Genomic DNA, 57,671 nt, shown 5'->3' with positions numbered 1-57,671 from the left:
AACTCCGCCACGCAGGCGGCCACCGCCTCGGCGCATGCGCCAGGGTCGCTGACGTCGGCCTGGCGGACGGACACCGTGCCCGCCACTCGGGCCGTCTCGAGGGCCTCCGTTTCGATGGTCTCCGTCTCGAGGGCCTTTGCCGCGAGGGCTTTCGTCTCGACGAGCCGGTCGGCGTCGATGTCCAGGGCGAGCACCGAGGCGCCCTGCCCGACGAGTCGCAGGGTGATGGCTCGGCCCATTCCGGAGCCGGCGCCGGTGATGAGAGCGGCCTTGCCTTCGAATAACCCGGTCATAATCGACGTCCTTCACTTGGTCGGTGGCTCCGGAGCGGCACAGGCGCCCAGCGGACCGCGAACGCCTCCGCGGTGGCGGGCAGGCCCGTCAGAGATCCCGTTGCTCCACGAAGATGCCGGGCTGGCCGGCGTGGATCTCGAGCCATTCGGCGCCTTCCTCCCCGGCCCGCCACGAGTAGAGCATGTCGGGCGTGAAGAATCCCATTCCGGGCCCCACCCGCCGCCGGCCGAAAATCAGCTCCCCGCTGAGGACGTAATTCATCTGGTGAGTGCCGTGACGATGGGGCTTGACCCGCTCACCCGGCTTGGCCGACTCATGGAAGACGGACAGTGCCGGCGACTGGAGAATGGCCTTGGTGACGAGATCCCGACCGAACAAGTCGAAATACTTCTCGGCCTCCTCGGAATCCCCCATGATCTCGACGTTCGTGCGGCCGGTCATCTCGTTGACGTCGAAGAAGAACTGTCGGGGCTTCTCCTGCCTGCCCTGCCGGTCGGTGCCGTCAGCCATCAGCCCGCTCCTTCCAGTGCCGTTCCGTATATGGAACGGCCGTTGTGAGCGGAAACGTAGTGACACGGGACCGAGGGTGTCAACGGAGGTTTTACGGGTGGCGGTCAGCGCTGGCCGCCACCCCCGCCGGCACCGCCACCAGCGCCACCGGAGCCGCCACCGAAACCGCCGACGAAGCCGCCCCCGGGGCCACCGCCGCCGAGGAGCCCACCGCCGCCGTTGCCGTTGCCGAACAGCCCGCCGCTGGTGGAGGACCGGGCCGAACCGCCTGAGGGCAGGTCGGCGTTGATGTCCGCGAGGACGACCTGGTCACCGGGCTGGAGTCCCGAGATCACCTCGGTGCGCTCGGGGCCCACCGCGCCGGTCTCCACCCGGACCGCCGTCGCCTTCCCGTCCTTCAGCGCGGTGACCGTGGCCAGCTGTCCGACCCGGTGCACGGCGGACGTCGGCACGGTCAGGACGTCCTTGACCTCCTTCACCGTGATCGACACGGTGGCGCCGGTGCCGTCGAAGAGCCGGGTGCTCGTCGGCTTCAGAACGATCCTGACGGGATAGGTCGTGGTCGAGCCGGTGGTGCTGTTCAGAGCGCCGATCGACGAGACGGTGCCGGTAAGCGGCTCCTTGACCCCGTCCACGGTGACGGTCGCCGGATTCGACACCTTGACGGTGTCCACGGCGGACAGGGGGACCGTGGTGGTGATCTGCTTGTCGCCGTCCCCGAGCACCGTGATGGTGCCACTGGTCGAGAACGCGCCCACAGTGGCACCGGGGGCTAGCGAGATGGCGGCCACCGTCCCGCTGATGGGGCTGGTGAGCGTGGCCCCGTTCAGGTTCTGCTGGGCCACGGCGACCTGCGCGACGGCCGCGTCGATGGCGGCCTGGTCCGCGGCGAGCTGTTCGGCGGTGGCGGGCTGGGCCGCGCGTGTTGTCATCGCCCCACCGCCCGAACCACCCGCCGTGCCGGCACCCGAGCCGCCGCCGGAACCGGAACCGGAACCGGCCAAGCCGCCGCCGCCCGCGCCGGAACCGGAACCCGCCGAGCCGGCACGATCGGACTCGGACGGAGCCGGGGTGGGCCGGGCATCGGATCCACTCGACGAGCCGGAGCCGGAGCCGGATGAGCCGTCGCCTGACGACTCACCGCGCGACGAGCCGCCGTCCGATGAACTGGGACTCGGCCGGGGGGTGGCGGTCACGGTCGGCTTCGGGGACGGCGCGGTCGAGGGGTGGCTTCCCATGCCTGAGCCGCCCTGGCTCGGCGCGACCGTCCCACCGGTGACCGGGCTGGTCGTCCCACCGGGCTGCGGGCCGGTCGACGGAGTGACCTCAGGCCCGGCCGGTGCGCCGCCGGCGCTGTGCAGGGCGGCGACCGCCGTGTCGAGGTTGACCTTCGCCGAGGCCAGCCGGGACGCCAGGGTCGCCAGGTTCGACTCCCCCGACGCGCTGGACGCGTCGCCGAACCGGGTGATGAGACCGCTGATCGCGCTCTGGCACCGCGTGACGTCGATGGTGCCGACCAGGCCGGCCTGCTGGATCGTGACGGTGTACACGGCGCCGGTGTCGAGACCGCTGAACGTGTAGGGCCCAGTCCGGGTCGCGATCACCGTGCCGTTCCTGGTCAGGGTCACCGTGTCCTTGTCACCGACCGTGCCGCCGATCGTCCCGGCCCTGGCCGAGGAGTCGGCGGCGGTTGGCGTGGCCGTGTAGGAGATCGGTTCGGGCGGCGAGCCGCCGGTCACCGCGCAGCCACCGCCCTGGGCGGTTAGCGAGCCGAGATCGGCGCCGAGGTCGGTCAGGACGCCGTCGAGCGCCGACTGGGCGGCGACGACCTCCTGCTGAGCCGTGGTGACAGCGGTGTCGAGCGCGCTCGGCTTCGTGGATCCGTCGGCGGAGGCGCTGGCCAGTTGGACGCCGAAAGTCCCGGCGCCGGTGCCCGAGGACCCTGACGAGGCGTTCGCGAGCAGGCTGATCGTGGAGCCCGATGGCCCCGCCGCGCTCGACGACGCGGACGTCACAGCCGCGGTGGCGCCCTGCCCGCCTCCCGTGGACGTCTGGCCGGACGCGTCGTCGGTCAGTGTGAGCCGCGCGTTCGCCAGGTTCTGGTTCGCGGTGTTGAGCGCGCTCTGTAGCGCGGTCGGGTCCAGGTTCGCCAGGACCTGCCCGGCGCTGACCTGATCACCGATCTGCACCGGCACCCCGGTCACCGTTCCGCCGACCGGGAAGGAGAGCATCGCTGTGTTGACCGTGCTCAGCGTCCCGACCGAGGTCAGCGTCTGGGTGACCGACGAGGTGGTCGCGACGGCGAGCCGGTAGGACGGCCCGTCGTCAGCGGTGACCGCGAGACCCGTGCCGACGCCCGCCCCGACGAGCACCAGCGCCGCGACCCCGCCGACGACAGCCTTGCGGGGCCGGCGGGGCCGGCGGGGCCGGCGCGGCCGGCGCAGCGCCGGCCCCGAACCGCCGCCAGCCCCCGAGGTCCCACCAGCCCGGAAGGTCCCACCGGCCCGGGAGGCCCCGTCCGCTGGCGCGGTCTCGTCCGCCCGCTGTGTCGCGTCAGCCATTCGTGGTGCCCGTTCCGCCGGATCCGCTGCCACCCGCGCCAGAGCCCCGGCCACCGAAGCCCCCACCGAAGCCGGTGGCGCAGGCGCCGTTCGTGGCCTCGCTCAGCGCGATCCGGGTGGCCGTGACGGTGCCGGTGTCGTCGGTGTCGCCGTTCGCGACCGCGCACTTCCCGACAACCAGCCCGGTCGACGTCGCCGCGACCGACTGCGTGTACCTGGTGTCGCCGTCGACCAGCACCGTGTAGGTGACGGCCTTGTCGGTGCCGAAATCGGTGCCCGAGATGGTGATCGTGGAGCCGGACACCGAGGTCACCTTGCCGGTTGCCCGACCACCGAAGCCGCCGCCACCGAAGCCGCCCTGCCCGCCGGGTGCACCCTGCCCGTTCTGACCGCCCGGCCCGTCCGGGCCGCCGCTGGGGCGGGTCTGCGGCTGGCCACTCGGCTGGGGCCGGCCGGTGGGCCGCGCCGCGGCGTTCGGCCCGGCGCAGGAACCGTCGGTCGGCTGGCTGATCATTACCGTCGTCGCGGTGAAGGACGTGGGCATGGCGGTGGGCCGCGCCGAGGGTTGCGCGCCGGACCCGCCGGCCGGCGCACCCGACACCTGCCCGCCCGCCGGCCGGGCGCCGTCCGCCGGCATGTTCGCCGCGGTGACGCACACGCCTTCCTTGACGTCGCTGAGCGCCGCGGACGTTGTCTCGGTGAACGTGGTGCTCTCGCCGTACTTCACCGCGATCTGCCCGGACTGCTGGCTCTGCACCTGAATGGTGCCAGAGTCGACCTCCGCGATGAGCCCGGACGCGGGAGCCTCCGTTCCTGGCTGGCCGCCGCCCTGCCCGGGTGTGGCGCCGGCCTGGGTGGCGTCCGCCGTGGACGTCCCGGAGGAACCGCCGCAGCCGGCCAGCACGGCGACCAGTACAGCAGCGGAGGCGGCCACGACGGCCGCGGAGCGCCGCGCGGGACGGCCGCCGACCGGCGGCACGGAAAACGGAACCTGGCCAGTCATGGTGTCTGTCCTCGTCATGGGGGCTAGTCGCTGCGGAGCGCGTCGATGGGGGCCAGCCGGGCGGCCCGGCTGGCGGGGTACACGCCGAAGGCGACGCCGATCGCGACCGCGACGGCCAACGAGCCGAGCACAGCCCACCAGACGATCGCCACCGGGTTGTCGATGAACTGGGGCAGCACCAGTGCGCCGCTGATGCCCAGCAGCGCGCCGATCGCTCCTCCGGCGAGGCTGAGCAACGACGCCTCGATGAGGAACTGCCGCCGGATCGCCGCGGGCGGCGCGCCCAGCGCCTTGCGCAGCCCGATCTCGCGGGTGCGCTCGGTCACGGAGACAAGCATGATGTTCATGACGCCGATCCCACCCACCAGCAGGGACAGCGCCGCGATCCCGGCCAGCAGGGCGGTGAGCGTCCGACTCACGGACGTCGCCGTGCTCAGCAGGGACTCCTGGGTGGTGATCGTGAAGTCCGCGCTGGACGAGTCCGTGATGCCGTGCTGGTTCAGGAGCAGACTCGTCGCCTCCTGGTAGGCCGCCGACAGGGTGGACGCCGAATGCCCCCTGATGTAGATCGAGGAGACCGAGGTGCGCGTCGTCCCGCCGAACAGGCGGCTCGCCCCGGTGGACATCGGCACGATCGCCTGGTCGTCGAGGTTGTTCGAACTGTCCGAGCCGGCCGAGACGAGCACTCCGACGACCGTGAACGGGATGTTGTTGATCGTCACGCTCTGACCGACCGGGCTGCGCCGGCCGAACAGCTCGGTGGCCGTGTCCGCGGCGAGGACGGTGACCGCCGCGGACTGCGCGTCGTCCGTCGTGGTGATGAAACGGCCCGCGCTGATGGAGCGGTTACGGACGGACAGCCAGGACGGGGTCGTGCCGACCACGGTCGTCGTCCAGTTCACCGAACCGTTCAGCACCGACATCGAGCTCTGTTTGACCGGGGCGACCCCCTCGATGTCGGGCGCGGAGGTCTTCGAGGCCAACGCGGCAGCATCGGCGACCGTGAGCGTCGACGCGGAGCCGAACCCGCCGCGCACACCGGTGGAGCTGGTCGAACTGCCCGGCGAGACGATCAGCAGGTTGCTTCCCAGCGAGCTGATCTGCGATCCGACCTTGTCCTGGGCGCCCACGCCGAGGCCCACTGTGAGTACCACGGCGGCGATCCCGATCAGGATGCCGAGCACCGTCAGACCGGAACGCAGCCGGTGGGTACGGATCGCGTCCACTCCGGTACGGAATGTCTCGAGCCATCCCATCAGCGGGTCGCCGCCTCGGCCGCCGCGGGGGCCAGGAGAGCCGGTGAGCCGGCCGCGGTGTCGGACTCGATCAGCCCGTCCCGGATCCGCACGACCCGGCGGGCCCGGTCGGCCACCTCCTGCTCGTGAGTGATCAGGACGATCGTCCGGCCCTGCTCGTGCAGCTCGTCGAAGAGGTTGAGCACATCCCTGGTCGCCGTCGAGTCCAGGTTGCCGGTGGGCTCGTCGGCGAGGATGAGGGACGGGTCGCCGACCAGCGCGCGGGCGACCGCGACCCGCTGCTGCTGGCCGCCGGAGAGCTCACCCGGGCGGTGCTCGATCCGGTCCGCGAGACCGACCCGGTCAAGCGCGGCGACGGCCCGGTGCCTGCGGAGCTCCCGCCGCTCCCCGCGGTAGACGAGCGGCAGTTCGACATTGCGCCACGCGGACAGCGACGGCAGCAGGTTGAACTGCTGGAACACGAACCCGATCCGACGGTTGCGGATCTCGGCCAGCTCGACCTCGGTCATCGCGCCCACGTCCTCGCCGGAGAGCCGGTAGGTCCCCGCGGTGAGCACGTCGAGGCAGCCGATGATGTGCATCAACGTCGACTTCCCCGAGCCGGACGGCCCGACGATGGCGACGTACTCGCCCTCGGCGATGCGGGCCGAGACGCCGCGCAGCGCGGCGACGTCCAGCGTTCCGGCGCGGTAGGACTTGGCCACCTGGTCCAGCTCGATGACCGGAGCACCCGAGTCCGAACCGGCACCGGCGCTCGGTCGGGGCCGCGTGACCGGAGTGGTCGGGGGTTCCGGTGGCGACACTGTCGCGGGCGACCGGGATGACGTGGCGGCGGGTTCCCGTTCGGGCGGTCTCCTGGCCATGTCAGTTACCACCGCTGCCCGGGAACCCGCCACCGCTCGGAAACCCACCGGCCGGGAACCCGCCGCCGCCGTAGCCCTGGCCGCCGGTTCTGCTCCCCGTGCCCCCGCCGGATCCACCCGGACCGGCCGCGCCGCCCGCCACCTCGACGAGCACCTGGTCGCCTTCCGACAGACCGGAGACGATCTCGGTGGAGCCGCCGCCGGAGACCCCGGTCGTCACCGCCCGGGTTGTCGTCGTCGTGCCCGACACGACACGGACGACGGACTTCCCGTTCTCCTGGCTGATGGCCGCCGTCGGGAGCACCAGGACGTCGCTCAGCTGCTTGTAGATCAGCGCCACGGTCGCGGTGTCACCGGCGTGCAGCCCGCGGGGACTGCCGGTCACCTTGATCACTACCGGGAAACTCGCCGTCTGCCCGGAACTGGATGCGATCAGGCCGACCGAGGACACCGTCCCGTAGATCGTGCCGCCCGCACCTCCGGAGCCCCCGATGCCGGTCGCGGTGCCCGAGCCCGGCACGATCGTCGCCTGGTTGCCCTTCGCGATCAGGCCGACGCCGTTGGAGTCGACGCTGGCGTTGACGATCCACGAATCGGTGCTGATAACCGTGATCTGCCCACTCGACGACGAGGTGGACGCGGTGGACGTCGCTCCCGAGCCGGCGGACGTCCCGCCGGAGGAACCCATCCCACCGGCCGAGGCGCCGGACCCGCCGCCGGAGGATCCGGAGCCGCTCCCGCTGGACGATCCCGACACCTGCTGACCCACCACGAGCGAGACGCTCACCACGACTCCGTTGACCGGTGACGTCATGGTCGCCCCGGCCAGCGCCGTCTGCGCCGCGGTGACCCCGTCGGTGGCGGTCGTGACCGAGGCCTGATCGGCGGCGAGCTGCTCGCTGGACGCCCCCGCCGTCTGGTCGGAGGCCAGCTTCTCCTGGCCGTTGGCCAACGTCAGCTTGGCCTGGGCGAGGCTCGCCGCCAGCGACGCCGAGTCGATGGTCGCGAGTTGCTGCCCGGTGGTCACCGTGTCGCCCTCGCTCACCAGGACGCCGGTGACCTTGCCCGAAGCCGGGAAGGTCAGGTCAGCCTGAGTGGCCGGTGCGATCGTGCCGGTGGTGGAGATGGACTGCTTGATCGTCCCGATCTCCGCGGTCACGGTCCGGGAGATGACAGTCGCCGYCGCGTCCGAGGATCCACCGCGGCCGACCACATGGATGGTGATCCCCGCGACGACGGCCACCACCACGATCACGACGGCCAGCGCGACCAGTGGCCGACGACGCGCAGCCAGCCGGCCCACGGATGTCATCGCCGGGCGCCTTCGGCCGGTGTCTGATTCTGCACGCCCGCGAGCATTTCGGGGGTACCTGTGCGCAACCCGTGCGGAATCTATGCGCAGGCTATGAACAACCAGGTCGATTGTCTACTGCATGGATTTCCATTGATCGATCCATTCGTACACGAATGATTTTCGATCATCTGGTGGGTCCGTGCGAAACACGGTTGTCTCGCGGAGGCGACGGGTATGCCTCGCGTGCAGTCAGGCCGGAACTTCCTCGACGGCTCGTATGCAATGCACCGGGGGGAGCAGACATGGCGCGCCGGAAGCTTTCGAAATGCCCGCCGCTGATCGCCGCCGCCGCGGTGGGCTCGGTTCTGTTCGCGGTTCCCGCACAGGCCGCTCCGCCTGCCCATGTCACCGGCGCCGCGTACGGGTGTTACTGGCGTCATGTGGATGGCCACTGGGTCTGGGAGAACGGACAGCGGCACTGGGTTCCCCCGCGGTCCGTCAGGGTCTGCGGGTAAGCGAAAACGGTCGCCACACCCACGCCCACACACAGGACGCCGCCTGCCGGCCACGCCTGCGGCAGGCGGCAGGCAGCGATCTCGTCCGCTTCCGCCGTTGAGCGGGATCCACAACATCGCGCCCAGTGCCACCCCCGTCCCCGACGATGTTCACACCGAGCGTGACCTGCGGGTACAGGTTGCGCCAGGTCTTGTCTTCGTTCGATGTCTTCTTATGATGACATCAAGCGATGACCAGACTGGGGGCACCACGTGCGCGCGGAGCGAGACATCATCCAGTCGAGGGCGTCCGCTGACGAAGCGGCGGACGAGGCGGCGGACGAAGTCGCGGAGCCGAAGCCGCCAGGCCCCACCGCGGTGGCTCGGCCGTCCGGCGGAGGGGGGCCGCACCCCCGCCCGGGCATGTTGCTGGGCGTGCTCGTCTACTGCGGGCTCGTGATCGCCGTCATCGGGACGCTGGGCACACCGCTGATCCCGACGATCGCGGCCGCCCAGCACGTCTCGCTGGACAGCGCCCAGTGGCTGCTCACCCTCACGCTGCTGACCGGCGCCGCGTCCACTCCGCTGATCGGACGTCTCGGCGACGGGCCGCACCGGCGGACCGTGATGCTCGCCGGCCTGGGCGCCGTCGCGGTCGGTTCCGTCCTCTCCGCCACCGCCACCGCCAACGGCTTCGCGCAGCTGCTGGTCGGGCGGGGCCTGATGGGCGTCGGGATGGGCCTGATGCCGCTGGCGCTGACGCTGGCGCGTGACCTGCTGCCCCCGCACAAACTGGTTCCGGGGGTCGCCGCCCTGTCCATCACGGTCGCGACCGGCGCCGGCCTGGGCTACCCACTGAGCGGGCTGCTCGCGGACACGTTCGACTACCACGCCGGCTTCTGGGTCGCCGCCGCGCTGGCGGCCGCCGCGATGGCGGCCGTGCTCGTGGTCGTCCCGGGCCGGGCGAGCGCGCGGACCGCCCGTGGGCGGGTCGACCTGCGGGGCGCGGTGCTGTTCGCCGCGGCGCTGAGCCCGGTGCTGCTCGCGCTGAGCGAGGGCGAGTCGTGGGGCTGGCTGTCACCGGCGGTCATCGCGCTGCTCGTGGGTGGCATCGGCTGCGGGGTGGCCTGGGCCCTGCTCGAGCTGCGGACGGACAACCCGCTGATAGATCTGAAGTACCTGGCGGCGCGGCCGGTGCTCATCGCCGACGTGTGCGCGGCGCTGGCCGGCTTCGGCATGTTCAACGCGATGACGTTGATCAACCGGCTGGCGCAGGCCCCGACCTCGACCGGCTACGGCTTCGGCGCGTCACCGGCCGTGCTCGGCCTGGTGATCCTGCCCCTGTCGGCCGGGACCGTGCTGGCCAGCCGGTGGTCGCGCTGGCTGGGGCCGCGCACCGGCGGTGGGCGGGGCCTGCTGTTGTGCGGCCTGATGGCGGTCGCCCTCGCCCTGTTCGGCCTGGCCGTCAGCCACGACCACCTCGTCGAGCTGGGCGCGGCCACGTTCCTGTTCGGGGTCGGCATCGGACTGGCCTTCGCCGCGATGCCCGCCCTGATCATGGGAGCCGTCCCGCCGCACGAGACGGGCAGCGCGACCAGCTTCAACCAGGTGCTGCGCACGGCTGGCGGCTCGGTGGGAAGCGCGCTCGGCGCGGCGCTGCTCGCCGCCCACACACCGGCCGGTTCGGTCGAGCCGACCAACAGCGGGTACACGATGGCGTTCGTCGTGGCCGGCGGGGTCTGCGCGCTGGCCGCGCTCGCGGCACTGGCCCTGCCCGGCACCCCGTCCGCGGCGACCCGCCCGATGGGGGCGGCGCGCCGGACGGAACTGGAGACGATGGAGGAGGAATCGGCGGGCTCCACCGCCGCGGGACTCATCATGGCGGAGGATGTCCGGTCATGAACACCACTCGGCGGCGCGACGCCGCGCGCAGCCGCCAGGCGCTGCTGGCCGCGGCGGCCGACCTGTTCGCCGAGCGCGGCTACGCGGGGACGGCGATCCGGTCGGTCGGCGACCGCGCCGGCGTCGACCCGGCGCTCATCGCTCGCTACTTCGGCGGCAAGGAGGGCCTCTACCAGGCCGTTCTCGCCGCCGACCCGCTCATCGAACAGTCCGCTCCGAGTGCGGACGGCCCACCGGCCGCCCCGCACGCACCGGTGCCGGCCACATCCGGGGACGACGGGGCCGTGGACGACGGGGCGGCCGTGGCCGGGGCGGTCGCCGGTCCTCCGGACGAGCCGGCAGCGAGCCCGCTGGCGACAGTGCACGGGATGGTGGACCGGGCGTTCGACAAGTGGACGTCGACCGGCGTGAGCGCCGCCGCCCAGAACGTCTTCCGCCGGGAGGTCGACGACGCCGCGCGCCAGGCGACCCGCGAGCGGCTCGACACCGTGCTCGAGCCGCTGCGCGGCGCGGCCGACGGCCCCGACCCGCAGCTGGCCGCCGAGCTGGCTGTCGCCGTGCTGTTCGGGGTCGGCGTCGCCCGGGACGCCGGGACGCTGACCCGGCTGTCCGCGGTGTCGGTCGACGAGCTGCGCGCCCCCCTGACCGCGGCCCTCGTGGCCGCGCTGGGCCTCACGGACTGCCAGTAGAGGCAACCCGACGGTGCGGAGCTCAGAGCATCGCGCCCGGGTTGAGGATGCCGAGCGGGTCGAGGGCGTCCTTGATGCGCTGGTTCAGCCGCAGGACGTCCGGGCCGAGGTAGCCGGGCAGCCACGGCTTCTTCAGGCGGCCCACCCCGTGCTCGCCGGTGATGGTGCCGCCGAGCGCGATGGCCAGGTCCATGACCTCGCCGTAGGCCGTCTCGGCCCGAGCCGTCTGCTCGGGGTCGGTGCGGTCGGTGATGATCAACGGGTGCGTGTTGCCGTCGCCGGCGTGCGCGATCACCGCGATCTCGACCTGCCGCTGGTCGGCGATGTCGGCGATGCCGCACAGCGCCTCGATCTCGGCGACCTCGGCCGCGGCGGTGGCGCCCGGCTCGTCCGACTGGATCAGGAGCATCGCCTCGGCCTCGCGGTCCAGCCCCATCGAGGTGACGTCCTCGACGGCGTTGATCGACGCCCGGTCCATGAGCTCCAGCATGGACGGGCGCATCCGCCGCGTGATGTCGAGGACGGTCGCGGTGGCGTGGTCGAGGGAGCCGAACGTGGCGACCACGGTCGCCGGTGGCCGCTGCGCGGGGATCAGCCGGAGCACCGCCTCGGTGATGATCCCGAGCGTGCCCTCGCTGCCGACGAACAGCTTGGTCAGCGAGAGGCCGGCGACGTCCTTGAGCGGCGGGCCGCCGAGCTGGACGACCGTCCCGTCGGCGAGCACGACGGTCAGCGCCAGTACGTAGTCCGTGGTGACCCCGTACTTCACGCAGCACAGGCCACCGGCGTTGGTGGCGAGGTCGCCGCCGATCGAGCAGATCTCGAACGAGGACGGGTCCGGTGGATACCACAGCCCGTGTGCCGCGGCGGCGGCCTTCACCTCGGCGTTCAGCGCACCCGGCTGCACCCGCACCGTGCGGGTGGTCGGGTCGACGTCGATCTCCCGCATCCGCTCGGTGGAGACCACGATGCAGCCGTCGACCGCCGACGAGCCGCCGGACAGGCCGGTCCCGGCGCCGCGCGGCACTGCCGGGATGCGGTGCTCGCTCGCGAAGCGCAGCACCGCCCGGACGTCGGAGGTGCTGGTCACGCGCACGACGGCCAGGGGCATCCCGGCGTTCGGATCGTTGGCGCGGTCCCACCGGTAGCCGGCCATCCGGTCGGGGTCGACGATCACCGAGTCGGGCGGCAGGTCGGCGATGAGCGGGGCCAACGCGGGCGGGCTGGCGGCGAGCGACGAGGTCATCAGCATCTTCCAGTTTATGGAAAAGTTATTCCGTGATACGAATAGCGCTGTGGGCCCACTGTCAAGAAGTGGGGGTCAGTCCCGCAGGTCTCCGGCCAGCCGGGACGCCGCCGCCCGCAGCAGCCCGACCGCGCGCTCGACCAGCTCGTCGGTCATCCGCGCCGTCGGCCCGGACACCGAGACCGCGACCCCCGGCGCGCTCGCCGGGTCGAGAGCGATGGCCACGCAGCGCACGCCGATCTCCTGCTCCTGCTCGTCGAGCGCGAAACCCCGCTCGCGGATGCGGCGCAGCTCCGCGCGCAGCGCCGTCTCGGTGCCCACCGTGTGCGCCGTGTACCGCGGCAGCCCGCGGCTGCGGATGATCCCGAGCGCCTCGTCGTCGTCGTCCAGCTGTGCGAGCAGCGCCTTGCCCACGCCGGTCGAGTGCAGGTCGACCCGCCGCCCGACCTCGGTGAACATGCGCATCGCGTACCGCGACGGCGCCTGGGCGACGTACTCGGCCTGGTCGCCGGAGAGCACGGCCAGGTTGGCCGTCTCGCCCAGCTCGGCGACGAGGTCGTGCAGCACGCCGGACGCGTTGGCGCCGACCATCGCGTTCGCGCGGGCGCCCAGCGGAACGAGCCGGAAGCCGAGCGCGTAGCTGCGGTCGGGCAGCTGCCGCAGGTACCCGCGCTCGACCATGGTGCGCAGCAGCCGGTGCACGGTCGGCGTCGGCAGCTGCGCGCGCGCCGCGAGCTCGGCCATGGGAAGCCGGCCGCCGGCCGCCGCGAGGATCTCGAGCAGGTCCAACGCGCGGTGCACCGACTGCACCCCGGGCACGGCCGGCCCCTGTGACGAGGCGACCTCCGGCGGGCCGGCCTCCGGCGACGCGACCTGTGTTGCCGCGGCCTGTGTTGCCGCACCCTGCGGTGACGCGGCCTGTGTTGACACCGTCCAACATCCCTCGGTAGCGTCCGATGAGCGAAAAGGCTATTCCACCATACGAAATTCGGGATGGGCTAGTGCCTGACTACATCGACGTCGTCGGACTGCGCGTCGCCAGCGAGCTGCACCAGTTCGTCGCCGAGGAGGCGCTGCCCGGGTCGGGTGTCGACCAGGCCGCGTTCTGGGCCGGCGCCGCGGAGATCATCAACGAGCTGACCCCGCGCAACCGGGAGCTGCTCGCGCGGCGCGACGAGCTCCAGCAGGCTGTGGACGACTACCACCGGCGCACGCCGGGCCGGCCGGCGCAGAGCGACTACGCCGAGTTCCTGACCTCCATCGGCTACCTGCTCGACGAGCCCGCGCCGTTCACCATCACCACCGACGGCGTGGACGACGAGATCGCGACCCAGGCCGGCCCGCAGCTGGTGGTGCCGCTGCTCAACGCGCGGTACGCGGTCAACGCCGCCAACGCCCGGTGGGGCTCGCTCTACGACGCCCTGTACGGCAGCGACGTCATCGACGAGACGGACGGCAAGGAGCGCGCCGGTGGCTACAACCCGACCCGCGGCGCCGCGGTCATCGCCCGGGTCCGGGAGATCCTCGACCGGAGCTTCCCGCTGGCCAGCGGCTCGCACGCGGACGCGACCCGGTACGCGGTCGACGCCGACGGGCTCGTCGTCACCATCGACGGGGCCGCCGTCCGGCTGGCCGACCCTGCGCTGTTCGTCGGCTTCCGCGGCGAGGGCGACGAGCCGACGGCCGTCCTGCTGACCCATCACGGGCTGCACATCGAGATCCAGGTCGACCGGAACCACCCGGTCGGGGCGGGCGACCGCGCGGGCGTCAGCGACGTCGTCGTCGAGGCCGCCGTCACCACGATCATGGACCTGGAGGACTCGGTCGCGGCCGTCGACGCCGCGGACAAGGTGCTCGGCTACCGCAACTGGCTGCAGCTCATGCAGCGCCGGCTCACCGCCGAGGTGGACAAGGGCGGCCGCGCCTTCACCCGGGTCCTCGCCGCCGACCGCGAGTACACGACCGCCGACGGCGGCACCGTCACCCTGCCCGGCCGGTCGATGCTGCTCATCCGCCAGGTCGGGCTGCTGATGACCACCGACGCGGTGCTCGACCGCGACGGCCGGCCGGTGCCCGAGGGCATCCTCGACGCGCTGGTCACCGGCCTGGGCAGCGTGCACGACCTGCGCGGCGACACCGCCGGCGGCAACTCCCGCACCGGCTCGGCGTACGTGGTCAAGCCCAAGATGCACGGCCCGGACGAGGTCGCCTTCACCGTCGAGCTGATGTCCCGCGTCGAGCGCCTCCTCCAGCTCCCACCGGCGACGATCAAGCTCGGCATCATGGACGAGGAACGCCGCACCTCGGTCAACCTCAGGCGCTGCGTGTACGAGGCCCGGGACCGCGTCGTCTTCATCAACACCGGGTTCCTGGACCGGACCGGCGACGAGATCCACACCTCGATGCTCGCCGGGCCGATGGTCCGCAAGGCCGCCATGCGCGAGGCGGCGTGGATCCGCGTCTACGAGGACAACAATGTCGACGCCGGCCTCGCCCTCGGTTTCCCCGGGCGGGCGCAGATCGGCAAGGGCATGTGGGCCGCGCCGGACAATCTGGCCGACATGATGACGCAGAAGATCGGGCACCCGCTGGCCGGCGCGTCCTGCGCCTGGGTGCCCTCGCCCACCGCCGCGGCGTTGCACGCACTGCACTACCACGAGGTCTCCGTGGCGGACCGGCAGCGCGAGCTGGCCGGCCGCCGCCCGGCCGACCGGCTGGAGCTGCTCACCGTCCCGCTCGCGGAACCGGCGGCCGCCTGGTCGCCGGAGGAGGTCGCCGCCGAGGTCGACAACAACGTCCAGGGCGTGCTCGGCTACGTCGTGCGCTGGGTCGAGCTCGGTATCGGCTGCTCCAAGGTGCCCGACCTGACCGGCACACCCCTGATGGAGGACCGCGCCACCTGCCGCATCTCCTCCCAGCACGTGGCCAACTGGCTGCGGCACGGCATCGTCTCCCGCGAGCAGGTCGAGGAGTCGCTGCGCCGGATGGCCGCGCTTGTCGACGCGCAGAACGCCGGCGAGCCGGGGTACCGGCCGATGGCCCCGGCCTTCGAGGAGCTGGCCTTCGCCGCCGCGCGGGCGCTGCTACTCGAGGGCGTCGACCAGCCGAACGGCTACACCGAACCGCTCTTGCACGAGCACCGGCGCGCCCAGAAGAACAAGGAGATGGTCCGCTCATGACGGCACTGCCGCTGGATGTGGCCCGGCAGATCGTCGCCGCGGCACGGGAGGCGGGGCGTAAGCACGACCTCAAGCCGCTCACCGTGGTCGTGCTGGACGCGGGCGGCCACGTCGTCGCCGTCGAGCGCGAGGACGGCGCGTCAACGAAGCGGTTCGAGATCGCCTTCGGCAAGGCGCACGGCGCGGTGGCCCTCGGCCTCGGCAGCCGGGCGCTCATGGCCCGCGCCGAACAGCAGCCGTACTTCATCGCGGCCGCGACGTCCGCCATCGGCGGCGCCCTGGTGCCGGTGCCGGGCGGGGTGCTCGTGCGTTCCGCCGACGGCGAGCTGGTGGGCGCGGTCGGCGTCTCCGGCGACACGTCGGACAATGACGAGCTGGCCGCCGTCGCCGGCATCGAGGCGGTCGGGCTCAGCCCGCAGACCGGCTGAGGAGCCGCCGGCCGGTCAGGACGAGACCCGCACCGCGTAGACCTGCTCGTGGTCCGCGGGCGTCCACATCCAGCCAGCGCCCATCCCCGAGCCCAGCATCTGGGCCGCGTTCACCCGGTACGGCTCCTCGGGGTTGGTCATCCCCCAGCGCTGTGCGATTGTGTGGGCGGCGTCGCGCGCGACGGAAACGGCCTGCTGTTCGTCCGCATAAACTCCGATAATCAGCAGCGCGGGGTCCTCTATCATGCCGCATTCGATGCAGCCCACCTTGCAGACGAGCCAGTCGACCTTCCCGCTCACCGGAACTCCCTTCCGCGACGCCCGCCGGAACTGGTCACGACAAGACTGCCGGAACAGCCCTCAGCGGCCTCGGGAAAGCGCTCAGCCAGCACCATGAGCCGACTCTAGCAAGGAATCCTCCCGCCCCCGGGGCCGACCGCCACCGTTGCCTTCCGGTGGCACCACCTCATGGGCCCACCCGATCGAAGGCCCACGTCGACCAGATATCGATCCTGGAAACTCGTGTCAGCGCATCAAAACAAGAAACATCAATCCGACTCGCAGCTTAATTACCTTCAGAATTTCCCGGCCAGATCACGAAACCGCGTAGAGCGACCACCCCGACACGGAGCCCGCCGGACGTGACACGAGGCGAGGAAAGGAAAGAGATCATGAAGGATGTCGTCATCGGCGAGTACGACGTCGCCATCGAACTCCTCTGACTCTCCCGCCCCCTCGATCTCCCTGTCGGCGCGTCACTCACCCTGACATGGACGCAGACAAACTCGACTGGAACCGGTCGCTGCGCGAGCAGTGGGAGTTCCACTGGAACCATCAGCTCCGGCCCCGACTCAACGGCCTCACCGACGACGAGTACTTCTGGTCGCCGGTACCGGACGCCTGGAGCGTGCGACCGCGCGGCACCTCGACGGCGCCCGTGCAGGGTGGCGCCGGGCGCTTCACGATTGACTTCGCCTGGCCCAACCCGGTCCCCGCGGCCTTCGCCACGATCGCCTGGCGGCTCGGTCACGTCATCGTCGGCGTGCTCGCCGCGCGCAACGCGGCGCACTTCGGCGCGCCGGCGGCGTCGTACGACACCTGGGAGTACGCGGGCAGCGCGGCCACCGCGCTCGACCAGCTCGACGCCCAGCTCGACGTCTGGCTCGCCGGGGTGCGCGGCCTCGGCGAGGCCGGGCTGCGGGTCCCGGTCGGCGCGAAGGAGCCCTTCCCCGAGGCGCCCATGGCCGATCTGGTGTTGCACATCCACCGCGAGCTGATCCACCATCTGGCCGAGGTCTGCCTGCTGCGCGACCTTTATCTGCGCACGGAACCCGCCCGTCCGCCGGCCCYGTAACCGGATCATGGAACGGCCCCGGCGAGCACCGGCGTCGGCTACGACGTGGCGGAGTCGGCCACCGCCGGGGCGGGTCCGGGGAGCGAGAGCCGGATGACGCGCTTCCACACGTTGGCCGTCTGTCGCAGCAGTCCTCCGGTGGTGTACGGGAGGCCGAAGCGTTCGCAGAGGGCGCGTACCTGCGGGGCGAGCTGTGCGTACCGGTTGCTGGGTAGATCGGGGAACAGGTGGTGCTCGATCTGGAAACTCAGGTTCCCACTCATCAGGTGCAGGAGTGCCGGGCCGTCGATGTTGGCTGAGCCCAGCACCTGCCGCGCGTACCACCCGCCGCGGGTCTCCCCCTCGACCTGTTCCTCGGTGAAGGCCTCCGCTCCCTCCGGGAAGTGACCGCAGAAGATGATCGTGTGTGCCCAGACGTTGCGGGTGACGTTCGCGGTGAGGTTGGCGAACAGGACGGGCAGGAACGCCGGGCCGGCCAGCAGCGGGAATGCCACGTAATCCTTGACCGCCTGCCGCCCGGCCTTGCGCAGCGACACCTGGAGCTGCGCCCACGTCTGGCCCCAGCTTTTCTCCCCCCGCCAGGCCCGCTCGATCTCGGTGTCGTACAGGGCGATCCCCCATTCGAAGACCGCCGCGAGCGCGAGATTATAGAGCGGCTGGGCGAGGTACGCGGGGTGCCAGCGCTGCTCCGACTTGACGCGCAGCAGGCTGTATCCGATGTCCCGGTCCTTGCCGAGGATGTTCGTGTAGGTGTGGTGCACGTAGTTGTGCGAGTGTTTCCACTGCGCGGCGGGTGACGCCGAGTCCCATTCCCAGGTGGTCGAGTGGATCTCGGGATCGCACATCCAGTCCCACTGGCCGTGCAGGACGTTGTGCCCGATCTCCATGTTCTCCAGGATCTTGGCGGTCGCGAGCATCGTCGTGCCCGCCAGCCATGCCGGTGGCAGCAGAGACGCGAACAGCACCACCCGCCCACCCATCTCCAGGCCCCGCTGAACGGCGATCACCCTGCGGATGTACCGGGCATCGCCTTCCCCTCGGCCGGCGAGAACCTCCTCCCGGAGCTGGTCGAGCGCCCGGCCGAACTCGTCGGCCTCGGCCGCGGTGAGTGCCGTCCGCCTAGCCATTGCCCACCCCTTCAAAGGTCGATCTCGACGTCGCCGGCCGCGCCCGACACGCAGGTCTGGACGAGTTCGCCCTGCGCACCGTGCTCCCGCCCGGTGCGCAGGTCCCGCACCCGGCCCGAGGTGAGCTGGGCCAGACAGCTGTGGCAGATACCCATGCGACAGCCGCTCGGCATGAGAACGCCGGCGTCCTCACCCACCGCCAGCAGCGATGTGTTGCCGCCAGCCTGAGCCTGCCGGCCACTCCTGGCGAACCGGACCCGCCCTCCGGTCCCGCCACCGGGCGCTTCGGCGGGACGGAACCGCTCCACCCTCAGGTGGTCCGCGACCCCCGCCCGACGCCACCAGGCCTCGGCGTCCGCGAGCATCCCTGGGGGTCCGCAGACCCAGGCCGGCCGTTCCGCCCAGTCCGGGCAGATCGCGGGCAGCGCCGCCATGGTGAGACGCCGGGCGGGCCCGCCGGGCACCCTGGTGTGGTGCTCGTGAAGCCGAAGGGTGGGGAACCGGGCCGCGAGCTCTCGTAGCTCGGTGCCGAAGATGACATCGTCCCGCGTCGGCGCCGAATGCACGACGACCGCGTCCGGCATCTCGCCACCCTGCGCAAGGCCGCGCAGCATCGACATCACCGGCGTGATGCCGCTGCCAGCGGTCACGAACAGCAGCCGCGGCGGAAGCACCTGCGGCAGCACGAAACACCCCCGTGGTTTCTCCAGGCGCACAATCGCGCCGGGCGGGACCCCTTCCACGAGACGACCGGACAGCTTCCCGTCCGGGAGGGCCTTGACCGTGATCGAGATGACACCGCCGGGATCCCTCGGGGCCGAGGACACCGAGTAGGGGCGCCAGTGCCACACGCCGTCGACATTCACGCCGATCCGGACGTACTGACCCGCGCGATGCTCGTTCCAGCCCGCGCCGGGACGGATCACCAGCGTGGCGACGCCGGCGGCCTCCCGCCGGACAGCCTCGACCCGCCCCCGCAACCCGCGCCGCGACCAGAGCGGATCAATCAGTCCGAGGTAATCATCGGGCAGCAGTGGCGTGGTCAACGACGCCGCGGCATCCAACAGGATTCTTCCGACGGTCACACTACTTTCTCCCGATTGCCGATTTTCGGGTGTGACGCTGACCTCGCCGGGAGCACGGAACAAGAAGAGAGCTTGCTCGGTGCGATTTTCAGACCGATGCCTCACGCCGGTGCCGGCGCGCTCGCTCGCTCGAAACGCTACACCCGCGCGTCACCTTCCGCGACCAGGCGGCCCGCGTGCCGAACTCTCGCTCGTCGTCGGTCACGGTGGCGGCGGGATGTTCTCGGCCTTTCGGTGACAGCGTGCCACCCGGCGCAGTTGGACCATGCGACCCACACCGGGGATCGCGACCAACAACGCCCCGCCGGGGAGGCGGGAGACCAGCCGGGGACGAGTGGTGGGACGGCCCTACACGGTAGAACGATCACATGCGGTGGGACAGTGCGCCGAACACCTCTTCGACCGCCTGCATCCGGAGGTCCTCGAGATCGTCAGCCTGCTGCCGGGCCCGGTCGAGCAGGTGATCGAGGAGTTGCGGGCTGAGCCCGTTGTCACCCGCCGCGACAGCCCCCAACGAGCGCCACAGCCGCGACTTGCCGTTCACACCGAGCCACAGCGTCTCCAGCTCGACCACGGAACTCATCGGCGACCGCCGCAGCAGCCGGTTGTTCAGCTTGAGCCGGCCCACCTTCTCCGCGAGCCGCCCGAGCAACGCCTTGGTGCGCCGCCGCGGCACTCCCAGATCCTTCATGATCTGCAGCAGCGCCGTCCGATCCCGCGCTATCTCAGCGGCCACGTGCGCGAGCGCGGGGCCGGCGGGAGTGCCCTGGTGCACCCGCGCGATCCGGGACGCGAGATCGACCCCCGCGCCGGCACCGGCCAAATGGTCGTTCAGGTAGGTACCGAGTAGACGCGGGTCCGGTTCGTTGGTCACGTCTCCCATGCCATCGGGCTTGCCCGCTGGCCAACGACTCAAGCCACCGTGCCGACCGACGGGCCGGGCAGCCCGACGGGCGCCGGGTGTGTGCGGGGGCGATCACAGCCGCGTGCGGGACGATGTCGGCGGCGGAAGGCCGTGTCGTCAACCACCCGCCAGCAGAGGAGCAGCCCGATGAGCCGCCATATCCAGGTCACCTTCGACGCCCACGACCCGCGCGCGCTGTCGTCCTTCTGGCGCGACGCGCTGGGCTACGTCCACCCCGGCCCGCCCGGCGTCGACCTGCCCGAGGGCGCCGACCCGCTGGCCGCCTGGGACGACTTCCTCACGCGGGCCGGCGTCCCGCCGGAGCAGCGCAACACGAGATCGGCCATCGAGGACCCGGACGGGCACGGCCCACGGCTGTTCTTCCAACAGGTGCCGGAGGACAAGACCGCCAAGAACCGCGTCCACCTCGACGTCCGGGCGGCTCCCGGGCTACAGGGCGACGAGCGGATGGCGGCGCTGGAGGCCGAGTGCGACCGGCTCGTCGCGCTCGGCGCCAAGCGGGTAAGCCGCCACGAACCCGTTCCCCCAATGGGCGCCGGCCACATCGTGATGACCGACCCCGAGGGCAACGAGTTCTGCCTGGACTGAAAGCGATCCCGCGCAGCCCCGCGTTCGGGGGGAACCCTACGGGCTAACTAGTCCAGGGGGATCCGACACACCATGACCGTAGAGACGACGAGGGCCAGAAAACGACAACGGGGGCCCGAGCGCGACAACGGGAACGGGGGGCGACGGTGAGCCCGAGTGTGATGACGGCGGCTATCGAGGCCGGGCTGGCACGGCTGGTGAACATCCGGGGTTCGATCATCCCGTCGGAGGTGTGGGCGCTGGTGGTACCCGGCGCGGGGGTGATGGCACCGTTCGTCGACCTCGACGCACTCGAACAGTACGTCCACGACCAGGGAATTCCCGCGGACGGGTATGTCGCGCTGCCGTTCGTCGGCCTGGGCCAGATCGCCACCTTGTAAGCCCCGCTCCTTTCTGGTGTTCCACGGAACACCAGGATCAATCATGGTTCGTGGTGACCGCAGCCCGCGGGGGTCTGGTGTTCCGCGGAACACCACCGTCCGGAACAGTGCGCATCTGGCACGGATTCCGGCCCGGCGAGGCAACAGTAACTCTGGACAAGACCGGAAGCGCCTCAGCCACCATGACGGGCGCGTACCCCATGGGCGACCCGCCGTACATCCCCTACTCGCGTTGCCGGACGCTGACCCGGCGGACGGGTCGGCAGCGGACCAGACCGCCGCCGACGGGGCCTGAGCAGACCGGGATCTGACCGGCCCGGGCCGCGGGCGGACATCCCGTCGTGGTCAGGACGGCGTGAGGCGGACTCGCCGGACGGCTTCACTCTCGAGTTCGACCTGCCGGACGGCGCGACCCTCACCTCGCTGTGGAACGCCGCCTACCAGGTGGACGGCCGGCACGTGACCGTCACCCCGCCGGCCTGGCAGACCACACTCGCGCCACGGGAGTCGGTCGACGTCGGCTTCGTCATCGCCGCTCCGGGCGGCGCCACCGACCCCCTCGGATGTCGGATCAACGGCGAGGACTGCACGCCCGGCTCGGGCGGCTCGGGCGGGTTCGCGCCGTACGTCGACACCTCGCTGTACCCGCCGTTCGACCTGGTCGCGGCGGCGCGGACCGCCGGCCTGCGTGACGTCACGCTGGCCTTCGTCGTGGCCGGTGGAGGCGGCTGTACGCCGAAGTGGGGCGGGGTCAGCGACCTCACCATGGACGGCGTGCCCGGCCAGATCGGCCGGTTCCGTGAGCTGGGCGGCGACGTCCGGGTGTCGTTCGGCGGGGCGTCCGGCACCGAGCTCGCCAGTGCCTGCGGCAGCGCGGGCGACCTCGCGGCCGCGTGCCGCAAGGTGGTCGACGTCTACGGGGTGACCCGCCTCGACTTCGACGTCGAGAGCGGCGCATTGCCGGACGCCGCCGCGAACACCCGGCGCGCCCAGGCGATCGCCCGGCTTCAGCAGGAGGCCGCGGCCGGGGGCCGGCCGCTGGAGGTCTCGTTCACGCTGCCGGTGCTGCCGTCCGGCCTGACCCAGGCCGGCGTGGACCTGCTGGCCAACGCCCGGGAGAACGGCGTGACGGTGAACACCGTCAACATCATGGCGATGGACTACGGCGACGGCGCCGCGCCGAACCCGGCGGGCCGGATGGGCCAGTACGCCATCGACGCCGCCACCGCGACCCAGGCCCAGGTCAAGGGCGTGTTCGAGCTGTCCGACGCGCAGGCGTGGGGGCGGGTGGCCGTCACCCCGATGATCGGTGTGAACGACGTCGCCAGCGAGGTGTTCACCCTGGCCGACGCGCGGCAGCTGGTGCGGTTCGCGTCCCAGGTCGACCTCGCCTGGCTGTCGATGTGGTCGCTGACCCGCGACCAGCCCTGCCCCGGCGGGCCGGTGCCGTACGCGCAGCCGACCTGCGGCGGCATCGAGGCGCAGCCRTTCGATTTCACCCGCGCCTTCAACGCCGCCCAGTGAGAAGCCGCCCAGTGAAGGGGACCGCCATGCCGAACCGCCGCACGTTCCTGTTGACGGCCTCCGCCGCCGTCGCGGGTACCGCCGGAGGCGCCGCGTGGGCCTCCGCCGGCGGCCGGGAGCACGCCGCGCTCGCTGCCGGCGCGGGCCTGCCGCTGACCGTGGTCAACCACACCTACCGGTACGCCAACAACCAGATCTGGCTCTACGTCGTCGGCACCGACCTGATCACCGGCCGCCAGGTGTACGCCCGCCGGGACGGCGGCCTCGCCCAGGTCTCGCTCGCGGACAACGGGCCGGACGGTTTCGCCGACCTCTCCATCCCCCTGGTAGCGGACGGCGACACGCAGTTCGTCGTCCCGAACGGGATGTCCGGACGGATCTACGTGTCGACCGGTTCGAAGCTGCGCTTCAAGGTCGTGGTCGACGGCGCGGGCAACGCGGCGCTCCAGCACCCGGCCGGCTGGGTGCGCGCCGACCCCAGCTTCGGCGTGGTGCACGACTTCGTCGAGTTCACCCACAACGACGCCGGCATGTTCTGCAACACCACGGCGGTCGACATGTTCAGCGTGCCGATGGCCATCGGGCTGCGCGGCAGCGCCGACCAGACGACCGGACGGCTGGCGCCGGGCGGCCGGGCCGCCGTCTTCGACGCGATGCGGGCACACCCGGTGTTCGCCCCGCTGGTCGTCGACGACGCCGGCGGGGAGGGCACCCGGGTCGGCACGGTGAACGGCGGCCTGCTGCGCTTCGACGGCGGGGTCGCGCCGTTCGTCCGGCCGAGCACCCGCGACGTCCTGTTCTGCGACGGCGCGCTCGCAGCGCCGAACGACGGCGTCACCGGGCCGGTGGCCGCCGTACTGGGAGCCGGCTTCAACCGTTCGACGCTGCTCACCCAGCCAGCCCAGCCGGCGACCGAACCCGCGGGCTTCTACCGCGACCCGACGACCAACCACTACGCCCGGGTCCTGCACGAGCACAGCGCGGACGGCCGAGCGTACGGATTCGCCTTCGACGACGTCGCCGGCTTCGCCTCCTACATCCAGGACACCGCGCCGACGTCCGCCACCCTGTGGCTCACGCCCTTCTGACCGCCGACGGCCGTCGCCGGCAGCCCGGGTGGACGGTCCTCGTAGCCTGAGTCCGGAAATCCGTGGGACCAGTCGATACGGATGGCTGGCCGCGGCGCGGGAGGAGGGGGTGGGAATGGTCGTGCGGGTGCCCGTGATCGCGCTGACCGGATACCTGGGTGCCGGCAAGACGACGGTGCTCAACCACCTGCTCCAGGCCCCTGGGGCACGCCTTGGGGTCGTGGTCAACGACTTCGGGGCGATCAACGTGGACGCCGCGCTGGTCTCCGGTCAGGTGGACCAGCCGGCCTCGATCGCGGGCGGCTGCCTGTGCTGCCTGCCGGACACGGACGGCCTGGACCAGGCGCTGGAGAAGCTGAGCCATCCCCGGCTGCGGCTGGACGCGGTGATCGTGGAGGCCAGCGGCGTCGCCGACCCGCCGGCGCTGGCCAGGCTCATCCGGTTCAGCGGTGTGGACCGCGTGCGCCCCGGCGGTCTCGTCGACGTGATCGACGCCCCCGCCTACTTCGACACCGTCGACACGGGCGGGCTGCCGCCGGCCCGGTTCGCGTCCGCCTCGCTCGTCGTCATCAACAAGACCGACCGGATCCCGCCGGCGCGGCGTGCCGAGACGTTGGCKCGGATCACCGGCCGGGTGCGCGAGAGCAACCCGCACGCCCACGTCGTCGACACGACGCACGGCCGCGTCGACCCGGTGCTCGTGTTCGACGCCGCGAACCCGTACGACCCGGTCGACGAGCTCCCGCTCGCGGCCCTGGCCCGGCACGACCACGAGGACGGTCACGACCCGCACCCGCGGGTCGACGCGGTGACCGTTCCCGCCGCCGGTCCGATCGATCCCGGCCCGCTGGTCGACCTGCTCGAGGATCCCCCCGCGAACGTCTACCGGCTCAAGGGCACCGTGACCGTGGAGACGGCGCGGGGACCGCGCGGCTATGTGGTCAACGTCGTCGGACGGGAGATCAATGTCGCGACCAGACCCGGCGCTGTCAGGCCCGGCGCTGTCAGGCCCGCGGCGGACGATGCCAGCGGTCTGGTCGCGATCGGCATGCGTCTCGACCAGGCCGCCGTCCGCGCCCGTCTCGAGGCGGCCCTCCAGCCGTGCCCTGGTCGCCCCGCCGCGGACGGGGTCCGCCGCCTCGCCCGCTACCGGCGCCTGAGCACCTGAGCACCTGGGCGGGCCGCTCCCTGGGATGTCCCAGGGCGTCCTATGAGAAGGCCTTCACCTGTGGAAGTACCTCCCCAGCCAGCATGCTCACCTGCTCGAGGTAGCCCTCGCCCTGATCGGCCGGCGCCAGGACGAGCTCGGTGCAGCCGGCCGCCCAGTAGCGGTGCAGCTGCTCGACAACCTCGCCCGGCCGGCCGGCGGCGAACAGCCGCGCCGGGAACCCGGCCTCGGAGTCGGTGATCTTCGCCCACGCGGCCGCGGCGCTCACGGCGGCACCACCCGACGGATCCACGTGTACCGGGACGAGCATTCCAGTCGTGAAAGGGACCTCGACCCGCCCCAGCTTCTCCCGATACTCGAGCAGAAAGGCCCGGCGCCGCGCGAAGCTGTCGGGGGCGAGGAGATAACCGATCCAGCCGTCTCCGTACGTCGCCGCCCGACGCAGCGACACCTCTTTCCAGCCCGCGAGGAGGAACGGGACGTCCGGCGCGCCCGGCGCGATTGTCACGTCCGGACGCCGCGCGCCCGATCTCAGCAGCGACTGCACCTGGCCGAGAACCGACTCCATGCGACGTCCGCGCTCCGGCAGCGCGACACCCGCCACCTCGAACTCGCCGGGGTATTCGCCCCCTACGCCGACTCCGACGCGCAGGCGGCCCGGAGCGAACGCCGCCAGTGTTCCGAGCTGTTTCGCCAGGGCCACGGGATTCCGCAGGCCCACGAGCATCACGCACGGCCCGAACGAGACCCGCTCGGTCCGCGCCGCCACGACGGAAAGGGTGACGACCGACTCCAGCATCGGATGCGGGTGCAGCAGGTGGTCGCCGATGTAGACGCCGTCGAAACCGGCCGCCTCCGCCCGCCGGGCCGCCTCGACCACTCGCGCGGTGTCGACCGCGCCCGTGCCCGGGTTCGCCACCGTGGGAAGCATCAGCCCCACCGCCGGGCCGGTGGTCGTCACCGGCTCACCGGCCGTTGCCGAGCAGCGGTGGGAGCGGGCGAGCCGAGGGCCGGGCTACGCGGCGGGATCGGGCCACAGGACCTCCTCGCGGACCGCGACGAACCAGGACTCCCGGACCAGGTCGTCCTCGTTCCCGGCAAGGTTCTCCGCGAACCACGCGATCCGCGCGCGCAGGTCGTCGAGATTGTCGAAATAGACCTCGTTCACGGCGTCGTACGGCCAGTCGCCCACGTCCCGCGACAACGGATGGTTCTGCATATATGCCTGCCCGCGGGCCACCGGGGGAATCGGCACCGCCCCGACCAGGCCCGCGCGACTCCGCCAACGGTCGAAGAACTCCGCCTGGGTGAGGCCCGCCGCGCGCGTCGCGAGAGCCATGTGCTTCAGGCTCTCACCACCGTCCCGCCACCGCCGCGAAAGCCATTCCTCACCGCGCATCACGTGCTCGCGGGCCACCACAATGCCGCTGGCATCCCGTTCAACCGCGCGGCCGAGCAGTTCGTCGACCACTGCGCCCTCCGGTGACGCCAGCCATGACTCGAACCGCTTCAGGTGCTCCTCGTCGTCGAACCACTCCTGGCCGACGGCGTCATGACGCGGTTCGGGCGTGACCTCGTCCAGCACGATTCCCGCGGTTACCCGGGAGGGCCGGACGTCCGGCGGCGCGGCCGCGGCGGCACCCATGGCGGCGCGCCAGGCGGGCACGAAATCGTCCGGTGCGCACCCCCGGGTGACCAGTAATATCCGCTTGATCATTACTCTCCTATAGCCAGCCAACCGAGCCGCGGGATCGACCACTTCACCCGGCACCCAGCCCTCCTGCCCGCCGCCCGCCGACGCCCGAACCGGTGACCAGCCTCGTTCGGATGCAGGCGAGGAGCTCGTCGACGTCGACGGGCTTGGTGATGTAGTCGGTCGCGCCGGCGTCGAGGCACTTCTGCCGGTCGTCGGGCATGGCCTTCGCGGTGACGGCGATGATCGGCAGATCCGCGATCCGCGGCATGGTGCGGATCGCGGTCATGGTCGTGTAGCCGTCCATCTCGGGCATCATGATGTCCATCAGGACCAGGTCAATGCTCGGATCGGACTGCAGCATCTCGATGCCCCGGCGACCGTTCTCGGCGTGGATCACGTTCAGCCCGTAGAGCTCGAGGATGCTGGTGATGGCGAAGACGTTGCGCACGTCGTCATCCACCACCAGCACCGTGCGCCCGGTCAGCTGGTCGTTGTTGTAGGCCGCCTGCCGCGGCGGACGCCGGTCGTCCGCGGGCGGCGCAGGGGCGGCGAGGGCGGACGGCGCGCCGACGGGGCGCGGGTCGCCTGACGAAGGCTCGGTGTCACTCAGGGCCTGCGTGCGGCGGGGCCGAGGAACCATCTCGGGCTCAGTCGGCGGCGGGGGAGCCAGCGGCAGCCGCAGGCTGAAGGTGCTGCCCCTGCCGAACTCGCTGCGGGCCTCGATCTCGCCGCCGAGGAGGGCGGCGACCTCACGGCAGATGGACAGGCCGAGGCCGGTGCCGCCGTAGCGGCGGCTGGTGGTGCCGTCGCCCTGCTGGAACGCCCCGAAGATGCGTTCGAGGTTCTCCTCGGCGATACCGACGCCGGTATCGGTGACCTTGAAGGTGACGCTGGGGGTGGCCGGTGACAGGTCCCCGCCCGGGGTGGTGACGATGGCGAGTTCGACGCTGCCGCGCTCGGTGAACTTCACCGCGTTGGAGAGCAGGTTGCGCAGCACCTGCGCGAGGCGGTGCTGATCGGTGAGGAGATCGGCCGGTATGCCGGGGGCGAGATCCACGGTGAACCGCAGGCCCTTCTCCGCGGTGATCGGCGAGAAGGTGCTCTTCATGTCTTCGGCGAGATCACGCAGAACGACCCGTTCCAGGTGGATGTCCATCTTCCCGGCCTCGACCTTGGAGAGGTCGAGAATATCGTTGATCAGCTGAAGGAGATCCGAGCCGGCGGTGTGGATGACGTGGGCGTACTCCACCTGCTTGGCGGTGAGGTTGCGGCTCGGGTTCTGCGCCAGCAGGCGGGCGAGAATCAGCAGGCTGTTCAGTGGTGTGCGCAGCTCGTGCGACATGTTCGCCAGGAACTCGGACTTGTACTTGGAGGCGAGCGCCAGCTGCCGGGCGCGTTCCTCCAGCTCCTGGCGGGCCCGTTCGATCTCGGCGTTCTTGACCTCGATGTCGTGGTTCTGTCTGGCCAGCAGGGTGGCCTTCTCCTCCAGCTCCGCGTTGGAGAGCTGGAGGTCTTCCTGGCGGGACTGCAGCTCCTCGGACCGGGCCTGCAGCTCGCCCGCGAGCCGCTGGGACTCCTCGAGCAGCGCGTCCGTCCGCGAGTTCGCGATGATCGTGTTGACGTTGACGCCGATCGTCTCCGTCAGCTGGTTCAGCAGGTCGAGGTGGACCTGGGTGAACGGGGTGAAGGAGGCGAGCTCGACGACGCCGAGCACCTGGTCCTCGAACAGGATCGGCAGCACGATCAGCGTCACCGGGGTCGCCTCGCCGAGGCTGGAGGCGATCTTCAGGTAGTCGGCGGGGGTGCGGGCAACGATGGACCGTTTCGTCCGCGCCGCCTGCCCGACGAGCGACTGGCCGAACTCGAACCTGCGCGGCATGTCGGGGGTGGGCCGGTACCCGTAGCTCGCGATGAGGGTGAGCGCCGGGGCGTCCACGCCCGCGTCGGCGAGGAAGAAGGTGCCGTGCTGCGCGTCGAGCATCGGGGTCAGCTCGTCGATGACCAGCTGCGCGACGGTCTCCAGCTCGCGGTGGCCCTGCATGAGTCCGGCGATGTGGGCGAGGCTGGTCTTCAGCCAGTCCTGTTCGTGGTTGGCGCGGGTGGTCTCGCGCAGGGAGCGGACCATCGCGTTGATGTTGGCCTTGAGCTCGGCGACCGCGCCCTGTGCGTCGACCGTGATCGACCTGGTCAGGTCGCCGGTGGCGACCGCGCTGGTGACGGCGGCGATGGCCCGGACCTGGCGGGTGAGGTTCCCGGCGAGCTCGTTGACGTTCTCGGTCAGGCGCTTCCAGGTGCCGGAGAGTCCCTCGACCTCCGCCTGGCCGCCGAGGATGCCGTCCGTGCCGACCTCGCGGGCGACCCGGGTGACCTCGGCCGCGAACGAGGAGAGCTGGTCCACCATCGTATTGATGGTCGTTTTCAGTTCGAGGATCTCACCGCGGGCGTCGACGTCGATCTTCCTGGTCAGGTCACCGCGGGCGACGGCCGTGGTGACCTGGGCGATGTTGCGCACCTGGCTGGTGAGGTTGTTCGCCATGAAGTTGACGTTGTCGGTCAGGTCCTTCCAGGTGCCGGAGACGCCCTTGACGCTCGCCTGGCCGCCGAGGCGGCCGTCGGTGCCGACCTCGCGGGCGACCCGGGTGACCTCGTCCGCGAAGGCGCCGAGGGTGTCGACCATGGTGTTGATGGTGGAGGCGAGCGCCGCGACCTCACCCTTCGCCTCCACCGTGATCTTCTGCGAGAGATCACCCCGGGCGACGCCGGTGGCCACCTGGGCGATGGAGCGCACCTGGCTGGTGAGGTTCCCCGCCATGACGTTGACGGATTCGGTGAGGTCGCGCCAGGTCCCCGACACACCTTTGACGTCCGCCTGACCACCGAGACGACCGTCGGTGCCGACCTCCCGGGCCACCCGCGTCACCTCGTCCGCGAAACCCGAAAGCTGATCGACCATCGTGTTGATGGTGTTCTTGAGCTCCAGGATCTCGCCCCGCGCCTGCACGGTGATCTTCTGGGAGAGGTCGCCCTCCGCGACCGCCGTCGCGACCTGCGCGATGTCACGGACCTGGCCGGTCAGGTTTCCGGCCATCGCGTTGACGTTGTCGGTGAGGTCCTTCCAGGAGCCGGAGACGCCCGGCACCTCGGCCTGCCCGCCGAGCTTTCCCTCGGTGCCGACCTCCCGGGCCACCCGCGTCACCTCGGAGGTGAACAGCGCGAGCTGGTCGATCATCCCGTTGAAGACGGTGGCGATCTCGTCCATCAGCTCGTCGCCGACGCGCGGCAGCCGGGTTCCGAAATCCCCACCCCGCACGGCGGTGAGACCGGCGAGCAACTGACGCAGCGCCGGGTCGTCCAGCTGGGCCGGGGTCTGGTTACGCGCCGTTACCTCAGTCACCGTGTCGTCCTCCAGCCCGGTCGTGCGGCCGCTGTGCCAAGCGGCGCGAGAAGCGGCATGAGAGATGTCCCGATCCTCGCGGATGTCCCGCAGTAGAGTAGACGGATTAAGTCTCACTTCTTGGTCACATACCGCTGCCTGGTCAGACCGCCACTCCCCGAAACCCCACTACCCGGAGCGGACGAGGAGAGGTGTGTCCCGGGCGTCGCAGAGTAGCGCCGACCCCCGCGACCACACCGCGACGGGGCTACTCCATGTGATCGCCCGTCAGCAGCGGGAGCTGGCGGAGCTCCGGGCGCGGTCCGCCGCCGACGCTCTGATCGACATGGCCGTCGGGGTCCTGGCCGAACGGCTGCGCTGCTCGGTCACCGAGGCCGGTGACCAGCTGCGCCGTCTCGCATCCGCCTCCGGGGTCACCCCGGACGAGTTCGCCGCCGAGGTGCTCGGCGGGACCACCAGAACACTCCATCGACCCCCGCTCGACGACGGCGCCCGGCGCCGCCTGTGGCTGGCCGAGGCCGCGGTCAGCCACGCCACCGATGGCTGCCCGGTCGCCGAGGCCGTGTTCACCGAGGTCCTGGCCCATCAGGGTGCCGTCGCCGTGGCCTTCTGGATGCTGGAATCCGATGGCGCGCTCACCCTGGTGGGCGAGACCGGCCTGGGGCCGCTCGAGGCGAGCCGGTGGCAACGCATCCCGCCGCAGCTGGACTGCGTGGCGATGCGCGCGGCCCGCGGCGCCACGCCGCAGTGGTGGCCCGAGGGCTCACCGCCCGAGGCGAACGATCCGACCGACGTCCCGACGGATGTCCCGTCCGACGTCCCGGCGGGCGGCCGGGCGGGCGTCGGCTCGGTGCCGCGGGTGGGTCCCTGGCTCGGGGCGCGGGCGGCGCTGCCGTTCCTGCAGGCAGGCGCCGTCGTGGGCGCCATGGAGATCTGCTGGCCCGCCCCGCTCGCGGAGTTCACCGCCGGGCTCCGACGCGAGCTCGTCGCGCTCGCGGACCTGTGCCTGCGCGGCCTGCACCCGGGCGGATTCTCCGCCGACACCCGCTCGGCGCAGCCACAGACCCTCGGCGGGCGAACGGCCTGGCTACCCGCTCTCCTCGACGCCGTCGCCGGGTCGGTGCTGCTGGCCCACGCGGTGCGCGCCGAGGACGGCGAGATCCTCGACTTCCACGTCGACCACGTGAACGAGGGCTTCGTCGACCCGGCCGGCAGGCACCCGGCCCAGCTGCGTGGCCGGCGCCTGCTCGACCTCTACCCGCTCATGGCCGCCGACGCCGGCCTGCTCGAGCGGGCCGTGGCGGTCGTGCGTACCGGCGAGCAGTACCAGGCCGACGGCATCGCCCTGCTCGTCCTGGTCGACGACGTGCTCGTCGCCGAGGAGCTCGACGTCCGCATCGCCCCCTTCCTCGACGGAGTCGTGATCAGTTGGCGGCCGGTCGGCGGCGGTGGCGCGGGCGGTTCCCTGGCCGGCCACCTGCAACGCCTCGGCCGGTTCGGCGGCTGGCAGGAGGACGTCCGCACCGGGGCCGTGCGCTGGACCGACCACGTCTACGAGCTCTTCCAGCGTKACCGCACGATGTCACCCGTCCCGCTCGACGACCTCGATCCGCACATCCACCCGGACGACCGGGCGGCCGTGGACCACCTGCGTGACGCGCTGTTACGGCTCGGCCGGGCCGCCTCGGGATCGTTCCGGGTCATCGGCAGCGACGGGACGCTGCGCCAGCTCCGCGCCTTCGCCGAGCCGGTGACCGACGCCGCCGGCGTGACGGTCGCCGTCCGTGGCATCTACCAGGACCTGACCAGCCACTACCGCACGCAGGTCGTCCTTGACGCCACCCGGGACCAGCTCGCCGATTCGGAGGCGCGGGCCGACGGCCAGCATCAGCTCGCGCTCGCCCTGCAGCGGGCGATCCTGCCCAGCTCCGAGGAGCCCGTCGACCTCGGCGGCCTCGCGGTCGCCGTCCGCTACCGCCCCGCCGAGCAGGAGCACCTTGTCGGTGGCGACTGGTATGACGCGGTCACCCTGCCGACCGGCGAGGTCCTGCTCGTCGTCGGTGACGTCGCCGGGCACAGCATCAGGACCGTGGCCGGCATGGTGACCCTGCGCAACAGCCTGCGCGGCCTCGCGGTCACCGGCGCCGGCCCCGGGCAGCTGCTGCGCTGGCTCAACAACGTCACCTACCACCTCGCCGACAACATCACCGCCACCGTCATCTGTGGCCTTTATCGTCCCGCCGAGCGTGCGCTGCGCTGGGCCCGCGCCGGGCATCTGCCGCCCGTGCTCGTCCGGGACGGCTCCGCCCACGCCCTTCCGATGCCCGACGGGCTCCTGCTCGGCGTCGAACCCGATGTCGACTACCAGGAAACCGTCCACGTTCTTGAGCCGGACGACGTCCTGCTTCTCTTCACCGACGGCCTCATCGAACGCCGCGGAACCGGGCTGGACGAATCCCTCCACGCGCTGCTGCGGATCGCGGCCGCACCGGGCTTCGACGTCTCGCACCGGGCCGATCACCTGCTCGCGCACACCACCCCGGACACCGACGACGACACCTGCCTCATCGTCATCCGACAGACCTGAACAGGCGCGATACGCTGTCACCCACCTCAACCAGGCCGTTTTTGCTGCCGAAGTAGTGGTAGATCTGCGCCTTGTCGCTGCCGGCCTCGGCCGCGATCCGGGAGACGCCTTCCGGGACAGGCGCCGAGGTCAGCGCAGCCCGTGCCGACGGGCCAGCCGGACGAAGACGTCGTTGTACCCGTACTCCCGCAGCGCGGCCTCCAGCGTGCTGCGGTACGGCCGGTCGACCGCGCCGTTGCCGAGCTCCCGGAGCATCTCGGTCCACCATTCCAGCGGAGTCGCACCGCCCTGGACGAACTGGCGCGCGCGGGGCAGACCGATCTCCTCGAGCAGCTGAGACGCCCGTACCCCGGCGCCGAAGGCCGCCGCGAGCTCCGCGCGCAGTTGGGTCATCTCCTCCGGATCGAGTTGGATGTCCGGTGCCGACCGGACGTGCTCGGCAGACCGGACGTGCTGGGTCGACCGGGCCGCGAGGGCCAGGACCGCCTCGACGCGCGTGCCCGCCGCGCCGAGGAAGACCAAGTCGTCGTCGAGCTGGTCGACCACGTGCTCCACCAGCCGCCGGTCAGTGGCGAACGGGTCGCCGTCGCGAGGCACGGTCCCATCGGCCGCCAGGATCGCCGCCATGTTGGCCCCGGAGATCTTCACGCTGTGCCGCATCTCCGTCATCCTCGTGGTGACGGTCGTCAGGTCCACCTGGTCGACGTGAAGCTGTTGCACACAGGCGGCGACGCGGTCCGGGAACGGGACCGGGTCGCGCAGGAACTCCCGCAGCCGTGCTCCCCGTTCGTCGAGCCGGTCGCGCAGGCCGTGGACCGCCTCCCCGCCGTCCCGAACACGCCACTGGTAGCGGACCTTCGCCGCCCCGGCCAGATAACGTTGGAAAGCGGGCGCGGCGGCGTCCCGGCGGTTCCACGTCCAGGCGACCAGTTCTCCGTCCCGTGAGCCCGGAACCAGGACAAGCAGCCTCCGCTCGATCTGGTCGTCCGCCGGAGCGGCCGGTTCCCACACTGCGAACCCCAGGCCGGTGGTGGCACCGCGTTCCTCCCATCCGGGCGTCTGGTGCCACCCGGACCAGGCGCTGGCGCAGGTGCGGGCGAGCTCGGGGGCCGCGGTCACCACCGCCCGCGGACCCGCCTCCGAGCGGCCGAGATGCCCCTGGTAGAGACGCACGGCGCCGACCAGCGAGGCGGGCGGCTCATCCGCCACGCCGCTCCACTGGTCCTCCGGCGCGGACCAGTCGAGGGCACCGTCGTCCACCGCCGGGGCGAGCATCACGGACAGACAGAGCAGGTCATGGTCCCGCCGGAACAGCGCCTGGTGCGTCCCGTCGCCCAGGTTGAGCTGGGCGGCGAGCAGACCTCGGGAAGGCAGGTCGCCAACCGAACCCGGCAGGTCGGCGGGCACTCCCAACCGGTCGAGAGCCGATCCCATCTTCAGAGTGCGGCGGCACGCCGACCAGACGTCCCGGAGAAACCCGTACGCGTCCGCCGCTTCGGGCCCATCCACCGGAGCAAACAGGTGGACAACGAGTTCGGCCCCCCAGAGCTCGTGCGCCGCTGGTTCAGGCCCGGCACCCGCGGTCCGGCCGGCCGGTGGAACCGACCCCGAGCGTCCGGCCACCCTCAGTGGCCGGTGTCGGCCGGGGCCGGGATCTCCGACGACCCGGGGCGCCGACGGTTCCCGGGGCCGACGGCGTCGCGGCCCGACACCTCGGTGAGAACATGAATCATTCTGTTCACCCGTTCCCGGACCGGTGGCGTCATGGGAACAAGCGGCTCCTCGCCGAGCCGGCTGGCGCGCTTGCGCACCGCGAGATCCAGCCGCAGCACGGCATTGTCGAATTCGCCACTGTCCGCCGCGGACCATGCGGTTTCCAGATTATCGACGAGAACACCGAACCGTTCCCAGGCTCGCGGCGCGAGTCGGGCCGCGAGAGCCCTGCGCAGCGGCACCAACCCCGCGTCAGCGTTCACCGTCGGCATCTCAGCACCGCCTTCCACACGGCAAGCCTACCCAGATACTCGTCCCGGCCCGGCCGGCTGTCACCATGGCGGTACCCGCGTAACCAGTTCGGCGGACCGGGCACACCCCGGACCGGTCCGGGGTTACCATCACAGCGACTCAGGAGAGTACTGCTCGTGTCGCTGACGATRCTCCCCCAGATCGCGCTCCGCCCGCGGCGGATCCACGTGGTTCTGAACTGGGTGAAAACCCCTACCACACCCCAGCTCGACCTCATCCTCGTGCTCCCCGCGAACAATGCCGGGGTGGCGGGGTCCGCGCGCGCGATTCAGTTCGCCGATCCTACGGATCCCACTGATTCCAGCGCGGCGGTACGGCATCTGGGCAGGACGGACGCGGCGGTGTCCACCGACCGGGCCCAGGTCGACCTGAACGACGTCCCCCCGCGGTACGACCAGATCCTGATGGCCCTGTCGGCCACGGGCGGCCGCGTGGTCGACGCGCCCGAAACACGGCTGCGCCTGATCGACGCGGAAGACAACACGGAGATACTCCGGATCGATCTCGCCCCGGGCCCGGCGGACCTCGTCCACATACCCGGCGAGCTGTACCGGCGTGCGGACGGCTGGTACTACCGGGCGGTCGGATTCGGATTCACGGACGGGCTGACCGGTCTGAGCTTCCGCTTCGCGGTCCCGATCAACGACATACTGCGGCGTCAGCAGGTTCCTGCCACCGATGTGGCACCGGACGCGGCCGAGGGCAAGGAAGAGAGCAGGCCGGAGAAGGCCGAACGACGCGCCTCCTCCGCTCGTGCGGTAACTCCACTCGGGGACGTGAAGCTGCTGCCCGGCGCGTCCGCGACCATCAAAAGGCCCCAGCACGAGATCACAGCGGAGCTGACCTGGCGACGCAAGGACAAGGACCTCGACCTCTACGCGCTCTACATCGACAGCGACGGTCGCGAGGGTGTCTGTTACTACCGTGACCAGGGCTCCCTCAAGCGGCCGCCGCACATCTGCCTGACGACCGGAGACCGCCATCGGGGCCGGGAGGCGATCGTGATCGCCCGGCCGAGCGCCTTCCGGCACATCCTCATCTGCGCGTACTCGGCGGTCGAGAACGGCATCGGGTCGTTCCGTGGATTCCGGGCGGTCGTGGAGGTCGACGACCATGCCGGTTCGGTGATACAAACACCTCTGTACCACCGGAACAGCTTCTCCTACTGGGTTGCGATAGCGCGCATCGACCTCACCGCCGAGGAGGAGGCCGTCATCGAACACGTGGAGACATACTCGCGTCCCCGCAGCGAGCGACGACCGGTCCTCCGTGGTGACGGAACCTTCGTCATGGACGCAGGGCGAGTGGAGTTCAAGACACGTTGAGAGACGGCTGGCAGGTTTCCCCCCGGCACCGGTCAGCCCTGCGCCACAGGCTCGGCACCAGCTGTGCTTATATTTGCTAGGACATCGGGGGACGTCATGATCTTTTTTGTCACGCCCAGCGCCGGTTTCACGTGTCGCTGCCGCTGGTCCGGCGGCGCACCCGGATTCCCCGAGGTGGCCACCGGCCCGGATCCGGGTAGTAGCCCGTAGATCTGTTTGCGCGGCGTCAGACAAGTACGTACTTCGCGACAGCGTTTTCTTGCCTGAGAGAAAGCATCCGCCACACCGGAGCCACACCGGCCCACCTGTGCTCATCGCGGAAGATGAAATCCGCGACGCGTCCGGATCTCAGCGACGGCGCGGGGAGGCGCCACCGCACGGTCGTCCATCGCGACACAGTCGTCTACCGATTGGCCTGCCGACATGCACGAAGATTCCAGCCGACCCCTGCCGACGGGGCCCGACCCGACCGCTGGCGGTCCGGTCGGCAACGACGCGGGCGCCGGCACCCGCACACCACCAACTGACGCCACCAGCTGGTGGAACGGCGACCCCATGGTGCCCGCGGCGCCCGGCGAGGACACCCCGCCGGCCGCCGGCGCCCCGGAGCCGGGCGGGTCGGTCCCATGGGACGCCGGCGAGCCGGACATGCCGACCGCCGCCGTGCTCGTGTCGGTCGTCGAACGCCTGGCCGCCATCGAGGCCACGCTCACCGACTTCCACCGGCGGGCCGATCATCGGGAAGCCGTGATTGACCGGCTCCACGAGGAACGCCTCGAACAGCGCTCCGGTGTCCGTCGCGCGCTGCTGGACCCGATCGTGACCGATCTGATCAGGTTGTACGACGGCCTCTCGGCCGAGTCGGAACGCATGTCCGGCGGTGGCGACTCCCGTACCTCGAACCTGCTCGCCAGCTTCGCCGACGACGTCGAGCTCGCGCTGGAACGGTGTGGTTTCGACCTGGTCCGCCCACAACCCGGAGACCGGTTCCAGTCCGGGGCCCAGCTTGCCGCGTCAGTCGTGCCGACCGACGACCCCGCCCGGCACAACACCGTCGCGGAGGTCACCCAGGTCGGCGTACTGGAGCGGGACACCGGCCGGGTGCGACGCCCCGCGCGTACCCGGGTTTTCCGCAGCCGGCGGCCTGGTTCCGAGGGCAGCGACGCCACCGAGGCATCCCCAGCCACCCCGGCGCCCCCGGCGCCCCCGGCACCCACCGCGCCGACGCCGCCCAGCCCTGCTCAATCCGGTCTCTGACACCAACCCGGTCTCCGACACCTGCGAGGATCCATGGCAACCTACGGTATCGACCTGGGGACGACCTATTCGTGTGTCGCCTACATCGACGACACAGGGCGGCCCGCCGTCACGAAGAACATGGTCGGCGAGGACACCACGCCCTCGGTGGTCTACTTCGAGACTCCTGACAACGTGGTCGTCGGGCGGGACGCGAAGAACTCGGCGAAGCTCGAGCCCGACCTCGTGGTGTCGCTCATCAAGCGGCAGATGGGCCAGGACGTCGAACTCTCCTTCCACGGGAGCACGCACACTCCGGAGAGCATCTCCGCACTGATCCTCAGCGAGCTGGCGCGAGCGGCGACGGAGTTCACCGGCGAACCAGTCCGGGACGTCGTGATAACGGTGCCCGCGTACTTCGGCGTGGCCGAGCGGGAGGCCACCCGGAACGCGGGGCGGATCGCCGGCCTGAACGTCCTGAACGTCGTGCCGGAACCGGTCGCCGCCGCCCTGCACTACGAGGTCGTCRCCCCCGCCGGCGAACGCACGATCCTGGTCTACGACCTGGGCGGTGGAACGTTCGACACGACCGTCATCCGAGTCGCCGGCAACGAGATCAACGTCGTCTGCACCGACGGCGACCACCATCTCGGTGGCGTGGACTGGGACGAGAGGATCGTCCGGTACCTGTTGGAGGGTTTTCTCGCCGAGCACCCCGATTCCGAGGCAGGCGACAACGAGGACTTCCTCCAGGAGCTCACGATCGCCGCCGAGGAGATGAAGAAGGCGCTGAGCAGTACCACGTCGCGCCGGCACAACATGCGTTTCGGCGGCGACACCGCACGGCTCGAGCTGACCCGCGAGGAGTTCGAGCAGATCACCGGCGAGCTGCTCGAACGGACCCTCGACATCACCGAGCGGACCGTCACCACCGCCCGGGAGAAGGGCGTGACGTCGTTCGACGATGTCCTCCTCGTCGGCGGCGCCACCCGGATGCCGGCCGTCGCGGCCCGCCTGAACAAGCGATTCGGCTTCGAGACGAAGCTCCACGACCCCGACCTCGCGGTCGCGAAAGGGGCAGCCCGGTTCGCGCTCATCGAGTCGGTGAAGCTCCAGCTCCCCGAGGACTCGGACGCGGCACCGGGAACACAGGGCGACTCCCGTACGTCCGCCTCGCCGGCGGCCGTGCAGCGGGTCGCCGACCAGCTGGGCATCACGACCGAAGCCGTCCGCCAGCTCGCGGAGAAGAAGGTCCGGACGGTCGTGCCCCGCGCGTTCGGCATCAAGGTCGTGGATAGCGCGGACCCCGCTCTGAAGCGGCTGAAGGTCGAGCACATCCTGCCGCCCAACACGCCGCTGCCCGCCTCGCCCGACACCGAGCGGTTCGGGACGGTCGAGGACAACCAGACCGGGATCGAGATCGAGATCTGGGAACAGGCCGGAGCCACGGTCTCCCCGGAACTCGCCGACAACGCGGCGATCGGCCGGGGTCTCATCAGCGGCCTGCCACCGCTTCCGCGTAACTCCCCGATCGACGTCACCTTCACCATGAACGAGACCGGCGTGCTGCGGGTACACGCGGTGGAACTGAAGACGGGAAAGGACCTGCACATCGAGCTGCAGATTCAGGGCCTCACCGAGGAACAGGTCGAGAAGGCGCGCAATGCCGTGGCACGGTACACGCTCAGCGAATAGCCGCCCGTCCGAGGGTGCGGCGGGCATCTACGCCGCGCCGGCGGGACCGGCGAATGGACTGCACGTCATCGGGGGTCTGAGGAATGGCGTTCGACGTCGAGGCGTACCGGAAGGGCGTCGTTGATCCCGCCCGGAAGCAGGGAGTGCCAAACGACCTCTTCACGCGCTACGCGCTGGACGAGGCCACCGCGGGTGACAAGGAGCTGTTCGAGGCGCGGGTCGAGGAGGTCACGAAGTACTGGCGGACTCTGAAGCTCAAGAAGACCCACGCCGCCGTCGCGGATGCCCTGCTCGCGGCGCACGCGGAGCTGAAGGGCTCCGGCCAGCTCACGCTTGCGGCCTTCCGGGAACGCCGCGAGCGGGCACACAAGGAGGAACAGGAGTACCTGGACCGCCTCGTCACCGCGCTGGCCGCGGCGAACCCGTGTATCAGCGAGACGATGGTGGGCCGCCTGATCTCGGGGACCGCGGGGGCCGCCGGTGCGGGCAGCGGCGGGGGTGCACTCGGCGCGGCGACCGTCCGGGCCGCGCTGAAACGGCACAACCTGCGGGTCATGGACCGGGAGTGGAAGCTCCCGGTCGGCCCGCCGCCGAGTCAGGCGCGCTCGTTGCGCGAACCGCTGGCCGTTCTCGGCCTGCGCCTGTCCGCCGACGTCGTCTTCGGCGCCGAGCGGGTCCGGGCCGGCTTCAGGCTGCGGGACGGCTTCCGGCTGGTGTCCGAGCCGGCCGTCGTCAACGAGCAGGAGGTGACCCGGGCCCGCCAGGCCCGCGCCCGCGCGGCCCAGGACGAGCGCCAGACCGCGGCCGAGAACATCTTCGTGATCATCCTGGGCTCGGTGCGCTCCCCGGCCGGGTACGACACCCTGATCGGCTGGGAGGTCGTCGAGGCGCTGCGCGGCGGGGTCGAGGCGGGTCTACCCGCTCGCGCGATCGCCGACCAGGCGGCCTCCCTGGGCCTGGTCCTGGAGGAGGCCGAGGAGCTGGCGGTCACGCTCGCCGAGGCCTGGCGGGGTGGCGCAGCCGGGTCCGGGAACGCCGTCCAGGAGATCCACGACGCGCTCGCGGCCGGCCGGCTGCGCGCCGCTCGCCAGCTTGCCGCCGCGTTGCCGGACGCCGAGCGGGCCGAGATGTCCGGACAGGTCGAGGCGGCCGAGGCCAGGGTCCGGACGTTGCTGACCGGGGCGGACGAGGCATGGTCGCGTCACCGGCCGGAGGAGACCGCCGCGCTGCTGGCTGAGGCTGCCGAGATCGCGGCCGATCACGACGACATCCAGGCCCGGCTCCGCGCGATCCCGCCGCCGCCACCACCGTCGGTCGAGGCGGGGGCCGACGGGACCCGGGTGAGCGTCCGGTGGGCACCCAGCCCCGCCCGCACCGGCGAAGTCRCCTACCGGCTGGTGCGCGCGACCGGCCGAGCCGCCACCACGCCTGACGCCGGGGAGCCGGTCGCCGAGACACCGGCCAACACCGCGGTCGACGAGACCGCTCCACTGGGCGAACGGGTCTTCTACACGGTCTTCGCCACCCGCACCGAGGGCATCTGGTCGCCGGGTGCGGATGGCGCCGCCGTTCTCCTCACCCCGGAGGTCCAGGACCTCGTGCTGGCGACCGACGCGGAGTCGGTGACCGGCACGTGGCGGGCGCATCCGGGGATCCACGAGGTCAACGTGCGCCGGACCGAACGTGGCATGACCGGTCGCGGGACGAGGCCGACCTCCGTCACGGCCACCGGCTTCACCGACATGCGCCTGCGGTCGGGCACGGCCTACCAGTACCGGATCGAGGCGGTGTACCTCGGAGCGGACGGGGCTCGGCGCGTCTCGGCCGGGCTGGTCGTCACGGCCCGGCCGGAGCGGCCGCCTGAGGCGGTGAGCGACCTCGCCGTCGAGCTTCCCACCGAGACGGCATCGTCCCCGTCCGGGACGTCGACCCGGTCGGACGGGTTGTCGGCGCTCGTTGTCTGGACGCCGCCGACAAGCGGGACGGTGCAGGTGCGGATGGCCTCCGCGGCACCAAGGTGGGCCGCGGGGACCACTGTGTCAGCCGCGGATGTCTCCCGGCACGGCGTCGCGCTGCCCGGCGCACCCGTGACCCGGGCCGACGGACGGGTCGCGCTGCCCGTCCGCCCGCGGCACGGCCGCGCCTTCCTCACCGCGGTCACCTGCGCCGCCGGCGGCTCCGTCGCGGTCGTCGGCGCCACGGTGCCGATCTCGCTGGCGGACGCGGTCCGCGGGCTCACAGCGGCTCGGTTCGGCGATGCCGTCCGGCTGCGCTGGGACTGGCCGGAGGGCGCGAGCCTGGCACGGGTCCAGTGGTACCCGGCCGGCTCCACAGGCGACGGGCCGACCGGTGAGGTGGAGATCCGACCGCGACGCTACATCGACAGTGGCGGGCTGGAGATCCAGGTCGGCTCGGATCCGGTCACCGTAGCGGTCCGGACGGTGACCGGCGAGGAGGAGGACCGTGTGGTCTTTCCGCCGGTCACCGTGCTCGTCCCCGGGCGCGGTGTCGAGGTGACCTACGAGCTCCGGCCGGCGCGGCTGCCCTGGCCGCGGCGGGCCGTCCTCGAGGTGGTGTGTGACCGCACCTGCCGGCTGCCACCGCTGGTCGTCGTCGGCAGGTCGGACGGGATCCTGCCGCTGAGCGCCACCCATGGCACCGCGCTCGCCCGTCTCCCGGCGCGCGACGTCACCGCTCGGAAGCGGGCGCTGATCACACTTCCGGTGCCACGGCGCGGCGCCTGGGGGCTCGCCTGCTTCGTCGACCCCACCGCGCCACCCGAGGACGCGAATGCCCAGGTGACGTTGGTCCGCGCCCGACGGAGGAGGTGACCCGATGAGCAGAAAGCTGGTCTGTCCGTACTGCTACCAGCAGTTCGGGGAACGGGAGATCTGGTTCCGGTGCTCCGGGCGTCCAGGCCCCACCGGAAAGTCCTGCTCCAGTCAGCGGGATGAACGCCTGGCGAAACGGATGGGATTCACCGGCCAGCTTCCGCCGGCGTTCTCGGCGGACGGCCGGAAGCTGTCCACCGTCCATTCGGACTGTCGAGCCGAGACGAACTACCGGTTGTGCCCGGAGTGCCACAGTCAACTTCCGGTGCACTTCGGAAAGATCGAGAATCGGCTCATCGCGCTGGTCGGTGCGAAGGAGAGCGGCAAGACCGTTTTCATGACCGTTCTGCTGCACGAGCTGATGCACTCGGTCGGAATCCGGTTCGACGCGTCGGTGCTGGGCGCGGATGACGAGACCCGGGACAGCTTCCGCAAGCGGTACGAGGCCCCGCTCTACGACAACCACCAGCTGGCCGCCCCCACACAGCGCTCGACGACACCGATGTCACGCCGGCCGCTGGTGTTCACCTTCACAGCGCGCGGACGCGGCCTGGGCCGCCCGCGTCAGGAGCGGACCGTGCTGTCCTTCTTCGACACCGCCGGCGAGGATCTGAACTCGGCGGACAGCGTCGAACAGAACGTGCGCTACCTCGCCAGCGCCGCCGGCATCATCCTGCTGCTCGACCCACTGACGATGCGCGGTGCCCGGGGGCAGGCGGACCCGGACGCCCCACGCCCGCACGAGCAGGGCCTGGACAGCCCGGTGAGCGTCCTGGGCCGCATCACCGAACTGCTGCAGCGGGCATTGGGGACGAAGCCCTCCCAGCTGATCGGCACCCCGATCGCCGTGGCGTTCTCGAAGATGGACGCGCTCACGCGCGGTCTGCCCGAGGAGAGCCCGCTGCGGCGGTCGCAGCCGGTCGGCTCGCGCTTCGACGCGGCGGACAGCAGGGACGTCCACGACCACGTGCGCGCGCTGCTCGACGAGTGGGAGGGGTCGTCCATCGACCAGACCCTGCGCCACAACTACTCGCGCTACCGGTATTTCGGGCTGTCGGCGCTGGGGGCCGCCCCCACCGCCGACCGGCGGGTGGCGACCGGGGTGGTCCAGCCCTACCGGGTGGCCGACCCGTTCCTCTGGCTGCTGAGCGAATTCGGCGCCATTCCCAGAACAAAAGGCTGACGGCGGAAGAGGCCGAGATGGTGTTGAAGCAGCTGTACTACACGTCGTGCGAGGTCGGCCTTTCGGGATACCCCGGATTCCAGTTCAATGCGGCGAGCCGCGGGGTCGCTCCGGAGGTGATGCGGCGGGTCGAGTCCTTCACCGCCTACGACCCGCCGGGCTCGCTGCCCTACAACGCGGATGCCGCGGCGCTCGCGGCCTGCCCGGTGAATCTCTGCTTCGACCCGGCGGAGGACACCGGCGTGCTGGCGAACGTCGTCTTCGTGGGCACGGACTACTCGAACCGGTTCGGGAACTACTTCGCGCACGCGTTGGTCAGCGAGGACGTCGCCACCGATCTCGGGGAGGCGTTGCCCATCGAGCTGTGGGGCGCCCCGATCTGGACGGCCAGCCCGAGGACCGACGGCGCCGAACTGCCGGAGCTGGCCGGGCCGCCGCCACGGGGAAGGCTCGACCGCCGGCACGTCGCCGCCTTCCTGCGTGCGCATCCCGGCCGCGCCGCACTGCCCGCCCTGGTGTCCGCGGCGGCCAGGGTGATCACCGGCGAACGGCGAACGATCGTGCTGATCGAGCGGGACAGCGGGGCCGCCGCGAACTGGATCGGCGCCGTCTCCTACCTGCTGCCGCCGGCGCTGGCCCGCCGGATGTCCTTCGCCACCTACCACCACCGGCCCGCCTACAGCGACCTGCACCTGGTCGCGACGGTGCCCGACGCCGACGTCGACCGCGGTGACGGCGCGTTCGCGAGCTTCCTCCAGTTCGACATGCCGGCCAACCGGAGCAGCCAGGTGCCGGTCGAGCCGTGGGCCGCCCTGCTGGCCGAGACCGGCGTGGAGAACGCGGCCGAGCTGTGGGCCGCCGCGGCCGAGCTCGGCGGCGGCCTGCCCGGCCGCTCGGGAGAGTGGCATCCGCTGCTGGCCGCGGCGCTGTTCCGGCACGGTCACCATGCCTCCGGCGCCGGGCCGGCGGTGACGGCCGCCGCCGCGACCGCCGCGCGCTGGCTGGGCCGCCAGGCACCCTCGCTGGACGCGCGAACTATCGAACTGATCGGCGTCGGGGCTCTGGGGGTCCTCGCCGGGAGCCGGCCGCCCGGCACCGGCGCCGCACTCACCGCCCTCGCGGCGGCCGCGGCGGAGGCCGGCGCCCCGCCGCTGGCCACCGAGATCGAGAAGCTCGCGGTGGACATCGAGGTGGACGGGCTGCTGGCGCACGAGCCCGTCAAGGGTGCCGGTGCCGCCGACGCGGTGCCGCTCAGGTCGCCTGCCGGTCGCGCCCACGCCACCGACCGCTGCACGCGGGCCCTGCGCAGATGCACCGCCGAGGTGGCGGTCGATCTGCTCCTCCTGGCTGCCCGGGAGCGGCTCGACCTGGACAGCGCCCTGCTACGGACGGCCGGAGAACGCGTCGTCGGCCCCCGGCTGCTGGCCGAGCCGACCGAGGCGACGGCACGGCTGGCACGCGGCTGGCCCCAGCTGCGGGCGGGGGTGGTGCATCACCTCGCCGCGGTCGCGGCCCGCGAGCCGGACCGTCTCGTCGAGGCGCTCACGCACGGCCTCGGTGAGGCGCTGGACGACGACGACACGCGCGCTGCCCCGGCTCTGCACGAAGCCCGGCTGATCGCCGCGTCCCGCCGCGACCCGCGGCTGCGGATCGACATGCTGGCGGAGATCGCGGTGCTGCGGGCAAGCGGTCCGGAATCGACGGGCACACCGGCCGTGGACGCGGACCTGTTGCGGCGCATCTGGCCGCACGGAAGCTGGACACCGGGCGAGGCACTGCACGCGCTTGAGGTGCTCGACGAAGCCAGCCTGAATGCTCCCGCCACCGTGGCCTGGCTGAACGCCGTCCTCACCCGCGAGTGGCCGGCGACGGCCGCAGCGGACGGCGACCATCTCGAGGACCTCGAAGCCCTCTGCCGCGCGCTCGAGGGAAGGTCAGCCGCGTCCCGACTCAGTGACCCCGCACGCGCGACGATCACCCGGATGACCACGGTCGGACGCAGACTGGCCGCCGCCACCGGCCCCGGCCGCCAGGCCGCCGTCCTGACCGCCGGGCTCGACCGGATGCCCGAGACGCAGCGGGCACACCACCTCGGCAAACTGACCGACCTGCTGAACAAGGCACCGGCCGGGGACCTCCCCGAGATCTTCGCGTCGTGCCCCACGGAGGCCGTGGAGCACTACCTGCTCGACGTCGACACCTATCTCAGGGCCGACCGTGCCCAGGCGGACATCGCCGGCCGTCTCTTCTACGCGGTGGTCATCCTGCGGCGCAATCCGTCCCGCAAGGTCCGCGTCGTCGCCACGGTCATCGAGGACCGCCTGCTGGACAGGCTGATCACATGGCACTGGCAGGACCTGCGCGCCCTGCATGTCTGGATCAGGAAGCTCGATCCCGCGGTGGCCACGGACTTCGCCAACTGGCGGGACCTCAACGCCGCCGGATGGCTGCGCCGGACCCTGACGCGACGTCGGCTGGAGAAGGAGGCCGACGCGCCACGGAGGGCGGCGGAGAAGAAGGCCCGGGCCGAGCGGAAGGCCGCGGCGAAGAAGAAGGCCRCCGCCGCGCAGAAGGCCGCCGACAAGAAACGCTCGGGAAGCGGAGGGAAGAGCGGTAAGAACGGGAGATCTGGGACAGAAGCCCAAGGGAAGGCTGCGGCGAAAAAACGGAACCCTCGTTAGCCGACCGTCACTGTTCTCCAGTTCTGCGATTCKGGGACGCATCCATGAACCACAGCTCGCGGGCGGGGAGGTGAGGCGATGATGGGCTCACTGATCCTGCTGATCATCGCAATCTGGCTGGCCTTCTTTTTCTTCACCGTGCCCGGGCCGTTCATCGCCGGCGCCGCGGCCCTGTACGTCGCCGGGGCACTGGTCGTCGCCTATTTCCAGGAATTCGGCCGGGCGATGGGGCTGGGACCGAACCCCGCCGCCGCCACGCCGGAACAACCGCCGCCGCGGCGCACCGAGGACGGGAAGGAACCGGCCTACCGGCAGTACCTGTTCGGACAGGCCCGTCACGATCTACGGCACGCGCACGGTCTCGTCTGGCCGCGGCTGGCCGCGCTCGGCCGGAATCACCGGCGGTGGGTGAAGAACACCTTCTTCGGCTACGGGGCGATGGACTGGCACTGGCCGGTGGGCGTCGTCCTGATGGTCGGCCTGTTCGCCGGGACGATCCTGGGCCTCGCCGTCATCTCGCTGGTGGCGACGGCCCAGGGCGTGGTGCTGCTGGCCGTCTTTCTGCTGGCGTTCCTCGGGATCTACCTGCTGCGCGGCATCGACACCGTCCTGCTGTGGATCCGCGGGGTGCGCATCACCTGCCCGTCCTGCTACCGGCGCGGCTTCTACCCGTCCTACGAGTGCCGGAACTGCACCGTCCGCCACCATGACGTGCGGCCGGGCAGGTACGGCGTCGTCCGGCGCGTCTGCGCGTGCGGGGAGCGCCTGCCCACCCTGCTGCTGCTGGGCAGCCACCGGATGAACGCCTTCTGCGCGCACTGCGAGGCTCCGCTGGCCGAGAGCGTGGGCACCGCCGCGGAGGTGGTGCTCCCGGTGTTCGGCGCGGCCGGCGCCGGCAAGACCCGGCTGATGATCGTCATCATGATGGCGGTCGAGGCGATCGCCGGACGCAGCGGCGCCACTCTCACCCTGGCCGACGAGGACACCCGGAAATGGGACGCCCAGGCCCGCCGCGAGCTCATCAGGTCGGACAAGGTCGCGAAGACCGGAATCCGGCTTCCCCGCGCCTACTCGCTTTACGTCGAGCCGCGGCGGGGCGGCCGGCGACTCATCCACGTCTTCGACCCGGCCGGCGAGTACTTCAACGAATCCGAACGCCTGCAGGAGCTGCAGTTCCTCACCCTCGCGCGCACCTTCCTGTTCGTCGTCGACCCCCTGTCGGTAGACGCGCTGTGGGCCCGGCTCGACCGCGCCGACCAGAACCGGTACAGCGGCGTCCGGGCCAGGCGCGAACCCGAGTTCGTCTTCGCGCAGACGGTCCAGAACCTCGAGGCGATGGGCGTGCGGACGAAGAAGGCCCGGCTGGTCGTGGTCGTGAGCAAACGCGACCTCGTCAGTCGGATCCTGATCGAGGACGGCGTGGAGGACGGCGAGGAGGCCCTCGTGCGCTGGCTCGACGAGAACCTGCACCAGGGAAACATGCTGCGGTCCATGCGGCACGCGTTCGGCGAGGTTCAGTTCTTTCTCACCACCTCCATCATTTCTGACGACAGCCGGGTCGACGACAGCATCGAGAAACTGACGTCCTGGACGCTCGCGCGACAGGGCCTGCGGCTTTCGGGGTGATATCTCGATGAACACGAGAATGGCAACACCGGACGTCCCCGCGGAGCGGGGGCGGTGAGCTCCGTGGAGATACAGCCGTACCGCCGCTGGCGGCAGGCCCTGTTCTGGATATCCATGCCCCTGGGCGGGCTGGCGATCCTCGTGATCGTGGGTCTCGGCGCGACGGTCGTGGCCGCGAACCGCCCGAGCGACAACCACAGCCGGTCGAGCTACTCGGGCCCCACCGGCACCTACACGGACATCACCACCCGGGCGTCGGTCTCGGCCAGCCGAACCGCTCCCCCGGCCCTGGACGGCGCGGGCGCGACGATCAGCTACGACGCGACGAACATGGTCGACGGGACCCCGTCGACCGCCTGGCGCGCGCCGGGCGACGCCACGGATGTCGCCATCGTGTTCACGCTGCCCGAACCGGTGCGGCTCGCCGCCGTCGGCCTCGTTCCCGGCTACGCCAAGCAGGACCCCGCCACCGGCGTCGACCGCTTCACCCAGAACAGGCGTATCTCCCGGGCGCGATGGGTCTTCGAGGACGGGACCTCCGTCGAGCAGGTATTCCAGGACACCGCAAGAATGCAGAGAACGTCGGTGGACGTGGTGACGGGACGCATCCTCCTTCAGGTCCTCGCGACCGTCCCCGGCAGCCCCGACTTCGACTTCACAGCCGTGTCGGACACCCAGATCGTCGCGTCATCCTGAACAGCGCAGAGAATTGACCAGCTGTGACACCGCAAAGGGTAACTGCAGTGCGTGGTAAGCGGGATTCGGGAGKGCGGGGCTGATGGCCGGGCAGATGACGGTGATTCGGACCGCGGCTGTGCCCTGCGCGGAGGTCGACGAGGCGGTCGCCGAGGACGAACGGGCGCTCGGAGCCGCGACCGACCTCGTGGCGAGGATCGCGGCGGCCCAGAACCTCACCATCTCCCTGCAGTCGCGCTTCCACTGCCATCGGGATCTCGCGGACCTCGACCGGGCCATCGAAGTGATCAACGAAATCGGCCGGGATGTCGACACGGCTCATCCCGGCCGGCTCATGCTCGACGCCCAGATGATGTCCTGTCTGATCACATCCACCCGGCTGGAGGATGCCAGGCGGGCGCGAGAGCTCGGAGCGCGGCTGTACCGTCTGGCGGGCCAGCTGGGCGAGATAAGGGCGGGTGTCGCCGTCATGCTGGGCATGGCCGCCATGGTCTGCTTCCGGCACACGTCCTCCGTCGAGGACGCCGAGGAGTTCGTCGTCCTCCTCGAGGAGGCGGTCGGCGGCGTTCCGGCCAGCTCGCCGTCCAAGCTGATCGTCCAGGGCGCACTGATCGCCGCGCTGTCCGTGCGGTACCGGCTCAGCCCGAACCGCGAACGGGATCTGGACCGTGCAGTCGAGATCTTCGACGAGCTCGACCCGGCAGCGAGCGGCGGAGACAAAGAGGGAGTCGTCCGCTTCGCCTGCGGCGCGCTGGTCGACGGCCTCGTCGACCGGCACGAACGGCACCACGACCCGGCCGACCTGCGGACCGCGCGGCGAATCCAGGACTACATGCCGGTCGGTGAGGCGAGTGGTGGCCTGACGGAGAGCCCCGCGGCGTGGCATCCGCAGGCCTTCCGGCACTACTCCTCGTTTCGGCAGACGCAGGACCCCCAGTTCCTCGATCAGGCTATCGAGGAGCAGGACCGCGCGATGAGCGACCCGAGCCGGTCCGGCAAGCAACGCGCGAGTTACGCCTACATGCTCGCGATCTGCTGTTTCACGCGTTTTCTCCTCTACCGGGGCCGCCGGTTCGGGGATCTGAACCGGGCCATCGACCTCGTCCGCGAGGCACGCCAGGACTGGCGCGACTTCACCCTCGTCCACAGTTCCGCGCAGCTGCTCGCCCGCTTCCTCATCCAGCGCCACATGAGCCTCGGACGCCCGGCCGATCTCCGCGAGGCCCGCGTCGTGCTGGAGTCGGCGCTGCGGACCGGAGAGGTGGAGAACCGGACGAAGTCCTCGATCCTGATGCTGCTGGCCTACTGCGAGGCGGTCCGGGCCGAGCGCGACGGCGACGACGAGGCCGCGGACCGGTCGATGGACCGCTTCGAGGAGCTCACCCGCCTGATGCCGGAAGGGTCGATGGAGGCGATGGCGGTGCAGACGACACTCGCCAACGCGTTGCAGGCCAAGGCGTCCACGAGCCAGCTTCCCGAGGACGCCACCCGGGCGTACCGGGCGTCGCGCGCGGTGTGCTCGCACGCGGGCGCGAGTCCCCTGGCGACGGTGCCGTGCGCCGAGGGCTGGGGCCATCTCGGCTGGCGGCGGCAGGACTACGCGGAGGTGGCGGAGGCGTACGGGCACGCGGTCACGGGCCTGCAGGCCATCTCCGTTCTTTACCCGCGGCGCGAGGACAAGCAGGACTGGCTGGGCCGCGCCGGGTCGATGGCCGCGCGCGCGGCGTTCGCGCTGGCCCGCCTCAACCGGGCCGAGGAGGCGGTCGAGGTGCTCGAGGCGGGACGGGCCGTCCTGCTTTCGGAGGCCCTGGACCGCCAGCGGGTGGACCTGGACCGGCTGGGCGCGGTCGGTCACGGCGAGCTGCGGGAGCGGTACGAGCGCGCCGCGGCCCGCGGCGCCGAGGCCGAGCGCAGCTTCGAGCCCGACTTCGACATGGAGTACGTCCCGGTGTTCGATCCCACCCTGCGGGATCCCGAGGCGCCACTGCGCGAGCTGGCCACCGAGCTCGGTGACGCCCGCGAGGAGCTGCGGCGGGTGGTGGGCGAGATCAGGTCCGTGCCGGGCTACGAGTCCTTCCTCCTCCCTCCCTCGTTCGCCGACGTCCAGAGGGTCACGCGGGCCGACCGGGTCCCGTTGGTCTACCTGGCGGCCACGCCACGGGGCGGCCTCGCCCTCGTCGTCACCGCGTCGAAGGTGACCCCCGTGGAAGTGGTGTGGCTGCCCGAGCTGACCCTGGCCAACCAGCGCAGGTGGGTAGGGCGGTGCGTCCAGGCCGCCGAGGAGGACGACCTCGACGCTTACGAGGAGGCGTCCCGATGGCTCGGCCGGGCGGTGATGGACCCGGTGCTCAGGCTGCTCGCGCCGTACCGGCGGGCCGTGCTCATGCCCGGCGGCCTGCTGGGCTCCGCGCCGCTGCACGCGGCGAGGCTGGCGGAGACCGTCGGCGGCGCGGGCACCTACGCGCTCGACCGGCTCACCCTCGTCTACGCGCCCAGTGTCCGCGCGCTCGCCGCCACCCGGATCGCGCCGGGCCCGGCCCGCTCGGGTGATCTGCTGCTCGCCGTGGCGGACCCGGCCTCCTCGGGTGCCGACCCGCTGCCGGGTGCCCAGGTCGAGACCGACATCGTCGCGGCCCATTTCGGCCCCGAGGCCCAGGTCCTGCGCGCCGGACAGGCAACCCGGGCGAGAGTGCTCGCGGCGATGTCCGGATCCGACGTGCTGCACTTCKCCTGCCACGGGGTGGCCGAGCCGATGGATCCGCTCAGCAACCGGCTTCTGCTCGTCGGCGACCAGTCGATGACGTTGCGGGACATCGGCGGGCTCGACCGGATGAGCCCCCGGCTGACCGTGCTGTCGGCCTGCCAGACGGCCGTCATCGGTGACGACCTGCCGGACGAGTTCGTCAGCCTCGCCACCGGCCTGCTGCAGGCCGGATCGCCGGGCGTGGTGGCCACGCAGTGGTCGGTGGACGACGTCGCCAGCGCCGCCCTGATGGCCCGCTTCTACCAGCTCTGGCGGGATGACGGAGTGGAAACGGCGGAGGCCCTGCGGCGGGCGCAGCTCTGGGTGCGCCGGACGACGAACGGCGAGAAGGTCCGCGAGTTCCCGGATCTCCTCCGCATACCCGACTACGGTCCGCCGACCGACGCCTCGCCGGCCGTTCGCCATGCCTGGGAGACCCGACGGGCCCACGAGCATCCCGTCTACTGGGCCGCGTTCACCTTTCTCGGCAGATAGGTCATCCCACGGCGAACCGCACCGCGGTCACGGACACGGTCACGGACACGGACACGGACACGCCAATAGATCCATCAGTTGAAATTATTCAACCCGCATCGCCCCGGAAATTCCACTAGCATTTCATTGTAAGCACCGCGTATGGCGGCGGTCCCAGTTTCTCCATCTCGGGCAAACAGGCCTGACCATGGCAGCCCTCGCTCCCGCCAAAACGCGGCCCGGTTCCCGCATGTCAGTACCTTTCCGAGATCCGCGCCTCGCTCCTGGCAAATCCTCACCGGGCACCGCCGGTCGCGACCGAGTTCTGAATTCAGCTCGCCGAGCCGAACTCCGAAGGAAACGACATGAGTCACGCACTTCACCATGCCCTTGAGCCGAGTGCCGAATACAATGTCGACCTGACGGTGACTGCCGGGCGCTGGCCCGACGGGCTGACCGGGAACGTCTTCGTCATCGGGCCGTCGCAGCCGACCGCCGTCGACTTCATGTTCGCCGGGCCGGGCCTGCTCACCCATGTGGACCTCGAGACCAGGCACTGGCGGACGAAGCGGGTCGTCACGCCCGACCTGGCTCTTCTCGGCGGCCTCAGCCGGGCGTTGCCACCGGCCGAGCTGGCGGGACTGACCGCCGGCGGACGGCCGTCCCTGACGAACGTGTCGCCGCACTTCTTCGGCGACCGGCTACTGCTCACCGGGCTGAGCCAGCGGCCGGTCGAGTTCGACCCGGCGACGTTGGAGTTCAAGACGTTTCTCGGCGGGGTCAGCGAATACCCCGAGGTCGTCGCGCATCCCCTGTTCCCCGGTGTGCGGACGGCGGCGCACCCGGTCGAGGACCTCGACGACAGTTGCATGTGGTGGTGCAACACGAACCTCCGTCCCCGGGGTTTGTCCACCTCCGACATGGAGGGACCCATGTGGGTGGTGCGCTGGGACGGGCACGGCGACGTCGAGACGTGGCACGTGCCCGGCGCGCACCTGACCCAGGGCGTGCACGAGATGACAGTGACCCAGGACTACGTGATCTTCACGGAGATCGGGTTCCAGCCCGAGCCCGGCACCGTCGCCGGACGTGGCCGCACCAAACCGCATCTGCCCTTCACCGACATCTATCTGGTGGCCAAGCGCRACCTCACCGTCGCCCGGCGGGGCCGCAGCGTGCCGGTGACCCACGCCCGCGTCCCACGCGAGTCGTTCCACCACTTCGCCGACTACCGCCAGGACGGCGACGACGTCACAATGTACCTCGCTCATTCGAACGGCTGGGATCTCAACTACGCGCTCACCGATGCCGACAGCGTCTGGGGAACCGGATCCGGCCTCGCCAAGGGCCTGCACGGCTTCGTCTCCGCCCCGGTGGACGCTTCACCGGTCGGCCGCTACGTGATCGACGGCCGAACCGGTGAGGTCAGGGACAGCCGTGTCTTCCTGGACGCGGAACGCCACTGGGCCACGCTTCTCTATGGCCGTGACATGCGGCGGCCGGGGCTCGAGCGCGGCCGCTACCTGTGGCAGTCGTACTGGGGATGCGACACCGAGATGCTGGCGACCCGGATCGTCGAGATGTACCGGGATCACCCCTATCGCGTTGTCCCGGTGGACCAGTTGCCGTCACGGGAGATCCCGTCGTCCCTGGTGTGCATTGACCTGGAGACGATGACCGAACAGTCGGCCTGGTCATTCCCCGCCGGCACCACCAGCGAGTCACCCGTGTTCGTTCCCGACCCCGCGGGCGGCCCCGGCTGGGCGGTCATCTTTGTTCACTACTCCGACCGGACCGAACTTCAGGTGTTCGACGCCCTGTCTCTCGGCGCGGGGCCCGTCGCCGTCGCCACCGCCGAGGGCCTCAAACTGTCCGTCCAGTTCCACTCCGCGTATCTGCCCAGCATCCGTCTACGTGACACGGGCTACGAACGTTCGTTCGCGGCCGACCTCGGCGACGGCTGGCGGGATTTCTCGCCGTCCGCCCGCGGTGTGATCAGTAAGGTGCTCGAGCAGTACGGCTGAGCGGAGGTTCGGTCTCGATCCCGCCGAGCTGCCCGCCCACCTTGCCGAACGTGGCCTGACGCTGGTCTCGGATCGGTCCGCGGGATCAGTCCGCGCGCGATGCCGCCGCACATTATCTCGAACCATTCGGTCGGCACGAGCCGGCAGCCGCCTTCTATCGCATCGCGGCGGCACGGGTAGTCGGCCACCAGGCCTGACCAGGCTGCGCCTGGCGCGCGTCTTTACGAGGGCGGCAGGCGATCGCCACGGCCGCGTCATGCGCCGCCCGCATTGTGCGGGCAATCAGCTGGGTCACGTTTCCTTTTGTGGCTAAGATACTGATCTTGTGAGCTGGGCGGCGACACCGGTCGGGCGGGGTGTGCGTGCCTCGACGGTGGCCGGGTTGGCGGTCGCTCTCGCCGTTCTCGCGCACGTGGCGGCCTGCGGTGAGCTGCCGAGCTCGCCCGTGACCGCCTGCGGTGGTGCCCTCGCGGCCCGCGTGTGCTGGGGCAACGCCGCCCGGCGGATGTCGCCGCGGCGTATCGCGGGTCTGGTGGCCGGCGTCCAGGCCGGCCTGCATCTGGCATTCGCCATGACCGTGCCGCCGGAGCCCGGGGTGAACACCCATCACGGCTTCTCGACCGGGACTGCGGGCACGGCTCACAGCGCCACGGGAATCGACCTCCTGCCCGGCGGGCCCAGGATGGCGCTGGCGCACGTCGGCGCCGCGCTGCTGCTGGCATGGTGGCTCTCCGCCGGAGAACGACTGCTGTGGCGGGCCGCGCGTGGGGTCGCGGTGGTGGCGCGCCGGGCGGTCGGCCACCTGCGCCGCCGGCGACGTCCGGCTGTGGCCTGCCCGCTGCCCGCCCGCACGGAGCCGCGGCGGCGGCCTCCGGCGCGCCGGGCCCCGCAGCTGGCCCAGCTTGTTCATCTGGTCGTTCGCAGAGGTCCACCGAACCTGCTTCCGGCCTGATCAGCACCGCCAGAGCCGTCCGTCGCACACAGGCCGGACGGCCTGTTCGCGATGCCCGGATCCGGCCTGTCGCCACCCGTCCGCATCTGACGCGGCACGGGATCCGACCGCGGCCACTGCCCGTGTGCGACGCCGCGGCGGTGCCGCATGTCCTCGACAAGCCTGTTCGGAGAACCCCTGTGACCACGATCGACCAGGCGGGGCTGCCCCCCGACGACCAGACCACCCCTCCCACCGACCCGACCACGCACGCTGCCGACCCCGCCGCGACGCCGGGCGTCCCGGAACCACGGCAACCTGATGCTCCCGACGCGTCCGTACCCGACCCGTCGTCCCCTGGCACGTCGTCCACCGACACGTCGAGTTACCCGCCCGTGTCGACGTCCGGTGGAGGGCGGCGGCTGCTGCTGCGGCTGCACTTCTACGCCGGGGTGCTGGTCGCGCCGTTCCTGGTGGTCGCCGCGCTCGACGCCCATCCCGAAGGCACCTTCAGCTCGGTGCTCACCGGAGACGCGCCCGACCGGACCACCCGGGTGGTCCTGAACATCCCCGACCTGGGCGACAGGCAGCGCACCGTCTACGTCGACCCGTACACGAGCCGGGTCCAGGGCGAGCTGACCACCTGGTGGGGCAGCACGCCGCTCACCACCTGGCTGGACGACCTGCACCGCAACCTGCATCTCGGCGCGTTCGGCCGGCATTACTCGGAGGTCGCGGCGAGCTGGCTGTGGATCATCGCCCTCGGTGGCCTGGCATGGGAGCCTCGGCGTCTGGCTGCTCATCGGCCTGCTGTTCCTGTCCGCAACCGGTCTGACCTGGTCTCGCTACGCCGGGGCGCACTTCTCCTCCGCCCTGGACGCCGCCGACAGCCACACCCCCGATCTCGACACCGCCCTGCCCCAGGCTGCCCCGCGGGCGGCAACGGTGGGATCGGTGGAGAACACGAGGGCCACACCATCGCCGGTGCCACCGAGACCAGTTCCTCGGACGCGGCAGGTGTGGACAAGGTGGACCGGATCATCGCCGCCGCGCGCGGGGCGGGCCTCGACGGACCCGTTGAGATCACACCACCGGCCGAGGCCGGCACGGCGTGGACTGTGGCCCAGACCGACCGGCGCTGGCCGGTACGACTCGACCAGGTGGCGGTCGACCCGGCTGACGCCAGGGCGGTCAACGAGGTGCGCTGGGAGAGCTGGCCGCTGCTCGCGCAACTCAGCAAGGTCGGCATCGCCGCGCACATGGGCGAGCTGTTCGGGGTGGCCAACCAGATCCTGCTGGCCAGCCTCGCGGGCGGCCTGGTCTGCGTGATCGTCTGGGGCTACCGGATGTGGTGGCAGCGCCGTCCCACCCGAGCGGGCCATGCCGGCATCGTCGGCCCGGCCCCCGCCCGGGGTGCCTGGCGGCGGGTACCCAGGCCCGCCCTGGTCGCCCCGGTCCTGGCCACCGCCGCGGTCGGCTGGGCGCTGCCCGTGCTCGGAGTGACTCTCCTGGCCTTCCTCGCCCTCGACGCGACCGCCGGGCTGGTTCGCGGCCGGCGCCGCCAACGGACGGACGGGAGCCCCACCCAACCGGCGTGACAGGCATCAGACCCACGTGACGTCCACCCGCTGTGCCGGAAAGCCGGGCAGCGGGTGGACCTGCGCGGACCGACGGCGGAGTGACGGCGGAGTGACAGTGGTCGGGAACATCTGGCTTCGACTTACCGTCCCCCCGAAAATCTATAGATCAGCAACAGGCATGGCCTTTCGATCCCACGGGCCCATCTTTGAGATGATCCGGGAACCGGAACATCCGATCCTTGATCATGACGGTGGCACGGGAGATCAGGCGTGACGAACAACACTCCCGGTAAGGGGCGCTGGCGGAAGTTGATGGACGAGATCCCGACCGTTGATCTTCGGACCGACCTTCCGCATTCCGCCCGCATGTACGACTACTACCTCGGTGGGAAAGACAATTTCCCCGCCGACCGGGCCGCCGCGGACCAGGCTCTCCATGCCTTCCCCGGGCTACAGGTGACCGCGCGCCAGAACCGGGCGTTCCTCATCCGGGCCACCCGCCACCTTGCCGGTGAGCTCGGAATACGCCAGTTCCTGGACATCGGCACGAGCATCTTTTCCGAATTATACTTATCGTATGGTGATGACGAAGGATGGCGATACGCGCCGTCCGCTCCCTGCCCCGGTCGCCTATCCGAGTTTTAACGCTGGCGGTGCGCTGTCGCTGACGACGTTCACCGGTCGCCGTTGGGGTCTGTACCTGCGGATCTCCGACGATGACAAGAAGGATGAGAAGGGCATCGCCCGTCAGGAAGCCGACGAGCGTGGTTGGGTGGAGTCGGTTGACGGGATCGCGGGGAAGGTCTACGCCGAGAACGACACATCGGCTTACAAGAAGAAGAAGATCCGTCTGCCTGACGGAACGCTTGTGTGGCGGGTAGTCCGCCCGCTGTGGGAAGAGATGCTGGCGGATCTGCGGTCCGGGGTCATTCAGGGTGTTGTGGTCGCCGACCTGGACAGGTTGGCGCGTGACCCGCGTGACCTGGAAGACGCCATCGAGATCGTGGAGCACTACCGCCGCCCGGTGGTTGGTCTGACGGGCGGTTTCGATCTTCTGACGGACAATGGGCGGTTCACCGCCCGTATCCTGGTTGCCTGTGCGAACAAGGCGTCGGCGGACACGGCGCGGCGCGTGCGCCGTAAGCACCTGGAGTTGCASGCCGAGGGCACGACAGGGTCGGGACCGCGCCCGTTCGGGTGGGCCGATGACCACGCCGCCTTGCACCCGGTAGAAGCCCCGATCGTCCGGCAGATGTGCCGTGACGTGCGGGAAGGCATCCCGGTGGACGCGATCGTGAGGGGCCTCAACGCGCGGGGGGTCACCGGCAGCCGGGGGAAGCCGTGGCGGGTCGCCACCCTCAAGCCGTATCTGCGTAACCCGCGCCTGTGTGGCTGGCGTGGCCGTAACGTCGCCGAGTTCAACCCCGAGACCGGGGAGACGTGCCGGCACGTGGAGATCGTCCGTGACCCGGCCGGTCAGCCGGTGGCCGGACAGTGGGAGCCGATCATCACGCCGGAGCAGTGGGAAGAAGTCGTCGCGAAGATCGGAACCCGGAAGCAGCCCGGCAACCTGTACTCCGCACGTTCGTGCGGTGTCCTGAACGTGTGACTCTTTGATCTTGTGGTGTGTTGATCGCCCTGGTGTGTAGGGCTTCCGGTCTGGGACGGTTCGTCGTGTGCTGGCTGCCGCGGATCTGCTCTACGGGCCCCCGAGCGTGGAGAAGTTCCTGGGCCCGCTGCCGGTGGTCTGTGACCTGCTGGCACGCCTCGACCTGGTCGGCATCATCGACCGGCTCTGCCCGATCCAGGAGAAGAAGGCCCGCTACACCCACGGCCAGGTCATAGCCGCGCTGGTCGCCAACCGGCTGTCCTCCCCGACGCCGCTGGTCCGGGTCCAGCGCTGGGCCGAGAAGTGGGCGGTCGCGGAGATCTTCGGGATCGAGCCGGACGCGCTCAACGACGACCGGTGCGGCCGGGCCCTGGAGG

The 57,671-nt window shown here is 71.1% G+C and carries 44 protein-coding genes and 2 pseudogenes (1 of these 46 running past the window's edge); 27 read left to right on the top strand and 19 right to left on the bottom strand.

What is annotated here, in order from left to right; translation table 11 throughout:
• From BBK14_RS22090 to BBK14_RS22060, 7 genes are all read right to left on the bottom strand, one after another.
• A protein-coding gene (locus BBK14_RS22090; protein ID WP_071065163.1) for an SDR family NAD(P)-dependent oxidoreductase crosses the window boundary here: on the bottom strand, positions 1-293 show its beginning. The gene continues 511 nt to the left of window position 1, outside the view; only the first 293 of its 804 coding nucleotides appear in the window; it begins with the start codon at positions 291-293; its stop codon lies beyond the left edge, outside the window.
• Between the two features lie 88 nt (positions 294-381).
• Positions 382-804 carry a cupin domain-containing protein gene (locus tag BBK14_RS22085; RefSeq protein WP_020464359.1) on the bottom strand — a complete coding sequence of 141 codons (423 nt, stop codon included), beginning with the start codon at positions 802-804 and terminating at the stop codon, positions 382-384.
• 104 nt (positions 805-908) lie between these two features.
• A complete protein-coding gene (locus BBK14_RS22080; protein ID WP_071065162.1) occupies positions 909-3,365 on the bottom strand; it encodes an RND family efflux transporter in 2,457 nt (818 codons plus the stop codon).
• Positions 3,358-4,368, bottom strand: coding sequence for a DUF5666 domain-containing protein (locus BBK14_RS22075; RefSeq protein ID WP_241831745.1), 1,011 nt, complete (start codon positions 4,366-4,368; stop codon positions 3,358-3,360). Before BBK14_RS22075 ends, BBK14_RS22080 begins: the two co-directional genes overlap by 8 nt.
• Positions 4,369-4,391: 23 nt before the next feature.
• Positions 4,392-5,624, bottom strand: a complete 1,233-nt coding sequence (locus BBK14_RS22070; RefSeq protein ID WP_020464362.1) for an ABC transporter permease — start codon at positions 5,622-5,624, stop codon at positions 4,392-4,394.
• The gene (locus BBK14_RS22065) at positions 5,624-6,328 is read right to left on the bottom strand and encodes an ABC transporter ATP-binding protein (RefSeq protein ID WP_235014909.1); all 705 of its coding nucleotides are present in this window, start codon (positions 6,326-6,328) and stop codon (positions 5,624-5,626) included. The genes BBK14_RS22070 and BBK14_RS22065 overlap by 1 nt, the downstream gene beginning before the upstream one ends.
• A gap of 160 nt (positions 6,329-6,488) precedes the next feature.
• Complete coding sequence (locus BBK14_RS22060; protein ID WP_071065158.1) at positions 6,489-7,799, bottom strand: efflux RND transporter periplasmic adaptor subunit; 1,311 nt, start codon at positions 7,797-7,799, stop codon at positions 6,489-6,491.
• Positions 7,800-8,548: 749 nt separating this feature from the next.
• On the opposite strand from BBK14_RS22060, the gene BBK14_RS22055 reads away from it, so the two are divergent.
• Both BBK14_RS22055 and BBK14_RS22050 read left to right on the top strand, forming a co-directional pair.
• Entirely contained in the window at positions 8,549-10,177 is a 1,629-nt protein-coding gene (locus BBK14_RS22055) for an MFS transporter (RefSeq protein ID WP_071065156.1), read from the top strand.
• The gene (locus BBK14_RS22050) at positions 10,174-10,866 is read left to right on the top strand and encodes a TetR/AcrR family transcriptional regulator (protein ID WP_071065155.1); all 693 of its coding nucleotides are present in this window, start codon (positions 10,174-10,176) and stop codon (positions 10,864-10,866) included. Before BBK14_RS22055 ends, BBK14_RS22050 begins: the two co-directional genes overlap by 4 nt.
• A gap of 22 nt (positions 10,867-10,888) precedes the next feature.
• On the opposite strand, the gene BBK14_RS22045 is transcribed toward BBK14_RS22050, so the two are convergent.
• Together BBK14_RS22045 and BBK14_RS22040 are read right to left on the bottom strand one after the other, a co-directional pair.
• Positions 10,889-12,112 carry an FAD-binding oxidoreductase gene (locus tag BBK14_RS22045; protein ID WP_071065170.1) on the bottom strand — a complete coding sequence of 408 codons (1,224 nt, stop codon included), beginning with the start codon at positions 12,110-12,112 and terminating at the stop codon, positions 10,889-10,891.
• Positions 12,113-12,187: 75 nt separating this feature from the next.
• Positions 12,188-13,042, bottom strand: a complete 855-nt coding sequence (locus tag BBK14_RS22040) for an IclR family transcriptional regulator (RefSeq protein ID WP_241831744.1) — start codon at positions 13,040-13,042, stop codon at positions 12,188-12,190.
• Positions 13,043-13,113: 71 nt separating this feature from the next.
• Here BBK14_RS22040 and BBK14_RS22035 point away from each other — a divergent pair, with 71 nt between their 5' ends.
• Positions 13,114-15,291: a malate synthase G gene (locus BBK14_RS22035; RefSeq protein WP_071065154.1), complete on the top strand. Its 2,178-nt coding sequence runs from the start codon at positions 13,114-13,116 to the stop codon at positions 15,289-15,291.
• Entirely contained in the window at positions 15,288-15,719 is a 432-nt protein-coding gene (locus tag BBK14_RS22030) for a GlcG/HbpS family heme-binding protein (RefSeq protein ID WP_071065152.1), read from the top strand. Before BBK14_RS22035 ends, BBK14_RS22030 begins: the two co-directional genes overlap by 4 nt.
• Before the next feature lie 15 nt (positions 15,720-15,734).
• Here BBK14_RS22030 and BBK14_RS22025 read toward each other — a convergent pair whose 3' ends face one another.
• The gene (locus BBK14_RS22025) at positions 15,735-16,019 is read right to left on the bottom strand and encodes a hypothetical protein (RefSeq protein WP_071065150.1); all 285 of its coding nucleotides are present in this window, start codon (positions 16,017-16,019) and stop codon (positions 15,735-15,737) included.
• Positions 16,020-16,488: 469 nt separating this feature from the next.
• On the opposite strand from BBK14_RS22025, the gene BBK14_RS22020 reads away from it, so the two are divergent.
• Positions 16,489-17,073: a DinB family protein gene (locus BBK14_RS22020; RefSeq protein WP_071065149.1), complete on the top strand. Its 585-nt coding sequence runs from the start codon at positions 16,489-16,491 to the stop codon at positions 17,071-17,073.
• Between the two features lie 38 nt (positions 17,074-17,111).
• Here BBK14_RS22020 and BBK14_RS22015 read toward each other — a convergent pair whose 3' ends face one another.
• From BBK14_RS22015 to BBK14_RS22005, 3 genes are all read right to left on the bottom strand, one after another.
• Positions 17,112-18,200 carry a fatty acid desaturase family protein gene (locus tag BBK14_RS22015; RefSeq protein WP_071065147.1) on the bottom strand — a complete coding sequence of 363 codons (1,089 nt, stop codon included), beginning with the start codon at positions 18,198-18,200 and terminating at the stop codon, positions 17,112-17,114.
• An 11-nt stretch (positions 18,201-18,211) separates the two neighbouring features.
• A complete protein-coding gene (locus BBK14_RS22010) occupies positions 18,212-19,285 on the bottom strand; it encodes a ferredoxin reductase (RefSeq protein WP_071065146.1) in 1,074 nt (357 codons plus the stop codon).
• A 364-nt stretch (positions 19,286-19,649) separates the two neighbouring features.
• The gene (locus tag BBK14_RS22005; RefSeq protein WP_071065145.1) at positions 19,650-20,168 is read right to left on the bottom strand and encodes a hypothetical protein; all 519 of its coding nucleotides are present in this window, start codon (positions 20,166-20,168) and stop codon (positions 19,650-19,652) included.
• 168 nt (positions 20,169-20,336) lie between these two features.
• Here BBK14_RS22005 and BBK14_RS22000 point away from each other — a divergent pair, with 168 nt between their 5' ends.
• The 5 genes from BBK14_RS22000 to BBK14_RS21980 all read left to right on the top strand — a co-directional run bounded on the left by BBK14_RS22000 (position 20,337) and on the right by BBK14_RS21980 (position 24,958).
• Positions 20,337-20,798: a VOC family protein gene (locus tag BBK14_RS22000; protein ID WP_071065144.1), complete on the top strand. Its 462-nt coding sequence runs from the start codon at positions 20,337-20,339 to the stop codon at positions 20,796-20,798.
• A gap of 161 nt (positions 20,799-20,959) precedes the next feature.
• Positions 20,960-21,178 (top strand): hypothetical protein, encoded by a 219-nt coding sequence (locus BBK14_RS21995; RefSeq protein ID WP_020464378.1) that lies wholly within the window; start codon positions 20,960-20,962, stop codon positions 21,176-21,178.
• 291 nt (positions 21,179-21,469) lie between these two features.
• Positions 21,470-22,702 (top strand): glycoside hydrolase family 18 protein, encoded by a 1,233-nt coding sequence (locus tag BBK14_RS21990; RefSeq protein WP_338045486.1) that lies wholly within the window; start codon positions 21,470-21,472, stop codon positions 22,700-22,702.
• Positions 22,703-22,728: 26 nt separating this feature from the next.
• On the top strand, positions 22,729-23,790 hold the full coding sequence (locus tag BBK14_RS21985) for a beta-1,3-glucanase family protein (RefSeq protein ID WP_071065167.1): 1,062 nt from the start codon (positions 22,729-22,731) through the stop codon (positions 23,788-23,790).
• A 115-nt stretch (positions 23,791-23,905) separates the two neighbouring features.
• Entirely contained in the window at positions 23,906-24,958 is a 1,053-nt protein-coding gene (locus BBK14_RS21980) for a CobW family GTP-binding protein (protein ID WP_071065142.1), read from the top strand.
• A gap of 40 nt (positions 24,959-24,998) precedes the next feature.
• Here the strand turns inward: BBK14_RS21980 and BBK14_RS21975 are convergent, their stop codons facing one another.
• From BBK14_RS21975 to BBK14_RS21965, 3 genes are read right to left on the bottom strand one after another with little or no spacing between them, the layout of a single operon-like run.
• Positions 24,999-25,919 (bottom strand): LLM class flavin-dependent oxidoreductase, encoded by a 921-nt coding sequence (locus BBK14_RS21975; RefSeq protein ID WP_071065141.1) that lies wholly within the window; start codon positions 25,917-25,919, stop codon positions 24,999-25,001.
• 54 nt (positions 25,920-25,973) lie between these two features.
• A complete protein-coding gene (locus BBK14_RS21970) occupies positions 25,974-26,675 on the bottom strand; it encodes an EthD domain-containing protein (RefSeq protein WP_071065140.1) in 702 nt (233 codons plus the stop codon).
• Positions 26,676-26,718: 43 nt separating this feature from the next.
• Positions 26,719-30,165, bottom strand: coding sequence for a HAMP domain-containing protein (locus BBK14_RS21965; protein WP_476739401.1), 3,447 nt, complete (start codon positions 30,163-30,165; stop codon positions 26,719-26,721).
• Between the two features lie 76 nt (positions 30,166-30,241).
• Here BBK14_RS21965 and BBK14_RS21960 point away from each other — a divergent pair, with 76 nt between their 5' ends.
• The gene (locus tag BBK14_RS21960; protein WP_071065138.1) at positions 30,242-32,635 is read left to right on the top strand and encodes a SpoIIE family protein phosphatase; all 2,394 of its coding nucleotides are present in this window, start codon (positions 30,242-30,244) and stop codon (positions 32,633-32,635) included.
• Here BBK14_RS21960 and BBK14_RS42340 read toward each other — a convergent pair.
• Genes BBK14_RS42340 through BBK14_RS38460 form a run of 3 tightly spaced genes read right to left on the bottom strand, consistent with a single transcriptional unit; the run spans position 32,619 to position 34,611 of the window.
• Positions 32,619-32,732 carry a TetR family transcriptional regulator gene (locus tag BBK14_RS42340; protein ID WP_420849186.1) on the bottom strand — a complete coding sequence of 38 codons (114 nt, stop codon included), beginning with the start codon at positions 32,730-32,732 and terminating at the stop codon, positions 32,619-32,621. The genes BBK14_RS21960 and BBK14_RS42340 overlap by 17 nt on opposite strands.
• Before the next feature lie 32 nt (positions 32,733-32,764).
• Positions 32,765-34,258 carry a CATRA conflict system CASPASE/TPR repeat-associated protein gene (locus BBK14_RS40440; protein WP_071065137.1) on the bottom strand — a complete coding sequence of 498 codons (1,494 nt, stop codon included), beginning with the start codon at positions 34,256-34,258 and terminating at the stop codon, positions 32,765-32,767.
• 2 nt (positions 34,259-34,260) lie between these two features.
• On the bottom strand, positions 34,261-34,611 hold the full coding sequence (locus BBK14_RS38460) for a CATRA system-associated protein (protein ID WP_157904315.1): 351 nt from the start codon (positions 34,609-34,611) through the stop codon (positions 34,261-34,263).
• Between the two features lie 165 nt (positions 34,612-34,776).
• Here BBK14_RS38460 and BBK14_RS21945 point away from each other — a divergent pair, with 165 nt between their 5' ends.
• From BBK14_RS21945 to BBK14_RS21875, 16 genes and pseudogenes are all read left to right on the top strand, one after another.
• The gene (locus tag BBK14_RS21945) at positions 34,777-35,985 is read left to right on the top strand and encodes a TerD family protein (RefSeq protein ID WP_071065135.1); all 1,209 of its coding nucleotides are present in this window, start codon (positions 34,777-34,779) and stop codon (positions 35,983-35,985) included.
• 423 nt (positions 35,986-36,408) lie between these two features.
• Positions 36,409-37,242 carry a hypothetical protein gene (locus tag BBK14_RS39045; protein ID WP_071065133.1) on the top strand — a complete coding sequence of 278 codons (834 nt, stop codon included), beginning with the start codon at positions 36,409-36,411 and terminating at the stop codon, positions 37,240-37,242.
• Positions 37,243-37,275: 33 nt separating this feature from the next.
• Entirely contained in the window at positions 37,276-38,916 is a 1,641-nt protein-coding gene (locus tag BBK14_RS21935) for an Hsp70 family protein (RefSeq protein ID WP_071065131.1), read from the top strand.
• 83 nt (positions 38,917-38,999) lie between these two features.
• Positions 39,000-41,747, top strand: a complete 2,748-nt coding sequence (locus BBK14_RS21930; protein WP_071065130.1) for a SaeA-related protein — start codon at positions 39,000-39,002, stop codon at positions 41,745-41,747.
• Positions 41,748-41,751: 4 nt separating this feature from the next.
• Positions 41,752-42,930: a TRAFAC clade GTPase domain-containing protein gene (locus tag BBK14_RS21925; RefSeq protein ID WP_071065129.1), complete on the top strand. Its 1,179-nt coding sequence runs from the start codon at positions 41,752-41,754 to the stop codon at positions 42,928-42,930.
• 17 nt (positions 42,931-42,947) lie between these two features.
• Complete coding sequence (locus BBK14_RS21920; protein ID WP_071065126.1) at positions 42,948-45,611, top strand: GTPase-associated protein 1-related protein; 2,664 nt, start codon at positions 42,948-42,950, stop codon at positions 45,609-45,611.
• Between the two features lie 78 nt (positions 45,612-45,689).
• Complete coding sequence (locus BBK14_RS21915; RefSeq protein ID WP_071065125.1) at positions 45,690-47,237, top strand: TRAFAC clade GTPase domain-containing protein; 1,548 nt, start codon at positions 45,690-45,692, stop codon at positions 47,235-47,237.
• 63 nt (positions 47,238-47,300) lie between these two features.
• Entirely contained in the window at positions 47,301-47,933 is a 633-nt protein-coding gene (locus tag BBK14_RS37250) for an NADase-type glycan-binding domain-containing protein (protein WP_131802380.1), read from the top strand.
• A 94-nt stretch (positions 47,934-48,027) separates the two neighbouring features.
• Positions 48,028-51,171, top strand: a complete 3,144-nt coding sequence (locus BBK14_RS21905; RefSeq protein ID WP_131802378.1) for a CHAT domain-containing protein — start codon at positions 48,028-48,030, stop codon at positions 51,169-51,171.
• 344 nt (positions 51,172-51,515) lie between these two features.
• A complete protein-coding gene (locus tag BBK14_RS21900; RefSeq protein ID WP_071065122.1) occupies positions 51,516-53,174 on the top strand; it encodes a carotenoid oxygenase family protein in 1,659 nt (552 codons plus the stop codon).
• Positions 53,175-53,556: 382 nt separating this feature from the next.
• Entirely contained in the window at positions 53,557-54,126 is a 570-nt protein-coding gene (locus BBK14_RS21895) for a hypothetical protein (protein WP_420849185.1), read from the top strand.
• A gap of 122 nt (positions 54,127-54,248) precedes the next feature.
• Positions 54,249-55,086 (top strand): annotated as a pseudogene (locus BBK14_RS42335) (PepSY-associated TM helix domain-containing protein); the annotation flags it as partial.
• Between the two features lie 38 nt (positions 55,087-55,124).
• Positions 55,125-55,703 carry a PepSY domain-containing protein gene (locus BBK14_RS42330; RefSeq protein WP_420849184.1) on the top strand — a complete coding sequence of 193 codons (579 nt, stop codon included), beginning with the start codon at positions 55,125-55,127 and terminating at the stop codon, positions 55,701-55,703.
• A gap of 294 nt (positions 55,704-55,997) precedes the next feature.
• Positions 55,998-56,240, top strand: a pseudogene (locus tag BBK14_RS21885) (SAM-dependent methyltransferase); the annotation flags it as partial.
• Positions 56,241-56,268: 28 nt separating this feature from the next.
• Positions 56,269-57,294, top strand: a complete 1,026-nt coding sequence (locus BBK14_RS21880) for a recombinase family protein (protein ID WP_198541379.1) — start codon at positions 56,269-56,271, stop codon at positions 57,292-57,294.
• 67 nt (positions 57,295-57,361) lie between these two features.
• On the top strand, positions 57,362-57,671 hold a 310-nt coding region (locus tag BBK14_RS21875; RefSeq protein ID WP_071065117.1), incomplete at its 3' end, for a DUF4277 domain-containing protein.

It is taken from the genome of Parafrankia soli (assembly GCF_001854695.1).
GTDB classification, from domain to species: domain Bacteria; phylum Actinomycetota; class Actinomycetes; order Frankiales; family Frankiaceae; genus Parafrankia; species Parafrankia soli.
The sequence above is the reverse complement of the archived record's forward strand: the minus strand, read 5'-3'. Positions and strand labels throughout refer to the sequence as shown.

What these genes read in the sequence shown, in the direction of transcription:
- BBK14_RS22085 (WP_020464359.1), bottom strand. Translation starts at nt 804, where the DNA reads ATGGCTGACGGCACCGACCGGCAGGGCAGGCAGGAGAAGCCCCGACAG.
- BBK14_RS22080 (WP_071065162.1), bottom strand. Translation starts at nt 3,365, where the DNA reads ATGGCTGACGCGACACAGCGGGCGGACGAGACCGCGCCAGCGGACGGG.
- BBK14_RS22075 (WP_241831745.1), bottom strand. Translation starts at nt 4,368, where the DNA reads ATGACTGGCCAGGTTCCGTTTTCCGTGCCGCCGGTCGGCGGCCGTCCC.
- BBK14_RS22070 (WP_020464362.1), bottom strand. Translation starts at nt 5,624, where the DNA reads ATGGGATGGCTCGAGACATTCCGTACCGGAGTGGACGCGATCCGTACC.
- BBK14_RS22050 (WP_071065155.1), top strand. Translation starts at nt 10,174, where the DNA reads ATGAACACCACTCGGCGGCGCGACGCCGCGCGCAGCCGCCAGGCGCTG.
- BBK14_RS22045 (WP_071065170.1), bottom strand. Translation starts at nt 12,112, where the DNA reads ATGACCTCGTCGCTCGCCGCCAGCCCGCCCGCGTTGGCCCCGCTCATC.
- BBK14_RS22030 (WP_071065152.1), top strand. Translation starts at nt 15,288, where the DNA reads ATGACGGCACTGCCGCTGGATGTGGCCCGGCAGATCGTCGCCGCGGCA.
- BBK14_RS22015 (WP_071065147.1), bottom strand. Translation starts at nt 18,200, where the DNA reads ATGGCTAGGCGGACGGCACTCACCGCGGCCGAGGCCGACGAGTTCGGC.
- BBK14_RS22005 (WP_071065145.1), bottom strand. Translation starts at nt 20,168, where the DNA reads ATGGGAGACGTGACCAACGAACCGGACCCGCGTCTACTCGGTACCTAC.
- BBK14_RS22000 (WP_071065144.1), top strand. Translation starts at nt 20,337, where the DNA reads ATGAGCCGCCATATCCAGGTCACCTTCGACGCCCACGACCCGCGCGCG.
- BBK14_RS21995 (WP_020464378.1), top strand. Translation starts at nt 20,960, where the DNA reads ATGACGGCGGCTATCGAGGCCGGGCTGGCACGGCTGGTGAACATCCGG.
- BBK14_RS21985 (WP_071065167.1), top strand. Translation starts at nt 22,729, where the DNA reads ATGCCGAACCGCCGCACGTTCCTGTTGACGGCCTCCGCCGCCGTCGCG.
- BBK14_RS21970 (WP_071065140.1), bottom strand. Translation starts at nt 26,675, where the DNA reads ATGATCAAGCGGATATTACTGGTCACCCGGGGGTGCGCACCGGACGAT.
- BBK14_RS39045 (WP_071065133.1), top strand. Translation starts at nt 36,409, where the DNA reads ATGCACGAAGATTCCAGCCGACCCCTGCCGACGGGGCCCGACCCGACC.
- BBK14_RS21925 (WP_071065129.1), top strand. Translation starts at nt 41,752, where the DNA reads ATGAGCAGAAAGCTGGTCTGTCCGTACTGCTACCAGCAGTTCGGGGAA.
- BBK14_RS21915 (WP_071065125.1), top strand. Translation starts at nt 45,690, where the DNA reads ATGATGGGCTCACTGATCCTGCTGATCATCGCAATCTGGCTGGCCTTC.